Source organism: Coraliomargarita algicola (assembly GCF_033878955.1).
GTDB classification, from domain to species: Bacteria; Verrucomicrobiota; Verrucomicrobiia; order Opitutales; family Coraliomargaritaceae; genus Thalassobacterium; species Thalassobacterium algicola.
On record NZ_CP138858.1, the window covers coordinates 4,368,805 to 4,426,475 of the forward strand.

Consider the following 57,671-nt stretch of genomic DNA (forward strand, 5'->3'; position numbering starts at 1 on the left):
TCCAGGGCATCTTCATTTTTCCAGAAATTGTCGAAGCCCAATTCTTCAATCTGAGATACTGAGAAACGTAGTTCGCCCTCGTTGTAGATCTTGCAGTCGGAGCTGATGACTTCTGCTGGCTTACTGTTGATCACGACGGAGCCAGCGGTGAATATGAGATCGGCCAGTGCCTTGGGCTCGATACCAGCTATTGGAGATAGCCAGTCCAGTAGTTCCCCTTCCAATGGCGTGGTGGTGGGGCTATTCAGGAGTAAGGTGTCGGAGATGATGCCAGCCATCAATACGCCTGCAATGTTGGGAGCGGGCGTGAGTGATTGCGCGCGAAACATGTCGGCTACAATGGAGCAGGTGGAGCCGACCGGGCGATTGATAAACAATATTGGTTGTTCTGTTGGGATGTTTCCGAGGCGGTGGTGGTCTAAAATTTCGGTGATTTGCACTTCGCCGGCTCCATTGACGGCCTGGCCCAATTCGTTGTGGTCGACCAGGGCGATCTTGGTGTGGCTGGGGCGCAAAATGTCGCTCTTGGAGAACACACCGATGAGTTGCTTAGTGTCGTTGACGACCAGATAGAGCGGGTCGTTATTGTTGGCGATACGACGCTTTACGGAGGAAATGCGATCTTCCGCGCTGAAGCAGCATACCTCGGGATCGATGAGTCCATCGATGTGGGTGGCGGTGCGAATGATCCATGAAGTGGTTGCCGAGTCGTAGGGGCTGACGATGAGAGAGACGTTGCGCTCTTTGGCGCGGGCGACGACATCTTCGTCCACTTCCAGCGCGCCGGTAATGACGAGTAGGCGCACGCCGAGTTGTAGGCAGCGTTCCTGAATGTCCCAGCGATCACCTACAATGATGATGCTGCGGTCGGAGGGGAGGCCGTGTTCTTTATGGTGGCTGCCGAAGGAGCGGATGTCCATGGCGCCGATGCGGACGAAAAGCTCCTCCAGTTCATCCTGATGGCTGGCGTGCAGCACCTTGGCATTTAGCGAATCTATGATGGACTGTACGCTGGTATGCACACGGCGCATCGCGCGTGGTTCGCGTGGTTTGGGGATGAAAAATTCGCCTAATTGGAAAATGGAGACGAAGCCTTCGATCTGGCCATTGTCGTCGACGACGGGGAGTGCGCGCACATCGTACTTGTCGATCAGTTCCAGTGCTTCAGCGCAGGTGCTCTGCCGGGTCACTGTGCGGGCCTTCGTTTGCATGATATTGCCGACGCGGGGCGTGACATCACCGATGAAGCGCGGAAGGGGCGTCTGAAAGCGCTCCAAGATCGCATCGATGCGGGCATTGGAGTTGCCGCAACGGGCCGCTACATATTCGGTCTGGCCGATCGCATGCTTGTAAGCTTCGTAAGCGAGAGCCGAGCAGATGGCGTCAGCGTCTGGGTTTTTGTGTCCAAAGATATAGATAGGATCGGTCATAGTCGGCGATGATTAAACTGCTCTCTTCGATTTCAACAACGTCAAAGTCACTGATCCATGTAAAGAAAAACCCCCAACCTCTGAGGAGGTTGGGGGGTTGTTCGAACAAATGTCTAAATTAAGATCAATTACTTAGGCTCAACTACGTATTGAGCTCCGCCGAGTGCGGCTTCAACTGTCTTCGCTGCTGAGCCTGGGCTACTTGCTTTGGGGCCTTGGATTAGGAGGCCAGTTGTGCCATCTGCTGGGTCGAGTAATGAATCGTAAAATGTAACGTGGCCATCGGCGAAGGCGATGTGGCCGCCGTCACCTGCCCAAGGGGAGGTCGTTGCCCATTCACCTGTTGTGCCTAGTCCTTTTGTCCAGATTAGGGGAGTTACAGATGATTGGGCGTTTGTGGAGATATCAACAGCCATTTCGTAGCTGATAAATGCTGAAGCAGAAGTCCAGTCCGCTACGGCTGCATCACTGCCATCAAGGATGACCGATGGGATAGTGATTGCTGCTACGTCGTCCGCTGAGCTGATGAAGTAGAGTGGTGCATCATTAAGATCTGCATATTTAGCTAGAACTTCGGCCCAGTCGCTACTGTCAGCTGCAGAGTAAGCGCTCGCAGTGTTTGCAGAGATCACGCGTGTGCGGCTGCTGCCGGATGCAAATGTGCTGTAGGCGAGTGCCACTTGACGTAAGTTGCTCGAAGAAGTCACCATCGAGGCCTTCTTTTTAACTGCGCCAACAGTCGGTATGAGGATCGCGGCAAGAATGCCGATAATCGCGATAACAGTAAGTAGCTCAATCAGGGTGAAACCTGAACGGGGGGTGGATTTAGTTTTCATCATTATAAACTGTTGTTTGGTGTATGTTGTAGTTCTTTGGTTGGGGTAGGCGCACGTTAAAGTGTGCGCCACTAATTTATAAAATTCTAAAGTAGGAAGCTTATTTTGCCAAGTCCAATCATTTTTAACAGATAATTTGTTCCTCGTTCCTGTTATAAATTCAAATTGTTGCTTGCATGGACTTGGGGGCAAACTAAGTTGCCTGAGCTTTGAGGGCGAGTCGGAATCGAGCTCCTAAGATCAACATGCAAAACACAAACGTAGCCTACGATAGCAAAGTGGAGGGTGAAGTCATTGTCACTCAAGCGGATGCTGTGATTAATTGGATTCGGAAGCATTCGGTGTGGCCGATGCCGATGGGACTCGCCTGTTGTGCGATCGAGTTGATGGCGGCTGGTGGTTCGCGTTTTGATATTTCTCGTTTCGGCATGGAAGTGATGCGTTTTTCACCTCGTCAGGCGGATTGCATGATTGTGGCGGGCACTGTGACGTATAAAATGGCGGAAGTCGTGCGTCGCATTTACGAACAAATGGCAGAGCCAAAATGGGTGGTCGCGATGGGGGCTTGTGCCAGCACGGGCGGCATGTATCGCTCTTATGCAACTTTACAGGGGGTGGATCGAATCGTCCCCGTCGATGTCTATATCAGTGGTTGTCCCCCGCGTCCGGAGGCACTTCTGGATGCGATGATTAAATTGCAGGACAAGATTGGCCGGGAGCGTTCGGTCAAAAACTTGACCGCCCGAAATGCCAAGCCCGCCGAAGCGGAATTGGCAGGAGCCGGAAAGGAAAGCTAAACCATGGCCAAGAGCGAATTTGCTCAATTGAAGGAGCGTTTTGAATATTTAACAGAGCGCGAATCTGCGGATCATTTGGCGGTGAATTGCCCGGCAGATCAGCTACTCGAGCTCTGCACCGCATTGCGGGACGAGTTGGGCTATGATCTGTTGCTGGATGTAACTGCGGTGGATTGGGATGCGCAAAGCCCCCGTTTCACCGGAATCTATCATCTGCTATCAACGACAAAGCATGCCTATCTGCGCATCGCGGTCGACTGCGCGGATGATATTCAGCCAAGTTTGCCATCGCTTTGCGGTTTATACGCAGCTGCAAATTGGCATGAACGTGAGACATATGATTTGATGGGGATCCACTACGAGGGACATCCCGATTTGCGACGTATTTTGATGTGGGATGAGTATCCCTATCACCCCTTGCGCAAAGATTTCCCATTGGCTGGTATTGAAACACCGTTTCCTGCCGAGGATGTGGCAGAGGCGACTCACGCAAGGGTGTTGCCTGCGCCGATGGCGGGCGGGCCTTTTGTTTCTTCGGGAGATGGGCCAATGAGCCAGACGGAGCCACGCGCTCGTGATGAGAGCTGGAGTGAGCAAAAGGAGAAACCCGTATAGTAATCTATAGACATGGCTACGACCACAAAAGAAATTTCGATCGGCGATCTCGGTGCCCGCAGCAGTGAGGCAGAACCTACGCTGCAAGGGGAGACCATGGCGTTGAATGTCGGTCCCTCGCACCCGACCACGCACGGCGTGCTACGCTTGAAGATGGAGCTCGACGGCGACATCGTTAAGAGTTGCGATCCGGTGCTCGGCTACTTGCACCGTGGTGACGAGAAGATCGCTGAGAACATGACTTATAATCAGTTTGTGCCTTATACAGACCGATTGGATTATCTCGCACCTTTGGCCAATAACGTGGCTTACGCGATGGCCGTTGAAAAACTGGCGGCACTGGAAGTGCCGGACCGTTGCCAAGCGATTCGCGTGCTTTGTTGCGAGCTCGCGCGTGTGTCTTCGCACTTGTTGGGCATTGGCGTATACGGGATGGATGCCGGTGCATGGACGGTGTTTATGTATACTTTTACCGAGCGTGAAAAATTATACACACTGTTCGAAGAATTGACCGGTGCACGTTTCACCACCAGTTACACTCGGATTGGTGGGGTCGCGCGTGATATTCCCGATGGTTGGTTAGGGCGTGTGCTGGAGTTTTGTAAGGGCGTCCTACCAGTATTGGATCAAGTGGATAAATTGCTCACGCGTAATCGTATCTTCATGGATCGTACGGTCGGTGTGGGGGTGATTTCTAAGGAAGATGCCATCTCCTATGGACTGACCGGGCCGAACTTACGGGCCTGTGGTGTCGACCTCGACTTGCGCAAAGATAAGCCTTACCTCGGTTACGATCAATTTGATTTTGAAGTGCCCGTTGGCACCACCGGGGATTGTTATGATCGCTACATGATGCGCGCTGAGGAGGTGCGCCAAAGTGTAAGCATTATACGGCAATGTATCGATCAGTTTCCTGAAGGCAGTTATTATGCAGAGGAGGCGAAGAAGATTTTTGCACCACAAAAAGCTAAGGTGCTCACCAGCATGGAAGAGCTGATCCAGAATTTCATGATTGTGACCGAGGGGCCACAGATCCCTGCTGGTGAGGTTTACTTTGAGGCGGAAAACCCTAAGGGTGCTTTGGGCTTCTTTATCGTTTCCAAGGGGGGCGGGGTGCCTTACCGTCTGAAGATCCGAGGTCCATCTTTTTGCAGCCTGAGTATTCTGGAGAAGTTGATCCCCGGCCACTACATGACCGATATCACTGTGATTCTCGGTTCGTTGGACTTCGTGATGGGGGAATGTGACAGATAGAATTAGGAATTAGGAATTAGGAGTTGGGAATTTAGAATTAAGAAAAATTGGCTCTGATCACTATTTAGGAAATGAATTTAAAACCAGAAACTATCGAAAAGATCGACAAGCTTGTGCCACGCTACCCGACGGTGCGTAGTGCGGCGCTGCCTCTATGCCATTTGGTGCAAGAGGATCAGGGCTACCTTTCGCAGGAGGCGATGGAGTGGATCGCCGAGCGTCTGGGATTGCAGCCGATTAATATTATCGAGATTGTTACCTTTTATCCGATGCTACGCACGGAGCCCACGGGCGAGTATCATGTGCGGTCTGCCGTACGCTGCCTTGTGCGCTTGCGGGCGCATATCAAACCTGTAAGAGCTTTGAAAAGGAGTTTGGCTGCAAGGTCGGCCATACCAGTGAAGACGGTAAAGTGACGCTCGAATTCGTAGAATGCCACGCTGATTGTGGTAAGGGGCCAGTGGTGATGGTCGGAGAAGATGAATACACGGATATCGATCCGGAAAAAGCCGCTGAAATGGCCACTAAAATGAAAAACGGCGAGTTCCCCACCGGTCTTTAGCCATTTCTTATTTCTAATTTCTTAATTTTTATTTCCCAAATGGCACCACAAGAAACCAGATTAATTTTCAAACATATCGACGAAGAAGGGTATACCAACGACATCGATTGTTATGTGAAAAACGGCGGCTACGAGCAGCTTAAGAAGGCTGTGACGATGAAGCCGGAAGACATCTGCGCGGAGGTGCTCACTTCTGGTGTCCGTGGTCGTGGCGGTGCCGGATTCCCCGCGGGTATGAAGTGGAAGTTTCTCGACCGCAAGTCGGGCAAGCCCATCTACCTCGTCTGTAATGCCGACGAATCGGAGCCGGGCACTTTTAAAGACCGTCAAATCATTCATCAGGACCCACACCAGCTGATCGAAGGCATGATGTGTGCCGCTTTTGCGATTCAGGCGAAGCTGGCATTCATCTATATTCGAGGTGAGTTTTTCCAAGGCTATAAGATCCTCGAACGCGCAATCGAAGAAGCGCGCGAGAAAAATTTCCTGGGCGATAACATTTTGGGCTCGGGGTATTCCTGCGATATCATTGTGCACCGTGGAGCTGGGGCTTACATTTGCGGCGAAGAAACTGGATTGATTGAGTCTTTAGAAGGCTTTCGTGCCAATCCGCGCATTAAACCACCATACTTTCCTGCGGCACTGGGTGCCTATCAGTGCCCGACCATTGTAAATAATGTGGAAACTCTTTGTGACGTGAAGCACATCATCGAGATGGGCGGCGAAGGCTTTGCGAAGATCGGCACACCTGGTAATACCGGCACCCGTATCTGGTGTGTTTCCGGTCATGTGCAAAAGCCGGGCTACTATGAATTTGCCTGCTCGGATGTGACGCTGGGGCAACTTATTTACGACGTGTGCGGTGGCCTCAAGCCCGGACGTAAGCTCAAGGCAGTGATCCCCGGAGGTTCGTCGGCTAAGATTCTGCGGGCAGATGAGCGCTTTACCGGTAAGCTCAAAGACGGCACCGAGTTTGATTGGGGCATTGAAGATATCCCGATGGATTTCGATAGCTTGGCTGCAGTCGGCTCGATGTCGGGTTCCGGTGGCGTCATCGTGATGGACGACACCACTGATATGGTGGAAGCGCTGGCCAATATTAATTATTTCTACGCCCACGAAAGCTGCGGCCAGTGCACGCCGTGTCGCGAAGGGGTGCCTTGGATGCGTAAAGTCACGCAGCGTATGGTCGACGGCGAAGCTCGCGAGGAGGATGCCGATCTACTCAAATCCATCGCCGATCAGATTGCCGGTCGCACGATTTGTGCCTTTGGTGAGGCGGCCTCGTGGCCGGTGCAAAGTTTTATCGCCAAGTTTAAGGACGAATTCGTCGAGAAAGCTAAAGAGCAAGCCGCCCGTCGTAAAGAGGGTAAGGAAGTCGCGAAGGAGACTACTTTAATTTAGACCATGAACATTCAGAGCATCGTCGAAAACATCACCATCAATATTGATGGTCAGGATGTCGAAGTACCTAAAGGTATTAACATCATTGAGGCCGTGAAGATGGTCGGCAAGGGTAAGGAAGTGCCGCACTATTGCTACCATCCGAAACTCTCCGTTGCAGGTAACTGCCGTATGTGCATGGTCGAAATGGGCATGCCGATGCGTGATCGCGCCACAGGCGAGGCGATTCTGGATGAGAATGGAGTGCAAAAGATCGGGTGGATGCCTAAGCCCACCATCGGCTGTGCGACCAATGCTTCGCCGGGCATGCATATCCGCACGAATTCTGAGATGGTGAAGGAGTCGCGCAATGGAGTGACGGAATTCTTATTGATTAATCACCCCTTGGATTGCCCGATTTGCGACCAAGCAGGTGAGTGCCGCTTACAGGAATTTTCCGCTGAGCATGGCCGTGGATATAGCCGCTTTATTGAAAAGAAGAATGTGAAGCCCAAGCGCACGACGCTGGGCCCGCGGGTCACGCTTGATGACGAACGTTGTATCCTTTGTTCACGTTGCATTCGCTTCAGTAAAGAAGTGGCCGGCGACGATGTGCTCGGCTTTGTCGATCGTGGCACTTACTCGACGCTGACATGCTTCCCCGGCAAAGAGCTTTCCCATAATTACTCGCTCAACACGGTGGATATTTGCCCTGTGGGTGCACTCACTAGCACGGACTTCCGCTTTAAGATGCGGGTTTGGTTCCTGAAACGCACGCACAGTATCTGCACCGAAAGCAGCGTGGGCGCTAACACGGAGATCTGGAGCCGGGAAGGTAAAATTTATCGTATCACTCCACGCCGCAATGACGCCGTGAACGATACATGGATGACTGATTCCGGCCGTACGCTGTATAAAGCCATCGAGTCGGATGATCGGTTGACGCAATATACTATAGAGGGCGTTCACAAAACGGTCGATGAAGTGGCCGCGGCAGCTGTCGACTTGCTGGGATCCGGCGATGTGGCGCTTGTGGCGTCCGCGCATAGCTCAGTCGAAGAGCAATTTTTCTACAAATTGATTGCCGAACGCAGCGCTGCTCAGGTTTCCATGGTCAGCCATTATGGTGAAGGGGATGGCTTGTTGTTGTCTGAAGATCGCACTCCCAATCTGCGCGGGGCATTAGTGACGGGTTTGATCGATCAACTGCCCGAGGCAGATGCCCAGCTGGAAGCACTCGCCCGCGATATCAACTCTGGTGCGGTGAAGACGATTTTGGCCGTGAACGAAGATCTGACTGAGTTGGGCATCGCTAAGGACGTCCTTGCCAAGGTAAAAGTCATCTATGTTGGTACTCATGCGAATCCTACCAGTGAGGTGGCTAACGTCGTAATACCATCGCTCATGGTTTTTGAGAAGGACGGCTCATTTATCAATCAGAGCTTCCGCATCCAGCGTTTTAGAACTGCCGTGCCCGGGCCGCGTGGTGTGCAGCCCGACTTTGCGGTGCTTGAAAAAATCGCCGCACCGCTTGCGAAAGAAAAAGCCGCAGCGATCACTCTCGACACCGTTTGGGAACGGATGGCTTCCCAGCTGGCACCACTCGACGATAGCTTACGTTGGCGCACGCTTCCCGACGACGGTGTCGCCCTGGATGCCAGCGCCTTCCTCGATCTCAGTTTCGTTGAAACTAAAAATCTCAAATACGATCCCGTCGCGTTTAAGGAAGCGCACGCTACAGCTGCCGCAGGACCCTCTGCTACGGCACAGGAGGAGGCCTAGATAATTGAACAAGTTTCTGATATGGAATTTTTAGACGCATCTCTGCCCTACATCATGCCGATTGTATATGCAATCCTCATGATCTCTGTCTTCATGGGACTTTGTAGCTACTCAGTGCTTGCTGAGCGCAAGGTGTCCAGCTGGATTCAAGGCCGTGTGGGGCCCAATCGCACACGTCTACCGTTGATTGGTCATCTCCCTATTGTGGGGAATCTGATGACAGGATTAGGGCTGTTCCAACCTGTTGCTGACGGACTCAAGTTTCTTTTTAAAGAGGAAATCGTCCCCGGACATGTAAACAAGGGCTACTATTACCTCGCGCCGGTCGTCGCATTGGCACCCGCGTTGACGACGATGGTGGTTTTGCCATTTGGCCGTTATGTCGATGCCGAGGGCATTATTCAGCCATTGGTCTTGGCCAATGTCGACCTCGGCATGTTGATCATTCTCGGGATTTCTTCACTCGGTGTCTATGGCGTCGTGTTGGCGGGTTGGTCTTCCAATAGTAAATATCCGTTTCTGGGGGGCGTGCGTGCTTCTGCGCAAATGATCTCTTACGAGCTCGCCATGGGCTTGGCGCTCTTGCCAGTCTTTATGTGGTCGGCTTCGCCAGGTTATTACAATGAAGCGGGCATCTTTGTTGAGGGGAGCCGCTATGGAATGAGCCTCTTTGGTGTGGTGCAATCACAGCAGGCTGCTTGGACGATTCTTTGGCAGCCACTCTCCGCGCTACTGTTCCTAGTCGCGCTCTTCGCTGAAACCAATCGTTTGCCTTTCGATATGGCCGAGTCCGAAACCGACTTAGTCGGGGGCTTCCATACGGAGTATGGTTGTTTTAAGTTCGGCCTCTTCTTTGTGGCAGAGTATGCTCACATTATTATGGGCTCAGGGATTTTTGTTCTGCTCTTCCTCGGAGGCTGGAATTTCCTTCCGTGGATGGCGGATCCGTGGGGCACTGGCATACTCGGTAGTGTGCTCTCTGTCGCTTGGTTCATGGCCAAAGTCTTTTTCATGATCTTCTTCTTTATTTGGATGCGTTGGACTTTGCCGCGCTTCCGTTACGACCAAGTGATGTCGCTTGGTTGGAAGGTCCTGCTTCCACTCGCCGTTGCTAATTTGGTCTTCAACACCATTATCATCGCCCTTTACGACACACTCACCCGCTAAATCTAATGGCTAAGACAAAAGTTCTAGAACGAAAGCCGCTGTCCTTTGCGGAGAAAACCTTCTTGCCGCAGATTGTGACGGGCTTGAAGACTACCTTCAGCAGTATGCTGCAAAAGGGCGTGACGCTGCAATATCCTGAGGAGCGGCCAACCATCCCAGATAATTATCGGGGCGTGCCCACTTTGGTCAAGGACCCCAATGGGCGCGAGAAATGCGTGTCCTGCCAATTGTGTGAGTTTGTGTGCCCCCCTAAGGCGATTCGAATTACACCCGGCGCGATCGATGCAGAAGCCGAGCCTGAGCGTGCGCACGTGGAGAAGGCTCCGCAGGAGTTTGATATCAACATGCTGCGGTGTATTTATTGCGGCCTGTGCCAGGAGGTTTGCCCCGAAGAGGCGATTTTTCTACAGGATATTTTCTCACTTTCCGGTTATTCTCGTGAGGAGATGATCAACAACAAGCAAAAGCTCTATGAACTCGGTGGTACCTTGCCTGATAAGCATTTTAAGTGGGACAAGAAGAAAGCCGCCGAAGCCACTGGTAACGCACATTAAATATCCATTTTTAAAATAAGATTTAAGATTTAAGAAATGGTTCAGCTAACACATGCGACGGCATCTTTAATTTATATCATTTCTTATTTCTGCTCTCTAAATTCTTAATTCTCTAATGATAGACCTACTTTTTTACATTTTTGCAGCAATCACGCTGATTTCGGCATTGCTGATGGTCGTGAGTCCGAATGCGGTGAATAGTGCCATGTGTATGATCGTCTCCTTTGTCGCTACGGCGGGGATGTTTGTGCTGTTGGAAGCTTACTTCCTGGCTGTGATTCAGATTCTGGTCTACGCAGGCGCGGTTATGGTGCTGTTCCTCTTTATCATCATGCTGCTGGATGTTGATAAAGAGACGAATCAGATCCTGAAAGATAAGCTCACTCTAGGAGCATCTATCATCGGCTTTGCACTTTTGGTGGTTATGATTTGTTCTGCATTTTGTGGCAACCAACATCTGCCGGAAACAACCTTGCTACCTGTTTTAGAGAATCCGACAGGTGAGGGCATCGGTATACCTTTCACCACCTCCGCCAAGTCCTTTGGTTACAGCTTGTTCACTAAATACATGCTGCCCTTCCAGGTCACCGGCTTCTTACTGTTGTCCGCCATGATCGGCGTCATCGTTGTCTCGAAGAAACACAAGGAGAATTAGGAGTTATTTCTTCTTTTATAAATTTTATTCTAAAATGACTGTTGGTATAAACGCTTTTATATTGGTTGCCGGATTGCTTTTCGCAATCGGTTTACTCGGAGTGATTCTTCGCAAGAATACGCTGATTATCTACATGTCGCTGGAGCTAATGCTCAATGCAGTGAACCTCGCTCTAGTCGCGTTTTCCCGCTACAACGGCACGATGGATGGTAACCTTTTCGTCTTTTTTATTATCACGGTGGCGGCTGCTGAAGTCGCTATTGGCCTTGCCATTATCGTTGCGCTCTTCCGTCTGCGCCAAACGGTGATGGTCGATCAACTCACCTCCTTGAGTCGCTAGAAATATGACCGCCGCTCAATCTCTTCTCGCTGTTCTTCTCACGCCGCTGCTATCCGCAGTATTGATTGCATTCTTTTGTCGTCGTATGGGCAAGCTCGCTTCGGCGATCTCCGTCGTGGCCGCTGCAGGGATCTTTGTCTTTTCACTGTTCGCCATTCGTGCTGCCGCCGGTGAGGATGTCATGATCTCCTGGGACTGGCTCAACTTGGGCGACTATAGCGTGTCGATGGGCTTTCTCTTCGACGGCGTCTCGGCCACCATGCTGATGATGGTGGGGGCAGTAGGCTTCTTGATCCACGTCTTTAGCTTAGGCTACATGGCTGACGATAAGGGACGCGCCCGTTTCTTTGGTGGTCTGTCAATTTTCATGTTCTCTATGCTGGGAATCGTGTTGGCGGATAATTTGATCATGATCTTTGTCTTTTGGGAGTTGGTTGGTTTCAGCTCTTATATGTTGATCGGACACTATTTGGATACCGACGAAGCGGCTGCTGCATCGAAGAAAGCTTTTATTGTGAATCGGGTCGGGGACTTTGGCTTTTTAATCGGCATTGTTTACGCCTACTGGCATTTCGGCACCACTAACCTTAGCGAGATGCACGGCATCATCGCTGCCAATAGTGATCTGATTAGCGGTTGCATTGCGGCGCTGCTAATGTGTGGCTTCATTGGTAAGTCGGCTCAATTCCCGCTGCATGTTTGGTTGCCTGATGCGATGGCGGGGCCGACTCCGGTCTCCGCTTTGATTCACGCGGCGACCATGGTGGCGGCAGGTGTTTACTTCCTGATTCGGATTCAGTTTCTGTTCACCCCCGAAGTGCTGACATTTATTGCCTGGCTGGGCACCTCAGTCGCTGTCTATGCTGGATTCTGTGCATACGGCCAGAATGACATTAAGAAGATCCTTGCTTACTCGACTCTTTCGCAGCTCGGCTATATGTCGGCGGCCTTCGGTTTGGGCTACCCCGGCGTGGCGCTCTTCCATCTGATCACCCACGCGTTCTTCAAGGCGCTGCTATTCCTATCGGCAGGTTCCGTGATTCACGGCTGCCATCACGAGCAGGACATCTTCAAAATGGGCGGCCTGCTCAAGAAAATGCCGATCACCGCGATCACTTTCTTGCTCGGCACTTTGGCACTCTGTGGTGTGGTCGGTTTGGCTGGTTTTTATTCGAAAGACGCGATCTTGGTGGCCGCTGGATTGCAAAGTGTGCCGATTTTTATCTTGTTAACGCTGGGAGCCTTCTTGACGGCCGGCTACATGGGGCGTCTTTTCTGGATTGCTTTCCTTGGGCAGCCTAAGTCCGAAGCCGCATCGCATGCCAAGGAGAGTCCGCTGACCATGCTAGTGCCATTGATCGTGTTGGCGGTGCTTTCGGTCGCTGGTGGTTGGATCGGTTTTTGGCCGGAACAACTGGGTGGTCTGATTAAAGATAACCTGGAGCACCTACACCATCTGCCAGGACACGACGCGATGCACACCAAGGTGCTCCTGCTCGGTTCGGCTGCATGGTTAGTTGGTCTGGCGCTCTCACTGTTCTTTTACCGAGTGGGTGCTAAAGAGGATCGTCTCGAAAAGACGGCGGCGCCGGTTTATGGCTTTCTAAAATCACGCCTTTGGTTTGATGAGATTTACGGCTACTATGTGGCTAAGATTCAGCAGCGCTTCGCGCTTTTCCTCAGTTTTATAGATGTCTTTGTGATCAAGGGCATATTTGTGCGTGGGAGTGCAGGCCTGGTTGGGCTGGTCGGCATGTGCTCGCGATCCTTACACGATGGTAACATTCACAGTTACGTTTATTGGTTCCTCGCCGGTCTGGTTCTTCTCTGGGCGGTCGCTTCCGGACTTCTGTAAATTCAATTTTTCTTAGGTAGATATGGGACACCTCGATACGAATTCACTCTTTTTGCTCGTCGCAATACTCGCACCGCTCGTTGCGGGTGTGACCTTGCTCTTTGGTGCTCGCTTTAGTCCGAGCACCGTGCGAGCGATTGCCGCCTTTGGCTTTGGCTGGCCACTGATCATTGGGCTATTGCTCTACAGTCTGTTTGAGCCCTCGCTGGTTGGGGAATACAATTTTGAGCTGCGGCTCCCTACCGGTTTGGAAAGTATCGGTATCTACCTGCACCTCGGCTTGAACGGCATCTCTATGCCGCTCTTTTTACTGGCTGGTGCGGTTGGGTTTGCGGCGGGGCTCTACGCAATGTATTCCAACGCCGAGCGCCCCCATCTATACCTCGCCTTATTGCTCTTTATGCTGGGCGGCTTAATGGGCACCTTCGCTTCGGTCGATGTGTTCTTCTTCTATTTCTTCCACGAGTTCGCGCTGATTCCGACCTTCTTAATGATTGGCATGTGGGGCGGTGCCGGTCGCCGTGGTGCTGCCATCGAGATGACGATTTACCTGACTCTCGGGGCATTGCTTTCATTGCTCGGCCTGATCGCACTCTATGTGCAGAGTGGTGCGGATTCCTTCTCGCTGTTGGAGCTGCGCAATTATTTGACCGCACAACCGCTCTCCGAAACGGTTCAGAATAACATTTTTGCGCTGCTATTGTTTGGATTTGGTATCTTGGTCTCGTTGTTTCCATTTCACAGTTGGGCGCCCAAGGGCTATGCGGTTGCTCCGACCGGGGCGGCGATGCTACACGCAGGTGTTTTGAAGAAATTTGGCCTGTATGGCTTGCTACAAATTGCCGGTCCTTTGTTGCCGGCAGGTGGCGAGCATTGGTTCCCCTGGATAGTGTGGCTCGCGCTGGGTAATATCCTCTTCATCGGTTTGGTGACCATGGCGCAGAAGGATCTTAAGATGATGCTCGGCTATAGCTCTGTCATGCACATGGGGTATGCTTTTCTCGGTCTGGCTTGCTTCTCCGTAGTCGGAGCGGGTGGGGCGCTGCTGCTGATGGTGGCACACGGCCTGTCAGTCGCCTTACTCTTCATGCTCTCGACCTGTATCTATCACCGCAGCCAAACATTTGATCTGTCTGCGATGGGAGGGCTCGCTTCCAAGGCCCCAGTGCTGGCAGCGTTTTTCGTGGCTGGTTCCATGGCTAGTATTGGCCTGCCTGGCTTTGGTAATTTCTGGGGAGAGTTCACGATCTTTGCGGCACTTGCGGAGACTGAATCCACACGCTGGATCGTGGTGCCTGCCGCTCTCGGTATTATTATTTCTGCGATCTACGGCCTGCGCGCGGTTGCAAATATTTTCTTTGGCCCAGCTAAAGGGGACTTTGCAGCACGCTTGGAGAGTGGGCAAATTCGCGATCTGCAAGGTTTTGAAAAACTGCCCGCTGGCATTTTGATCGCAGGTCTGGTGTTGATCGGTATTTTTCCACGAGTCTTTTCGGACGACGCCAACCGTGAGTTGGCCGAGATGTATCCACAGGAACAAAGCAATTTGCCGGTCATCCACTCGGCCGTGCTCCCCACTGATGTGGACGCACACAAGGAGGTTACACACTAATGAACGAACTTCTTATTGAATTTTTGAGCGGTTTCACCGCTACCAACGAATGGGCGGCCATTCTGCCTGAGATTCTTTTGGGCGTGCTCGCATTGAGCCTGCTTGGCGCCGAGATGGCCCTGCCCAAAGGCAAACACCTGGGCTGGATTCCACGTCTGGCCATCTGGGGGCAAGTTGTGATTTTACTGATCGCATTCAGCTGTGCTGGTGGCTGCAGCTTCGATGAACGCGAATATTTCAGCGGACTCATTACGCAAAACGAGGTCACGCAGATCATGCGGGGCTTCTTTCTCGTGAGCTCGCTCGCAGTCTGTTACCTCGGTAAGCTCTACTTGTCCAAGCAGTCCTTGCCTCGCACAGAGTTCTACGCGCTGGTGCTGATTATCTCGGCTGGGATGATGCTGCTGGTGCAGAGTTCTCACTTCGTCATGCTCTTTGTCGCCTTGGAAACGGTGACTGTCGCTTTCTACGTCTTGGTGGCCTACAACCGCACCAGTAAGTTCTCGTTGGAAGCGGGCTTGAAATACCTGATTCTTGGAGCGCTCAGTTCCGGTATCTTGCTCTTTGGTATCGTGCTGCTTTATGGCATCGCCGGTAGTCCCGAGTTGCTGGGGAACAGTCAAGACTCTCTGAACTATAGCGAGTTGATGCATTTTGTGATTCCTAACATGGACAATATGATCGTTAAGATCGGTGCTTTGTTGGTGATCGCAGGCGTCTGTTTTAAAATCGGTGCCGTCCCTTTCCAAATTTGGGTGCCCGATGTGTATCAAGGTGCGCCCACTCCAGTCACAGCTTATCTCGCTGTGGCCTCGAAGGCTGCTGGATTCATCGTATTGATTCAACTCGTCCGCGGACCTTTCTTCGGCTTACATGAATTTTTGATTCCGATCCTCTCCGTCATTGCTGCGGCCACCATACTTTTTGGTAATATCGCGGCTGTCGCTCAAAGAAATGTAAAGCGCTTGATGGGACTTTCCGGTATCGCACACGCGGGTTACCTCTTGTTAGGCGTGGTCGCTATGATGCGTGGTATTGATTGGGCCGTCTATGCCGTGATCTTTTATCTCATTACTTACTTGCTCGCATCCTTCGCCGTCTTCGGTGTGATGTCGCTGGCAGCAGGTGAGGACGATGCGAATCAAGAGCTCGAGCATTATCAAAACTTTGCCCGCAAGCGTCCCTTCCTTGGTGGCGTCTTGGCATGTGGCTTGGGCTCCTTGGCGGGCATCCCGCCACTGGGTGGATTTATTGGTAAGCTCTTTCTCTTTGTCGCAGCCTTTCAAGCCGCGCTTTACGGTTTGCTGGCAATCTCCATACTTGGTGTCGTCATTTCGATTTACTATTACTTTGGGTGGATCCGTGAGTGCTACTTCTCTGCGCCCTCGTCTGAAGTGGTCAATGAAGCGGCTTGTCCTTCCACGGCAGGCGATCGCTTCTTGTTAGGAGCACTCACAGTTGCCTCCGTAGTGGTGGGCCTCTTGCCTGCGGTGCTTCCAATTATTCGCTAGTGAAATACCTGTTCATTGATGCCTACAACGTAATCTGTGCGACAGATTCGCTGCGGCAAACAATGCAGGTGAACTTGGACGCCGCACGTGATCAACTCGCCGACTTAGTGCGCAGTATTCATGATGCGGAAGGCGTGCGTGTGGCCTTGGTGCTCGATAGTCGCAACGATAAGCTGGAGATCGAGCATCCCTATAAGAAAAAGACTTTCGAGTATGTGTATGCACCCGCAGCGGTATCGGCCGACGGGGTCATCGAGAGAATGGTGGCTCGGGTTAAGCATGCAGCGGACGCTACAGTTGTGAGTAATGACCGCATGGTGCGAGAGTCTGTGCGAGCCCATGGAGCCATTGCCCTGCGCCCCGAAGAGCTCTTTGAGTGGAGTCGAGCGTGCGAGTCGCGACTGGTGCAGGACGCTCGTCGTCGCAACACAGCCAACGCGAAAGATTTTCGTAATGGTATCAATCTGGACCTGTAGCATTTAATTTATATTGAATCGTCTGAGTTTCTATTGTGAGGCTGCTTCGCTTTCTGGTTGATTCTGCCCCCTTGCGGGGCAAATAATGCGCGTTTCACCTCATTTGAATCTTATTACATTATGGCAACAGGTATTCTTTTTTCTGGGCAGGGCGCACAAACTGTGGGCATGGGCCGCTCGCTTTACGACAACTCGGAGATCGCGAAAGCGCTCTACGATGAAGCCAATGAGGTGCTGGGATGGGACTTGAAAACTATTTGTTTTGAAGGGCCGGAAGAGACTTTGACTGAGACTCGGGTCTGCCAACCTGCGCTTTATGTGCAAGGTTATGTGCTCTTTAGTATTCTGAAGGAGCGCGGATTGCTTTCCGACTTGAAGGCGGCCTGTGGCTTAAGCCTAGGGGAACTCACTGCGCTGGCAGCTGCGGGTGTGTATGATTTTGCGACTGGACTACGTCTGGTGGCGGAGCGTGGACGCTTAATGCAGTTGGCATGCGACGCGACTAAGGGTGGCATGGCGGCCGTGATCGGTGGTGCTCCTGAAGATGTGCAAACCTTTTGCGATGAGTTCGATATCGAAATCGCTAATTTAAATTGCCCGGGGCAGATCGTCATCTCGGGCGACAACGCTAAGGTGCTCGAAGCCGTCGCAGCTTCGAAGGGCCGTTTCAAACTGTGCAAGCCGCTCAACGTCGCGGGCGCGTATCACAGTCGCCTGATGGAATCGGCCCGTGATTCCTTTGCGGAGTTTATCAAAGACTTTGATTTCAAAGCGCCTGAACTGGTCTGCTATACCAATGTGACCGGTCAACAAATCAGCGATCCGCAAGCGATTAAAGATGCGTTGGTGAGCCAAGTGGTGTCCTCGGTGCGTTTCGAAGACAACTTGCGCAACATGGCGGCTGACAATGGCATCAGTGAATTCTTCGAGTGCGGTCCGGGTAAAGTGCTCACTGGCTTTGCCAAGCGTATTGACAAATCGCTGGTCGTCACGCCGATGTCTGAGTTTGACGAGATTCCTGCGTAGTATCGGATGCGTATTTACTTCATGGGTATTTGCGGCACTGCCATGGGCAATGCCGCGCTTCTCGTTAAAGAGCAAGGTCATGAAGTGCTTGGCTGCGACGCCGGCGTCTACCCGCCGATGTCCGATGTGCTGGCGAATGCCGGCATTGAGCTTTTGGAAGGTTTCGATGCGGCTCGACTGGCCGCATTGAAGCCAGACACCGTGGTGGTGGGCAATGCCATGAGCCGCGGCAATCCTGAGGTCGAGTGGCTGCTGAATCAGTCGGAAGTAGCTTACATCTCCTTACCCGAGCTCTTTCACAACACTGTTTTGCCCCAGCGCAGGCCCGTCGTCATTACCGGCACGCACGGTAAGACCACCACTTCTACGTTGACGGCCTATCTCTTAGAGCGGGCGGGCGCGCGGCCAGGCTGGTTGATCGGTGGCGTGCCCAATGATTTGCCGGGCGGTGCCAAGCTGGGGCAGGGGAAGCCTTTCGTGATTGAGGGCGACGAATATGACTCCGCGTTTTTTGATAAGCGCAGTAAGTTTATCCATTACCGTCCCCAAGTTGCGGTGCTGAATAACCTGGAGTTCGACCACGCTGATATTTTTCGTGATTTGGAAGATGTGCAGCGCACCTTCCGACATTTTTTGCGCATCATACCGAGTTCTGGTTTCGCGCTGGTCAATGGCGACGATGCCAATCTTGCGGACCTGTTGCCAGTTACTTGGACGCAAGTGATTCGCGTCGGCACCGCTGAGGACAACGAACTGCAGATTCGTAATTTTCAAGATGCTCCCGCCGGGGCACAGTTTGAGCTCGTGTGGAAGGGGGCCCTGTGGGCACAAGTGCAATGGTCCATGCACGGTCTCTTCAATGCGCGCAACGCGGCAATGGCTGCATTGGCGGCTGCTTTGGCCAGCGGCTGTGAAGACCCGTTCGCGTTTGACCTTTCGGCGCTGGCACAGTTTGGCGGTGTCCGTCGTCGACAAGACTTGCTCTATACAGATGCGAATTGGACCGTGCTGGAAGACTTCGCGCATCATCCTACCGCAGTGGCGGGAGCAATCGAGGCCTTGCGCGCAGCCTATCCCGAGCGTGCGATGACGGTTTGCTTTGAGCCGCGCAGCAACACCGCGGCAACTTCACGCTTTCAAGCCGAGTTTGAAGTGGCGCTTTCGCAGGCTGACCGAGTCTATTTCGGGGCGGTACACCGCGCCGAGCGCATGCGTCCCGAAGAGCGCCTAGACACGGCCGCGATGGCCGAGTCCTTGTCGGCAAAAGGATTACAAGCAGCCGCTTTCACGAGCAACGAGGCACTCTTCGAGCACTTGCAAGAGCAGCTACAAAGTCAGCCAGGCGGCGTGATCGTCTTTTTGACCAACGGTTCGTTTGATGCTTTGCCGCGTCGGATCGCTGAGTTGTTCGGTGCCTGAAGCAGCTTTCCGATTTTGGATCGCCGGCGCTCTATCCTTCACGACAGCAGCCGTGCAAAATTCCCGCTCATTAGCTTGTTCTGTTCTTCTTGGGTGAGGCCGGATTCTGTGCGAATGCTTTCGATGTAGCGCGCCATTTCGGGTGTTTTCTGGCTGCGTGGGTAAATTCTTAATGGATAGTCGGAGCCAAACAGCAACTTATCGATGCCGACCAGATCGACCATCTGCTTGAAAACCCGCATTTCATATAGTAGTGGGCTGGCGGCACAATCGTAGTAAACATTGCGCAGTGTTTTGCGTAGTTTCGGGTTTTGCTCGAAAAAGGGCAAGCCACCGCCCCAGTGTGCGAGGATTAATTTTAACTCGGGAGCTGCTTCTGCCATGCGGACAAATTCCTGCAGCGGCGTGGGGATCGCGCCGGGGTGCTCGTGTCCAGCGGTTTCGGTCGCGTGACAGTTGATCGGCCAGGCCTGGGCCGAGCACCATTCGGCCATCGCTTGCCAATGTGGACTGGCCGCGCTGAAGTCTTGCACCCCCATGTGCAGTTCCCCCACGCCGCGAAATCCTAGAGCTTGGGCGTTTTCGAGCTGGTCGATTACATTGGCATTGGGGTAGATGGCTGCAAAGCCGATGAGACGCTCGGGCGCGGCTGCGAGCCATTGCGCGACGGCGGCATTTTGCTGGCGGCATGTCGATTCGTTTTCCCAATACCACCCGAGTAGCACCGCTTGGTCGACTGCGGCGGCATCCATGGCCGCTAGCATTGTATCCAGGTCGCTCCAGCCTTGTATGCCGGGGCGATCTTTCGGGGCCACTAGGTCGGCCCAGTGCATTTCGCAATGTGCCAAGGCCCATTTGCGGGGGGCTGCCACCAGTTCGGCAGGGTAGGCATGTGTGTGGCAATCGATGATCATGATGTCTTCAATATCGTGCTTTTGGGGGAAGTCTGGCTATGTTATATGACTGCGGATGTGTTCGTTGAATCGGCTGTATTGCGGCAATGATCGATTTGTGGAGTGTGAATAACTCTAAAAAAGAGATTGACGATAGGGCTGTTGGCGACATTTTCACGCCTTTTCCAATAACCAAACCATTAATTTTATGTCACTTGAAGTAAAAGTCCGCAAAGGCGAGCCCATGGAACGTGCGCTCCGCCGCCTTAAGAAACGCCTCGACCGCGAGGGTGTGATTCGTGATGTGCGCGCTAAGCGTTATTTCGTAAAGCCTGCACAAGCTAAGCGTCGCAAGAAGAAGGAATTGGACTTCAACAATATGCTTCGCGTTCGTTATTCGAACATGTAGTTTTCAAGGTTGCGAGTGCAGAGCACTTGCGTCTTATTAAGTCCCGGCTCGTATAGAACGCGCCGGGATTTTTTTTATATTTTGTTATGTCTAGCATTCTTGATCGCCTCTCCCTTTCTACCTGCTGGTGTTCCGCACGGCATTCGGATGGATACGAGATGGTGCAAGAGATGGTTGGTCTGGGATTTAAGCGAATTGAATTGAGCCACGGAATTCGTATCTCGTTGGTGCCGGGCATACTTCAGGCTGTTGAAGAGGGGCTGGTCGAAATTTCGTCTGTGCATAATTTTTGCCCTTTGCCGGGCAGTGTGCAGCATGCCGCGCCTAATTTGTATCAGCCTTCTGCGGTGGATTGTCGGGAGCTGAGTCTGTGGCATCGCTATACGATCAGGACCTTGGATTTCGCGCTCAAAGTCGGGGCTGATCGGGTTGTGATGCATTCCGGTCGTGTGTGCTTTTTCTTTTATTCTGCAGAGAAACGCCTAGAGAAATGGATCGATGAGTCGGAGATCCCCACGCATGAATTGACAGAGAGTCCGGTCTTCATCAAACGTCGCGACAAGGCCATGAAGTCGATTCGCCGCGTCGCAAAGAAGACGATTCCCCGTATTCGGGAAAATTACGAAAAGCTGCTACCTGAAGTGAAGGAGCGTGGCTTGAGGTTGTGCCTTGAGAATCGCGAGGGCATGGAAGAGATGCCGATCGATGGGGACTACGACGATTTTCTGGCCAGTCTGAATGAGCCGGAGCATGCCAGTTATTGGCACGATACCGGGCATGCACAAATTAAGCATCAACTGGGTTTGCTGGACCATCGAGCGCATTTGGAGAAAATGTCGCCCCGTCTCGCGGGTTTTCACTTGCACGACGTATCCGAATCGGGCCGTGATCATCAGGTGCCTGGCAGCGGAACTGTAGATTTTCAAATGATTGCTGAGTTTGTCCGTCCTGAGCATACCCTGGTGCTGGAACTGAGCCCCAGTTTGTCGGTAGAAGAGGTCGTTGCTTCGCGTGATTATATCGCAGCTACCTTGGGCTGAAGGCTTGAGTTAGAAGTTTGAAGTAAGGAGTTTGGAGCTCGAATGGGTGAGCCTGTGACATTGTGACGCTTGGTTCCGTTGTTGTGTTTATTTGTCTTTAGGTGTGACATAGTGGCGCTTTTGTGGGTTTTGGCGTGTTTTGTAAGTTGTTGATTATTAGTGATTATCGATGGTTTGTTCGCTTGGCATACGCTCTGCAATAGAGTGTTTGTCAATCAACTCATTAAGAAAGGAATACTAAACCATGAAACTAATACGATATGCCTACCCACAATCACAGGCCTCCAGTGCCTTTAATCGTTTGTTCGATTTCGGTGCGCCCGCCATTGGGCGAATCGGTTCGTTGATGGACGATTTTCTCGCGACGGAAGCCGGATTCAATCAACCCGCTGTGGATCTGTATGAAGACGAGCATCATTTCTACGCTCGCTTTGAACTTCCCGGCGTGAACAAAGACAAGGTCGACCTGGAACTGGAAAATGCTGTGCTGACTTTGCGCAGTCAGGAAGCCAGCGAAGGGGATGAAAAGCTGAGCCGCACCCAGTTCGAGCGTTCGATCTCGGTGCCGGATGGAGTGGACTTGGAAAAGGTCTCTGCTGCGATGGATGCCGGTATTTTGACGGTCACCATGCCTAAGCTGGAAGCCCGTAAACCACGCCAAATCAGCGTCAAATAACACTTAAATTGAAAGGAAATAGATAATTATGAGCACACAACTCGATACGATTCAGACGTCAGAAAAAAAGGCGAGCGAGCGCACCTGGCAACGTCCTCACTATGATGTGAGTGAAAGTGAGGAAGCCTTTAACGTTCGCGTCCATCTGCCAGGAGTCCGACGCGACGGCGTTGATATCTCGCTGGAAGAGGACACACTCACAGTGGTGGGCACTCGTGCCAATGACTTGCCAGAAAACTGGCGTCCCTTGCGCCGCGAGATTCGCTCGGGGGATTACCGCTTAAGTTTACGGCTCAATGTGCCTGTGAATGAAGCCAAGATTAAAGCGAGCGTTGAAAATGGCGTTCTCGATTTAAGCTTGCCCAAGGCGGATGAAGTGAAGCCACGCAAGATTAAGATCAGTTAAGGTATTGTTAGCTAAGTAGGTCTAGCCGGGTGGTCACGATTGTGAGCGCCCGGCTTTTTTATGGATTACGGAGGCGGAACGGTATGTAAATGCGTGATTCTCATATTGGGGCTTTTGCTTTAAGCTGTGTGCCTTGATGTGCTCCCATAATATGAAACTTAGGCGGCTTGTTTTGTCTGCGTGCTTCTTGCTCTGCCTGTCGGCGCAGGCGGCCAATTATTGTGTGGCGACAGACGGGGATGATCGCAATGCCGGTACTTCGCCGGAGCAGCCTTTTGCTACGATCCAACATGCCGTGGATGTGATGCAGCCCGGGGATACCTGCTATATCCGAGCGGGAGTCTATCGAGAGACGATCAATCTGTCAGGAAAGGCCGGCTATGCCGGACAGCCTATCACTTTAACGAATTATAAGAACGAGCCGGTGACGCTGGACGGCACGCTGCGAATCGGCAGTGCCTGGACTCTGGACGAGGGAAAGGTTTACAAGACGACACTGGCTCAAGACGTGACACAGTTGTTTGTCGACGGAGCGCTCATGACGCTGGCTCGTTTCCCCAATGCGCTGGCGTTCTCCGATACCGTGTGGCACCGGACGGCGGCGCGATGCTTTCGCACGCGAGAGTCGAGTAACGGGCATGTGATCGATGGCAGTGTGGATGAGCGCTCGATCGCGGGCGCGGGCTTCTCATTTAACGATTGTGTGGCTCTACTCAATTTTGGAGCGCATGCCACAGCTTCCCGACTGGTGGAAAATCATGTCGCGGGCTCGGCCGAGTTCGACTATAGCCCTGAGCTGAAAAAATATAAAACCACGCTGAATTACTTCTTTGAGGGTGGGGTGGGCAATGCTGAGCGTGTCATGTTGGATCACGCGCAGGAGTGGGCATATGATGAAACGAGCAAGACCCTTTATTTATGGGCGGATGACGGCCAGAATCCGTCCGATCGTGAGATTTATGGGAAAGTGCAAAGCTACGCGATCGTCGGTGATGCCACGACCCAACATATCGTGATCGACGGCTTGGATTTCTTTGCCACCACATTCTCGTTCACAAAATCCGATCACATTACCATTCAGAATTGCGACTTCAGTTACTATGCGGCATCCAAGCGTGCCTTGGGCATTTTGGGGCCGTCGGAAACCGCTCATTTTACAGGTACAGAGGATGACTTTTGCACGGATATCTTAGTCTATAACTGTAGCTTTCAGTATGCCGATGCCAGTGCGTTACTGGGTGAATTTGTCGAAGATATGCGGATCGTGAACAACCTGTTTCATCAGATCGACTATGCCTGTGTGAATAATGATTGGGGGCCGCAAGCGCCCTTCAGCCCGAGCAGTTCTATCCGAATCAATAAGGCCCGGGGGCTTTTTTATCGGCGAAATACGCTGTCGATGACTGGCAATGCGCAGGGATTTTCCGCGAATCGTTACATCGCAGGGCCGTCGCGTAAATTTAGGCCGGAGGGCTATGACCCTGCATCGATTGAGAACATTGTCTGCGAATACAATTTTCATACTGCTTGCGGTCTGCTGCATACGGATGGTTCCTCGCTGTATATGCCCGATGATCATGTCATGGAATCCGTAATACGCTATAATTGGTTTATTGGCAATGGGCAGCGGGACTTTCGCTGGGATGGTAACAACCGCCCCTTGCTAGGGGTGCATGGCAATCTCTATCGTAATGTCGCAATGGATACGGGAGTGAAGCGTATGTCTCCTTCCGGGGGCAATGGCTTTCGTGTAAAGGGCAGTTACCATGAAGTGTATCACAACCTCGGGGTGGGGCGTGGTGCCGAGCTCAATATCGCCACTGAGAAGGGCGGCAATGACGCGACGGTGACCCGTAACAACGCGGCTTCTCATTTGACGGATCAGCCGATCCCCGGGATCCGCTCACACAATTATGCGGCTCGTAAAGAAGAGCGACGCATCCAGGAGATGCTGCGCGATTTGCCCAATTGGGATTTTCGTCCGAAGGCCGACGCGGTGGGATTGATCGACCAAGGCACTCCGGTTCGCTGTTCGATTCGCGGTGAAAGTGTGGATGTCAGCGGTCGTTATAACGGAGCTGCACCGGATATCGGTGCATACGAGTATGGGGACGAATTTTATTGGATTCCCGGTCGGCAGGAAGTGATCGCATCGATGCCAGTTCCGAAGGATGCTGCGGAGCAAGTGCCTCTGGATGCTGACTTGATGTATCTCATCGGTTTACACGGAACACGGGCAAATATCTATTGGGGGAGCCGCCCCGATGCTTTGAAACTGATCTCAAGTCTGGATGCTTACCGGAACATTGTCAGTTTTACCGGAGAAGACCGCTTGCAGGCCGGTCGAGAGTATTACTGGCGTGTCGATACGGTCACATCAGACGGTTCCGTGGTGCCGGGGACGGTCTGGATGTTTAGCACTATTAATAGCGAGTGAGCTGGCATGCTACGATTTACATACACGACTCTTGCCAACCAATGGTCATGAAGGTGGTTGGCGCTATAATTCCAAACTAATTGAATCAATAATATATCCCGTTTTATGAATTCTAGAAATAACACATTCGCTTTTGTTTTAGTTCTCTATGGCTTGTTCGCCTATTCTATAATTCTTCTGATGAGCTCTACGGCCTCTGCTCAGGCAAAGCCCAATCTAATCATCATTTTCACTGATGACCAAGGCTATGCCGATTTGAGTAGCTTTGGCGGTAAACATGTCTACACGCCGAATATCGATCAGATGGCGAAAGAGGGCGCGCGGTTGACGAGTTTCTACGTGGCGGCGCCTCTATGCACGCCCTCACGGGCAGCGCTGATGACCGGGTGTTATCCGGCACGGATCGATATGGACGTGCCTTCGTCGATTATAGTCGAGGGAGTCAGTGAGAAGCCATTCCCCGTGTGCCTGGCGGGAGATGGGCGGGGACTGAATCCCAGTGAGTTGACGATCGCCGAGGTCGCGCAGTCGGCGGGGTATAAGACGGGTATGTTTGGCAAGTGGCACCTCGGCGACCAGCCGGAGTTTTTGCCCACACGTCAGGGCTTCGAGGAGTTTTTCGGCCTTCCTTATAGTCATGACATCCACCCGAAGCACCCGCGGCAAAAATTATTTAAGTTTCCAGCACTGCCTCTACTTGAAGGAGAGACCGTCGTCGAGATGGAACCGAGTGCGAATTACCTGACTCGGCGCTTCACTGAGCGAGCTGTTGACTTTATTAAACGTCATAAGGACGAGCCGTTTTTTCTTTATCTGGCGCACCCTCTTCCACACGGACCGCTCGCCGCATCGCCTGAAATGAAAAAGCAATACGCCGAGCAATTGAAAGTGAACAAGGCGGGTAAGCCGGGCCTGTTTCCGGTGACGATTTATGAAATTGATTGGTCGGTCGGTGAGATCCTCAAGACGCTGAAAGATCAGGGCATTGATGAGAACACTCTGGTGCTTTTCACTTCGGACAACGGGCCGGCTAAAGGATTGGCTAAACCTTTGAGCGGCAAAAAAGGAAGTACTTTGGAGGGCGGGCAACGTGTGCCAGCTGTGATTCGTTGGCCGAAGGGGATTCCGGCGGGGATTGAGAACGATCAAATTCTTACGGCTATGGACGTGTTGCCAACCTTTGCCAAGTTGGCTGGGGCGAAGTTGCCATCGGACCTTGTCATCGATGGAAAGGACATCATGCCAGCAATCGTGGGCGAGGCGGATAGCCCACATGAGTATTTCTTCTACGCTCACTGGGGCGTTCTGGAGGGGGTGCGTTGGAAGTCATGGAAGTTGCGTATCGTTGATGGCAAAGAGGCGCTTTATAATTTAGATGCCGACATTTCCGAAAAGAAGAACGTCGTCGCCAATCATCCTGAGATTGTCCAGCAACTAAAAGCCGCCATGCTAGGCTTTGAAAAAGAAATGCAAGCGAGCGTGCGTTCGGCAGGGACGGTAGAAAATCCGATGCCGCTTACGATGAAGTAGAGAAATGAATCACGACGGAGCAATTATGGTGGCGCAGGCGCGCGTGCTACGGCGTAGCCTTATGGCGAAGACGGGTCCCGCGCCGCAAGTGGTGGCAGGAGCCTTCGACTTATTTAACGCAAGTGCGCACCACCTTCGACAAACTCAGGGCAGGCGGGACGGTGCTGCGCTACCGAGAAAATCCTCATTTATGAAACGCATACTAAACATACTAAACTATCTTGCCATCATTATGGCACCCATCTGCGTTTCGGCTGCTAAGCCCAATTTTATCATCATCTTTACCGATGACCAAGGCTATCAAGATCTTGGCTGCTATGGCTCACCGGACATTAAGACGCCACGGCTTGACCGAATGGCGGAGGAGGGCATGCGGTTTACCAATTTCTATGCGCAGACCGTCTGTGGGCCTTCGCGCGGGGCTTTAATGACGGGTTGCTATCCGATACGCTTTGCGCGGCAAGATGATCCGAATTCGATTCACCCTGAGTTGCACACGGAAGAGGTCACGATTGCCGAGGTCTTAAAAGCGCAGGGCTACGCGACGGGTGCCTTTGGTAAGTGGGACCTTGCGGGGCATAATCCAGAGGCATACAAACAGGAACTACTTCCGACTTATCAGGGATTTGATACTTTCTTCGGCACTCCGGGGAGTAATGACAAGTATGTGAAGCTACTGCGAGGCACTGAAGAAATCGAGCAAAGGGCCGACATGGCGACTCTGACCCAGCGCTACACCGACGAGGCCTTGGACTTTATCGAGGCGCACAAAGACGGACCGTTTTTCGTCTATATACCGCATACGATGCCACATACGAAGTTGGCCGCATCAGCTGAGTTCAAGGGCAAGTCCGCAGGTGGGCTGTATGGTGATGTCATCGAGGAACTCGATTTTCATATCGGTCGCGTGCTGGACCAGGTCGAGGCGCTCGGTCTTGCGGAGAGTACCTACGTGATTTTTACCAGCGACAATGGCCCATGGTTGATCCGTAAGCAGCACGGTGGCCATGCTGATCCGCTGCGAAGTGGTAAGACTTCCTGGTGGGAGGGCGGTTTGCGGGTGCCGTGCGTCATGTGGGCACCGGGACGTATACCCGCGGGCGTAGAAACGGATGCCGTGGCAGCCACCATCGATCTCATGCCAACCCTGGCGAATTTGGCGGGCACCACCGCGCCTCAGGATCGCGTGATCGATGGGGTCGATCTCTCGGACCTCATTCACGAAACAGCAGAGACCTTGGATCGTGTTTACTTTTACTACCAGCACGACTGCTTACGGGCGGTTCGCTTCGGTAAATGGAAACTGATGTTGCCACATACGGAACCGGTGGAGACCAGCATCGCAACGAAGTGGAGGAACCATATCAAGAAGGCCGATGCCATACGCATCCCGACGGCGCAGCTGTATGATCTAGATGCAGATATCGGCGAGACGAGCGATGTGGCAGACCGCTATCCGGAAATCGTGACGGAGCTGGTGAAACTCGCGGAGGGAGCACGTCAGGATATTGGTGACCACGATCTCTTCGGTGAAAATGCCCGCACATTTGGCGCTGCTCGGCGCACACTCTCTAACGAATCGGCTTATGCTGAGATTTTTAAAATCCCCTCAAAGAAGAAATGAAGCTCTCAGTATTCACTTTCTTGGTCGCGTTGCTTGCGAGCGCTGTCTATGCCGCTGAGCCGAAACAGAATGATTATCAAACACGTTTCAGCCCAAGCGTGAAACAGACTCCGGATTCGGAGGCGCGTTTGAATCAATGGTATCGCGATGCGAAATACGGAGCCTTCATCCACTTTGGTGTGTATTCGATGCTTGCAGGTCAATATGAGGGCAAAGTGACGAAGGGAAGCTATTCGGAATGGATTCGTAAGAATATGAGAATCGTTCCGCAGGACTATCACGCGGTTGCGGCAGAGTTTAATCCGTCGGAGTTTGATGCCGATGAGTGGGTGCACATCTTCAAGGAAAGCGGCATGAAGTATGTCGTGATCACTGCGAAGCACCATGATGGTTTTGCGCTGTATGATTCCGAAGTGAGCGACTTCAACATCGTCGATCATACGCCCTTCAAGCGCGATGTAATTAAAGAGCTGAGTGAGGCCTGTCAGCGAGTGGGGCTAAAGTTTGGAGTCTATTACTCGCATGCGAAAGACTGGGATGAGCCGTATGCCACAGGGCCTTTGATTACGAAGGATCTTCGCAATTTACACCCGGACCTGCCCAAAGACTTCAAGGCCGATCAGGATACATATTTTGACCGAAAGAGTCTGCCTCAGGTTGAAGAGCTTCTGACGAACTATAAAGTCGATCTGATTTGGTTTGATACGCCGCATGCGATGACAGCGGCGCGAGCGAAGCGCTTTAGTGATCTGGTCTGGAGATTGAACCCAGATTGCTTGATCAATTCTCGAATCTTATTGAAAGCGAACGATATCGTCACAGTGGAGAGCGTAAACTATTTCGATTTCGGTTCTCTGCGCGATAAGGAAGTGCCGCCAACACCACCTGCACCGGGCGCAATATATGTGGAATCTCCAGACAGCGTCAGCAGCTCTTACGGCTACAAGGCATTTGGTAAGCACCATTACCACTCGGGAAATGAGCTCGTCGAGCGTCTGGTGCACACCGTTTGCAATGGTGGTAACTACCTGCTGAACAACGGCCCGATGGGGAACGGCAAGATCGATCCCGAAGCCGTGCGTCTCTATGGGATCGACGGCGATTGGTTAAAGGTAAACGGCGAGTCGATTTACAACACACGCCCGAATCCCTTCGGCAATCGCCCCGGATGGGGTGACATCTCTGTCAGTCAGGATGGCAAGGCCGTCTACTTACACATCATGACATGGCCTACCTCGGGGAGTATCCGCCTAGAGGGATTGAGCTTAACTGCGGCGGCAGTTAGTTTTCTGGCCAATGGTGAGAAGGCTGAATTCAGCCAGCAAGACGGCACGCTGACAGTGACTCTGCCTGCTGAACCACTGAACCAATACGATACAGTGCTGAAAATGTCTTTGGACGATTGCCGATAAATTCGATAAATCATAAAGCTCACCCGTAGAATCACTTGTATAAGTGATAGTCCTGCATGCAATTTTACGTTATAGTGCTCCTGTCTAAACAGATTTTATGAAAATAAATATACTCCACCTCGCATCGGCGCTCTTGGCGTCGGCAAGTCTCTTTGCCCAACAGCCCAATGTCGTGCTGATCTTTGCCGACGATCTCGGTTATGGCGACTTGGGCTGCTATGGGGCGACCAAGGTGCAGACGCCGAATATCGATCGGCTGGCGGCGGAGGGGAAAAAGTTTACCGATGCACACTCGGCCTCGGCAGTGTGCACACCATCGCGCTACGGTTTGTTGACCGGGCAGTATCCTCTGCGTGCCAATGGAGGCAAAGGCCTCTGGGGCCCTGCGCCAGTTGAGTCGGGACTGCTGATTGATGTTGATACGCTGACCATCGCCGATGTCTTCAAGGATCAGGGTTATGATACCGCAGTATTCGGTAAATGGCACCTTGGTTTTGGTGAAGGCAAGAACGACTGGCAGGAGCCGCTGCGCCCCGGCCCCCAGAATCTAGGTTTTGATTATTATTTTGGCATGCCAGTGGTGAATAGCGCGCCGCCCTATGTTTATGTGGAGAACGACCGCATTGTGGGCAGTGATCCGAATGATCCGCTCGTTTATCTCGGTAGAAATGCGAAAGGGGCGACACCGCTCACGCCCATTCCTAAAGAAGCCGCGCAGCGCTCGGCTAATATATTCGGCGGGGCGGTCGAGGCTCACAAGTTGTTTAACGATTACGAAGTGGGCACCACCATCGCTCACAAAGCGACCGACTGGATTGCGTCGCGGGAGGGGAAGCCTTTCTTCCTTTATCTGGCCACGACCAATGTGCATCACCCTTTTACGCCGGCAAAGCAGTTTCAAGGTAGCAGCCAGGCCGGGCCTTACGGCGACTTCGTCCATGAGCTTGACTGGATCGTGGGCGAGGTGCGCAAGAGCCTCGAAGCTTCAGGAGTCGCTGATAACACCGTCATTATTTTCACCAGCGACAATGGCGGCATGTTTAATCTCGGCGGACGTGAAGCCGCCAAGTTGGGGCACAAGATTAACGGCGACCTGCTGGGTTCCAAGTTCGGTGTGTGGGAGGGCGGTCACCGTGTGCCCTTCATCGCCTGGTGGCCGGGCAAAATCGAGGCCGGCACGGTCTCCGATCAATTGATGAATAGCGTCGATTTATTGGCGACCTTCGCGACGCTGGTCGGCCGCGAACTCTCTGAGGCGGAGCAGAAGGACAGTATCAACATGCTCCCCGCGCTCACTGGCAATCCGGAGCAGCCATTGCGCACGGAAATGATCATGACGCCCAACAAGCCGAGCCATGCATCGATTCGCAAGGGCAAGTGGATGTATATTCCGGCGCAAAACGATGGCGGCTTTAAAGGCTCCAAGCCCCATCAACACGCCTGGGGCGGTCCAGCGGTCACCACCTTGGTCGGCACGCCCAACAGTGACATTGTGAATGGTAAGATCAAGAAGGGCGCACCGCGTGGGCAGCTCTACGATCTGGAAGCGGATCGCAATCAAACCCAGAATCTTTATAATCAATACCCGGAAGTCGTTGAGCAGATGAACGCATTGCTCGCGGAATATAATCAGGGTAAAAAATAAACCACCTAAACCCTTGGAAAGAATGACCATGAAGACCTCCCAATATCTATCACTCGCGCTGCTTCCTGCGTGTTTACTCATGAACGCGTGCCAAAGCAGCGATGCGCAAAGCGGAGTGGCGGCAGCTGATAGCCCAGTTACTGCATCCAACTCCGCGACGGTCGATGGCCTGATCCCTGCCGTTCGCGCGGAGGCCGCGGCGACTGTGGCCAATGTGAGCAAGGTAACCGTTACAGTCAAACGGACGAATTTAAACGGCATCGGCGAAGAGGAGGGTGTCATGCGCCGCGATCCCAGCGATGTGATCAAAGTGGGTGATCTCTATTACGTATGGTATTCCAAAGGTCCGATCGCGACTGGGTACGATGCCACGGTTTGGTATGCGACTTCACCTGACGGCTTTGACTGGACGGAGCAGGGCATGGCGTTGGACAAAGGCACTGAAGGCACTTGGGAGGGCGCAAGTGTCTTCACGCCCAACATCCTTGTGGCTGAAGGCAAATACTGGCTTTTCTATACGGGCATTTCCTCTTCATACTATGAGAAGCCATTCAACCCCGATTCCAAAATCGGAATCGCAGTTTCCGACTCACCAAACGGCCCATGGAAGAAGCTGAGCACCAACCCTGCGCTGACGAACAGCGAGGTCAGTTCGGACTTTGATAGTCATTTGGTCGACGACGCCTGCCTGATGGTGCGCGATGGCAAATACTGGTTCTACTACAAAGGCCGTCAGCTCGGTAAGAGCCCGGCACATACCAAAATGGGAGTCGCCATCGCCGATAAGCCGCAAGGCCCCTACGTGAAATACGAGAACAATCCGGTCATCCCCGGAAACCACGAAGTCGTTGCCTGGCCGCAAGGTTCGGGCGTGGCTGCCATGATCGGCCCGCGGGCGCCGACTGCAATTCGCCACTCCATCATGTATTCCGAAGACGGACTAAATTTCACCAAGACACACGATATCAAAGGCCACCCCTGGGCTGCCGGTTCGTATCGTCCCGAGGCCTTTACCGATCGCGACGGGGGGCAGCCCATCCAATGGGGCATCGAAATGGCGGTGACCAAGGGGAAGGGGAATCTTCCTTTCCTTCGTCGCTACGATGTCATCTGGTCGAAGTAAGCAAAGCTCCATCTTAGGAATCAGTTTCCATGCAAATACATAAGCGAACACTTCTGGCCCTGCTAACCGCGTGCCTATTCCATTCTGCGCCGCTGGAGGCCGCGGGTGCTGGTAAAGCCGTCGCCAAGGTCACTCGCACAGAACTCGCTGGGATCGGGCAAGAGGCGGGTGTGATGCGTCGCGACCCGAGCGATATTATCAAGATCGGTGATCAGTTTTATGTATGGTATTCGAAGGGGCCGATCTCCACTGGCTACAATGCCACGGTTTGGTATGCCACTTCGCAAGACGGCATTCATTGGACTGAACAGGGCGAGAGTATCGCAAAAGGCGAGCCGGGCAACTGGGACGCCGGCGGAGTTTTTACGCCCAACATCCTCGTGGCCGAGGGTAAGTATTGGCTTTTTTACACCGGAGTTTCCCGCGATTATGAACGTCCGTTTAATCCCGACTCCAAGATCGGTATCGTGGTGTCGGATTCTCCCGATGGCCCTTGGGAGCGTCTGCCGAACAATCCTGTCTTAAAGAACAGCGACAACCCTGGGGATTTTGATAGCCACTTGGTGGATGACGCCTGCCTCTTGGTGCGCAATGGGCAATACTACTTCTACTACAAAGGTCGCCAGTTGGGCAAGAGTCCGGCGGATACGCAAATGGGCTTGGCCATCGCTGATGCCCCGGGTGGACCTTACGTGCGAGTCGAGAGTAATCCGGTCATCCCGGGGAATCACGAAGTGCTGGTCTGGCCGCAAGGCGAGGGCGTCGCCGCCATGATTGGTAAAGTCGGCCCGAAGGCAATACAGCACACGGTTCTGTATGCCGAAGATGGTCTCAACTTTTCCAAGACACACGACATCGTCGGCGGCAGTCCTTGGGCGGGCGGCACGTATCGTCCCGAAGCCTTCACCGATAGTCAGCAAGGCGCAGCCCCCACTTGGGGCGTCGAGATCGGTAAGGTGAAAGATAAGAAAGTCTTACCCTTTATTCGCCGCGTCGACATCGAGTGGTCGGAGTAGGTGATTCGGGATAGGCGATCGGGACAGGAGTGTCCCGTCTCCTTTGGGCCTCACGGAGCATGGACACTCCTGTCCATGATTTTGGTCTTAGGGAATCGTTGCTGGATCTACCGTGCTACGTTTGGCTTCTTTGGGTGAAAGTGCGTTGATCTTGGCGATCTGCGCGTCATCCAGTTCAAAGTCAAATAGCTGGAGGTTTTGTGCCATGCGTTGCGGGTTGGAGCTTTTGGGCAGGACCACGCGGCCGCATTGCAGTTGCCAACGCAGGATCACCTGTCCGGTGGAGCGTCCGGTTTGTTGAGCGATCTCAGAGATCACCGGATCTTTCAAAATGCCATAGGCACCTGAGGCGAAGGGGGCGTAGGCCTCGACCAAGATGTCGTGGGATTGGCAATAGGCTTCCAATTCCGGGTCCTGACAATAGGGGTGGAGCTCAAACTGATTGACCGCAGGCACGGTACGTCCGGCGGAGATCAAGTCTTCGATGTGGTCGGCGGTAAAGTTGCAGACGCCAATCGCATGTGCGTCGCCGCGCTTGACCAACGATTCGAAGACCTCCCAAATCGCCAGACGCGCTTCGCGGGCGAAGCCTTTGTCCTTATTCACAAAGTCGCCCGGCCAGTGCATCAGTAGCAAGTCGACGTAGCCCATGCCGAGCTTTTCTTTGGAGGCTTCAAAGTCGTCCATCACCCGTTGCTGAATGTCGGGCACGGAGCCCCAATTCCAAGTTAAGCGGTGGGAGATCGCGACATGGGGCGGTGCGGCCGGGTGGGCCAACTTGGTGGTGATAAACAGGTCTTCGCGCTGAACTTGGCCTTCACTTAAAGCGCGCCCAACGATGTCGCCCACGTGGCGCTCGGTGCCGTAGCAATGCGCCGTGTCCAAGTGCTGATAGCCAGCCTTGAGGGCTTCGGTCACTCCATGCCAGGCGAGTTCAGGGCGAAAACCCTGCATTTCCGTGTCGTCGGTCCAGTTGCCAAAAGCGCAGCCAAAGCCTACCGCAGGGATGGTTTTACCCGTGTTTAATGTGAAATTCGGATCAGTCATCAAGCAAGCATAGAAGGATTTGGAGCAAATGCAACTGGTGGCCGAAAAGAGATCTAAGATTATGGGTGAACCTCGATTAAGCTGTGGTCCGTCAGAATGAGCGGAGTGTTGGAAATTGGCAGATTCAGTAATTCATTCATTCCATATTGATTCTGTACGACCTTTAATTGGTAGACGTTTTGAGTCTGTGGATCGATCAATACTGGAGATTCGAGATGTAATCCTGCGTCTAGCCAATATTCAAAGTGCATGCTACGCCAGATTGTTTCATTTTCAACTGGTTCGCGTAGCCACCAGCTAATGACGGGGATATTGTCACGGATGAAGCTGGCCTGGTAGGCTGAAGATGCTTGTGCGCGTGTGATGGCTTCCCCTGAATCGCCCCCTTCGAGTCGAAAAGAGGTGCGTCCTGCAGCTATTTCTAATGGATCATGCAGTAGTGTCGCTAAACTTTGCAAGGCGTCGTAAGCTGGCTTGGTTGTGCCATCTTCCATGCGAATTAATCCATAATGGCATGTATAGTTAAGTTCTCCCTGCATCATATAGTGTGAGAAATCACCCATGTTGAAATAATTGACGTGTTGCGCGTCGTAGCTGAGCTCGGCTAGCACGCGCCTCAAAAGCCAGCGTGCTTGTATGTCTTCACTCACTTGCATCGCAGCCATTGCTTGTGTGTTACCTGGTGGCACTTTCGAAGGGCAGCCAGTTTCGCCCTGCCAGTATGCGAGTGTAGGTTTATATTGTCTTAATAAACGCAAATATGCAGGGAACTCTTCGCTGCAATATTGTTCAGGCATATACTTATAGCCATGGTAGCTGACGGCATCGATCCAGTCTGCCATGCCACATTCCAGACAGTCGCGAGTGAATGTTAGGCCAGCGGGTGTCATTGCCCGGGCAAAGGCTCCGCCGATGATGTACGCGTCTGGCAATACCTTGCGAATCGCGGTCGCGGTGAGTGCCACGAGTTCCACGTATGTCTTGGGATGCGGCTTGGGCAGAAAGAAGCCACCGCCGTCGGGTTCGTTCCAAATTTCGAAATGGGTGATGCGTCCTTGATAGTGCCTTACGGTCGCAGCCACGTAGTTTTTCCATCCCTGACGTTCCTTCTCTGTATAAATAGGAGGGTTGCCCACCCCAGCCGAGCCAGCTCCATCAGTGTAGAGCACATTGCCATAGCTTAAGCTCAACCACGGTTGAATGCCACGTTGGATCAAAGGATCTATGATCGCATCCAGCCATTCGAAATTATACTGTCCCGCAACTGTTTCTGTTCTGGCCCAACCGCTCTGTACACGTGCCCATTTGACTCCGAGAGCTCCAACGACTTTCCATGCGGGGGCGACATCCCACATGTTTCGATCCAGTGTTTCGAATCCCACGCCCAAGCGTGAGGATTGGATGTCTTGGCTCGCCTTTGTTTGTAGACGTCCAAGTAGAGGGAATTGTTGAAAGGTTGTTGTGTGTGTGTTCATACCTTATCGTTTGGTCCTCTACTATGAAAGTTGATTTTATCTTTGTTTATTAGTCGTGAGGCCATCAGATTTTGTCTAATGATTAGAATCAATCCCTTAGGATGTGTAGTCTGTTTTTTATTTGTTTTTTCTGTCTGCTTTATACAGGCGGAGGGAACCGCGCCCAATGTTGTTCTGATCGTGGTCGAGGATCTCGGCTACGGGGATCTGGGCTGCTACGGCGCAACGAAAGTGGCCACGCCGAACATTGATCAACTGGCGGAGCGGGGACGGCGCTTTACCGATGCCCATTCCGCGTCGGCGGCGAGCTCGCCTTCGCGCTATGCCGTGTTGACGGGGGCGTATCCGTTTCGCCGTAACCTGTGGGCGCCGGCCCGCAACGATGCCGCGCTCCTGATCGATCCAGAGCAGTCGACACTGGCCAATCTGTTTCAGGCAAAGGGCTATGCCACGGCCTTTATCGGTAACTGGCAACTGGGCTTTGGCGAAGGAGGACACGACTGGCCCGAGCTCCTTAAAGCTGGTCCCTTGTCGCTGGGCTTTGATTATTTCTACGGATTGCCCGTAGGCAATAGCGTGAGTCCGTTTGTTTATGTTGAGAACGAGCAAATTGTCGGTGGAGACCCCGAGGATCCGCTTGTCTATCTGGGCCGAAAGCGAGGCAAAGAGGCCACGCCGCTGACGCCGATCTTACCCGAGGAAGGGCAGCGCTCGGACAACGAGTTTGGCGGCGCGCAAAGGGCGCATGCGATCTATGACGACTATGCAGTCGGCAGCCAACTGACGCAGAAAGCGAACGACTGGATCGCATCACAGGCCCGTTCGACAGGCTCAGGGCAGGCAGGCCAGCCCTTCTTCCTGTATTATTCCACCGTGCAGATCCATCACCCCTACACGCCGGCCGCGCCGTTTCGCGGCAGCAGTGAGGCGGGGCTCTATGGGGATGTCATTCATGAGCTCGACTGGCTAGTGGGACAGCTCGTCGACCAACTCGAAAGCCAGGGAGTCTTGGAGAACACTTTGATCATTCTGACCAGTGACAATGGTCCCATGTTCAGCGCAGTCGGGCAGGCTGCCTTTAAGCAGGGACACGACAGTCGTGGCGAATTGTTGGGCTACAAATTCAGCGCCTGGGAGGGCGGGCATCGTGTGCCCTTCATTGCCAGTTGGCCGGGGAAGATTGATCCAGGCACGCAGTCGGATCAATTGCTGAGTACGATGGATCTCTTTGCCACTTTTGCCGCCTTGACCCAGCAGGCGAATGTCGCGCCGGACAGTATCAATATGCTACCCGCCTTGTTGGAAGCGCCGGAGCAAGCACTCCGCGATCATCTGATCATCGCCGCGCGTCAAGAGGGGCATCTTGCGCTGCGAGCAGGGAAGTGGGCCTACCTCCCTTTTCAGGGCGGTGCTGGTTTTAAGGGGAAGAAGCCAGGCCAAAACAATTTTGGCGGTCCGCCTGCAGTTGCATTCTCAGGTCGTGAAAATAGCGACATTGAGAATGGGCGGATACGCAAAGACGCCCCGCCTGCACAGCTTTACGATCTAGAAGCCGACCCCAGTCAAAGCAAGAACCTGTATCACGAGCATCCCGATGTTGTAAAACAGTTGGCCTCCTTATTATCGGAGTACAAAAGCGCAAAGTAGTTGTTTTCGGACCCCTTATGTAGGCGTGTTCCGACTCCTGGATGGACTCATCACTCACGCCAGGCTCTTCGACCAGGATTGGGCACTTGTTCTTTTCAATATCGAAAAAATAGAAGCTTTAATAACGGGAAATAAGCTTGTATGCAGAAGCGATGAATCTTCGCTGGATACATTCTATTTTACTTTGGATTCTGCCTTCTCTGGCCCTTGCTGGGATTGAGTTTAATGAAGGAGACTATGAAAAGAGCTTTGTCCTGGGACTGGAGCAGCCCGGAAATCTGACACTGGACCTCAAAAAGGAGTATAAGGGACAGCAGAGTGCCGAGCTTATGTTTGTCTACGATGAGGTCCGTATGCGCTGGGAGCAAAAAGGAGATCATATCCATCTTTACCGCTTACCCGCTTATCGTGATCGTAGTGAAGAGGAATTGGCCTTTGTTCTCAGCTATGAGCCTGAAGCGCAGGTTTTGATCTTTGAGCCGGAGGGGTTATTGAAAAATCAGGCTTACTTTGATTTTTTTGCTGAGAAAAAATGGCAAGCGGCGAACAAGCGGGCGGACTCTGGCTATAGAATGTATCAGGCCAGTCGCAATCAGCCGAGGAGTTTCTATCAACTAAAGAGTAAAGGCAGCTTTCCGGACGACACGCCTGCGGTGCTCATGAATCTAGCGGCACGCCTCTTTCGTGACCGTGTGCATGAGCTAAGGGCACCGCTTTTATATCCTGACTTGGATGCGTCGACCTTGCGAGTCGTGGCGGAGGCTATGTTCGACGAAGAATATGATCAGCATACGCTGCATCGTCCACTGGTGGCGGCTCATCCGCATACGCCAGCAGACTTGCGCGATCGATTCTTTGAAAGTGAAGGACATAATCGGGTTCAGGTCTGGCGTGCGGTGGCAATGCGGGAAGATGAATCGGAGGCGCGCTATCAAGCGTATTTGCGTCGAATCAAAGAGGGGGAGCAGTTGGACCGACACATGGTCGCCCGGGATCGTGAAGCACCACGAGAAGCCTGGGAACTGGCACTCGCGCCAGGGGAGCGCGATGTATTGCGGGAGTTTAGTCGGAATCCGAATGCGCCGGCAGATATGATCACAGATCTATTTCAGAGTGGAGCCTTGAAGCATGATGCGGGGGGCATGGCCTCCAACCCACAAACTCCGCCTGCGGTGCTGGATGCCCTGTCAAATACCGAAGAGAAACAGATCCTTTGGGCCTTGCAGCGTAACCCGTCCACCCCGGAGGCGACGATTCTGAAGATCCTTAATTATTTTGCAAACAGTCCGAGTGCTAACTTAAGAGGGCATGCGGCCCGGGACGAACGCACCCCTGTAGACCTGCTCGAGAAGTTGGCTCAGGATGTGAACACTAATGTTCGCATCGGTGTTGCGGTGAATTCCGGGGCGCCCCGTCACCTGCTGGAACAACTCGCCGAAGACAGGCATCAAGTGCCCGCCGAGCGTGCGCGGGATACCCTCAGAAGGTATCATAAGGCGGTCTATGAGGCGAAGAAGGCAAGCTGGACACCGAGTGATCAGCTCAACCCCCACAATGATCTCTCTCAAGAGTTTATTGCAGCGATAAAAGCGGGTGATCAGGACGCGGCGCGTAAATTGATCGCCTACACAGATGATCCCGAAACCCGTCTGAAGGATATGGACATCCTGTGGGCGATTCAGAATCATAACTTTGAGGACTTCAAAGTTTTGTTTAAGGAGACGCTGATGAAGCTGGAGCCCCGCTCGCGTCTGAACATGTTGAATCGTGATCAGGTCACTGCCGAGCAATTGAGTTGGGCGATTGATGAGGGAGTGGTGACAGCGGACCAGGCGCCGCAGGTCGTGGGTAATTACACGCGCAAGGGGCGCAACGATTTGATCGAGATTTTGGAGGAAGCCGGTCTGCTGGATTCGATTGATGAACAATCGGCAACGGAATGCCTATTTGTTGCCGTCCTCACGCGCAACGAAGCGCTCAGCGCATTCTGGCTGGGTAAAGGCGCTGACCCCAACCGCAAAGGTCGCGAAAACTTAACTGCAATCGAGGTCGCCAAGCGCTTCCGTTCCTTGTCGATCCTTGAGCTGCTCGATCAGGAAGGTCGCCACGCAGACTTTGTTGAAGAGATTCGACGGGAGTTTCCAGTTCCGAATAATCCGGACTATGTCGGCGTCTGGACGAATCGAATGGATGGCTTTGGAGAAAGCTCGATGCGTCTCTTTGAAGACGGCAGCGGCCGCATCGGAGCGACTATGGTGCTATTGCCGTTTCTTTGGAAAGAAGTGGGGGAGAAGCAGATTGAGCTCGCGATGGTGAATCCTGATTCCGGCGAGTTAATTGAGGAGCGCATGCAATTCGTGCTAACTGATAGGCTGAAGGAACATCCGAATGAAAAGCGCTCTGTGCCGATGCTGCAAGCAGTGGGGAAGGACCTCGTATACTTTAAGGTATCAACGGATACGAAATGAGCCTCGAATGAGGTGGGATACGTTTTCTAGCTAATATTATTTTAATTATTTTTTTGGGAATAAAGCTTTGGTTGTTTCCTCGCAGCTCCAACGCAACTACTGCTAACAATTTAATAAACCGCATGACTTTCGGGAAAAAATGCCAGTCCCTACTTACCATATTATCTTTATTCTCCTGTGCCGGCTGTGCTGTGCATCGGGTGAACGAATCGCCAGAGGCGCCTATGCAGGCGTCTCACTACCAAACGGTTGTGCAGACCGGGGACGGAGCCTCGGCTAGCGTTTGGTGGCAGGCCTTTGAGCGCCCGGAGCTGGACGCTTTGATCCAGCAAGCGCTAGCCGCGAATCCGGGCCTAGGGCAGGCGATGGAGCGTGTGCGCCAAGCACGTTTCCTTGCAGCCCAATCGGCTGCCGGTGGCAAGCCGAAGCTCTCACTTGACGGCGCCGCGGGTCGTGACTGGGAGGGGCGTCAGCCGGATGATTGGACTTGGAGCGCGGGCCTCGGCGCAGCTTGGGAGCTGGATCTGTTCCGGCGTATTGAAAGCCAGCGTTTGAGTGACAGATACAGTGCGCAAGCGCGTCAGGCGGATGCGGAACTGGTCGCGCTCTCGCTCTCGATTGAGGTGGCGAATGCCTACTTTGGTTCGGTAGCGGCGGCGAATAAATTACAGCTGCTCCAGCAGCAGGTGGAGCTGGATCAGGATCTGCTGGAATTGATTCAACTGCGCCGTGATCAGGGAGTGGGCACGGTGGTGGATGTGCTGCAGCAGGAAAGTCAATTGGCCGATAGCCAGACCTTGATTCCTTTGGCAGAGTCGGAGCTGCGTAGCTATGAAAACCTGCTGGATATTCTGGTCGGTGAGCTACCGGATGGGAATAACCGTATCCCAGCGGAGGATCAACTGAGCTTTGATGCGGCCATGCCGCCGCTGGGCGTGCCGGCGGATCTGCTGGTGCAACGTCCCGATCTGCGGGCCGCGCTGGCCGACTTGGTTGCCGCAGATGCCTCGATCGCGGTGGCGGTGGCGGAGCGCCTGCCGCAACTGACCTTGAGTGGCTCGGCCGCGGTGGGAGCCACCAGTAGCTACGAGGGCGCGCTCAGCTCGCTGGCCGCCAATTTCACGGGGCCGCTGCTGGACTGGGGACGACGGAAGGCGGAGGTCGAGCGCCGGAAATCCATTTATCAAGAGCAGTTGCTCAGCTTTACCGAGATCTATCTGCGCGCGGTCGAGGAGGTCGAAACCACGCTCTATCAAGAGCAGAAACAGCGCGAATTCCTCAAGCGTTTGCGTCACCGACGCGATATTTTGCAGCGGGCACTGGAAGAGACGGAGGCCCGCTTTAAACAGGGCATCGACGATTACCTGCCAGTTTTAACTGCCCTGCAAAGCCTGCGGGAGATCGAGCGCGACTTGATCGACGAGCAATTTGAACTCCTACAGCTACGCATCCGACTGCACCTGGTCACGGGTGGACGTATGCCAACACTTTAACCGACGATACACGATGAACCTTCTCAAATTTATGCGACCCCAACTCTACCTGCTGGCCGCTGCGCTGCTGGCGACTGCCCAATCTTCGACTGCGCAGACCGCGGTCAAAGTCTTTGCCACCCGGGCAGCGGAAAAAGCAATCTTCGATGAAGTCGAGGCGCTCGGCACGCTGCGCGCGAACGAAAGCATCAATCTCACCTCCACCGTCACGGAGTATGTCACGGCGATCAACTTCGACGACAACCAGCGCGTGAAAAAGGGGCGTGTGCTCCTGGAAATGGATGCGGCGGAAGAAGAGGCTGAACTGGCGGAAGTCATGTCCTTGTTGGAAGAATCGCAGCGTCAGGTGGAGCGTCTGAAGCCCTTGGTCGAGCGAGGGGCTGCCAGCGAATCCGCGATCGATGAAAAGCGTCGCGAAGTCGAAGCGGCCAGGGCCCGCGCACAGGCCATACAGTCGCGTATCAACCAGCGCCGAATTGTTGCGCCCTTTGATGGCGTGGTGGGCCTGCGTAATCTCTCGGTCGGTGCCCTCATGCAACCCGGCACCCTGATCACGACCTTGGATGACGACTCCGTGATGAAGCTCGATTTCTCCGTGCCTTCGGTCTTCTTATCGACTCTGAAACCGGGACTACAAATTCAGGCCCGGGCGCGCGCTTATCCGGAGCGACTTTTTGAAGGAACGGTGGCTAGCGTGGACAGTCGGATCGATCCAGTGACGCGGGCTGTGTTGGCACGTGCTTTGATTGAGAACAGCAACCAGACGCTTAAGCCCGGCATGCTCATGCGGGTGACCTTGCGCAAAGATCCGCGTGTTGCGATCGTCTTGCCTGAAGGTGCCTTGGTGTCGCAAGCTGAGAAGGTCTATGTGTATCGCGTGATCGAGTCAGACGGCGCGCAGAAGGTCGAGCGTCGTGCGGTTGAAATCGGTGCCCGCCGCAAAGGAGAAGCTGAAATTTTGTCCGGTATCGAGATCGGCGATTGGATCGTGACCGATGGCACCATGAAATTACGCCCGGGGGCGATGGTCGAAGTCATTGCCGAAGAAAGCGGGAGTGAAACACTGAGCGAGAAGCTTGGGCAAGCCAAACCGAAGCTCTAAACGATTATGTTAATTTCCGATATTTCTGTTAAACGTCCGGTCTTTGCTTCGGTCATTTCGCTGATTCTGATCGCCTTCGGGCTGGTCTCTTTTCAGCGACTTTCCTTACGCGAGTATCCCGATATCGATCCGCCGGTGGTCACGGTCGAGGTTTCGTATCCGGGCGCGCCGGCCAATATTGTGGAGACACGGATCACCAAGCTGCTGGAGGAGCGCATCGCCGGTATCGAGGGCATCGAGTATGTCGAGTCGAGCTCGCAGGACGGTGAAGCCAGCGTGACGATTGAATTTGCCATCGACCGCGACATCGACGGCGCGGCCAACGATGTGCGCGACCGCATCTCGGGCATTCAGGATAATTTGCCGGAAGAGGCCGAGCCGCCGGAAGTGCAAAAGGTGGATAGTAACGACGACGTGATCATTTGGCGCAATCTCGCCAGCGACCGTCACAGCATCGAGGAGTTGACCGACTACGCCGAGCGCTATCTGGTCGACCGTTACTCAACGCTCGATGGCGTGGCCCGCATCCGTATCGGCGGCGGCCTGCGCTACGCCATGCGGGTGTGGCTCGACCGTCAGGAGCTGGCGGCGCGTGGGCTCAGTGTGTCCGATGTTGAAGATGCGCTGCGCGCTGAAAATGTGGAGTTGCCCGCAGGCTCGCTGGAGTCCGATGTGCGCTTGTTCAAAGCGCGGGTGGATCGTAAATTCAAGGAGCCCGAAGACTTTGGCAAACTCGTGCTGGCTGAAGGCGATGACGGCTATTTGATTCGCCTCGCGGATGTCGCCCGTGTCGAACTCGGCGTGGAGGAAAACCGTATCATGTTTCGCGGCAATGAAGTGCCCATGGTCGGTATCGGCACGATTAAGCAGTCCACAGCCAATACCATTGATGTGGCCCGTCAGGTCAAGGCGCTCACGGCGGAAATCAACAAGAGCCTGCCCGAGGGCATGAGCATCGAGGAAAGTTACGATGCCTCGGTCTTTATCGAAGAGGCGATTCATGAAGTGTATACCACGCTCTTCATTGCGATCGGCTGTGTGATCGTGGTGATCTATCTTTTCCTTGGTAGTGTGCGGGCCACACTGGTGCCCGCGGTGACGGTTCCGGTCTCGGTCATCGCGACCTTTATCGTAGTCTATAGCCTCGGGTTTTCGATTAACTTGCTGACCTTGTTGGCGCTGGTTCTGGCTATCGGACTGGTGGTGGACGATGCGATTGTGATGTTGGAAAACATCGTGCGTCGCATCCAAGAGCTCGGCGAGCCGCCCTTGCTGGCGGCTTATCGCGGGGCCCGTCAGGTCGGCTTCGCGGTGATTGCGACCACCTTGGTCTTGGTGGCGGTCTTTGTGCCGATTACCTTTCTGGAGGGCGACATCGGACGTTTGTTTACCGAGTTTGCGCTCACGATTGCTGCGGCGGTGTGTTTTTCCTCTCTGGTGGCGCTGACGCTTTCGCCCATGCTGGCCTCCAAGGTATTGAGCCGTCAGACGGAGCCGAATTTCCTCGTGCGTGGGATTGATGCCACGATCCGTTTTTTCCGCACCGGCTATCTGGGGGCTCTGCGATTTTGCCTGCGCGTGCCATTGTTAGTGGTGGCCGTCTTTGTTGGGCTGCTCGCCTTGATTGCATTGGTCTATAGCAAGGTGCCACAGGAATTTGCGCCGACAGAAGACCGCGGTGTGATCTTCCTCTTGGTCAATGGCCCCGAAGGCGCGACCTTTAACTATATGGAAGAGTATATGACAGAGATCGAGCAACGCATGTTGCCCTTTGTCGAAAGCGGGGAGATCCGCCGCATGTTGGTGCGTTCGCCTCGCTCTTTTGGTAATCTGGAAAACTTCAATTCCGGCATCGTTATTTTCATTCTTGAAGATTGGGCGAAGCGACGCAGCGCCTTTGACATGATCAATGACATCCGTGCCAAACTTGCCGATTTACCAGGCGTGCGAGCCTTTCCTGTCATCCGTCAAGGACTCGGCGGCGGCACTTCCAAGCCGGTGCAATTTGTGCTCGGCGGATCCACCTACGAAGAACTAGCTGCCTGGCGCGATATCATCATGGAGCAAGTCGAGGCCAACAACCCCGGTCTGGTGGGGCTGGACAGCGACTACAAAGAGACCCGTCCGCAGATCGACCTATCGGTTAACTACGACCGAGCCGCGACACTCGGGGTGACCATCGAGCAGATCGGCCGCACCCTCGAAACCATGATGGGTGGGCGCAACGTGACGACCTTCCTGCAGCGCGGCGAGGAATACGATGTGATCGTCGAAGGAGAGCGGGAGAGCCAGCGTTCTTTCGCCGATATCGAAAACATCTACGTGCGCAGTGAACGCACCGGCGAATTGATCCCTTTGTCGAATCTCGTATCCATTAATGAATACGGAGCCGCGGAGACACTCTCACGCTACAATCGCGTGCGCTCCATCACACTGGAGGCGAATCTGGAAGACGGCTACACACTCGGCGAGGCGCTGGGCTATCTGGAAGGCCTAGTTCGCGAGCACTTGCCCGAAGAGGCGATTGTCGACTACAAGGGGCAGAGTCGCGAATTCGTACAATCCGGCAGTTCGATTCTGTTTATCTTCGTCCTCGGGATCATCGTGGTTTTCCTCGTCATGGCTGCGCAATTTGAGAGCTACATTCACCCATTTGTCATTATGCTGACCGTGCCACTCGCGATTGGTGGCGGTCTCTTGGGCTTGTTCCTGACCGGGGGCACTTTAAATATCTATTCGCAGATCGGGCTCATTATGTTGATCGGTCTGGCCGCGAAGAACGGTATCCTAATTGTTGAATTTGCCAATCAGTTACGCGACGAAGGCCGCTCCTTCCGCGAGGCGCTGATTGAGGCTTGTGAAACACGCTTCCGTCCCATTGCCATGACCGGATTGACGACGATCGCCGGATCGGTCCCGCTGGTTTTGAGCAGCGGAGCCGGAGCCGAAACACGCTCCGTCATCGGTATCGTCACACTCTTCGGCGTGGTGGCCGCGACCTTGTTCACGCTCTTCATTGTGCCCGTCGCTTATGACTTGATCGCCCGCCGCACCAGCTCACCACAAGCCGTGGAGAAAGAACTCAATCAGCTCGCTGTCGATGAGAACGCGATGAATATTTAACCTTAATTCAGAAGTCAGAGGCCAGAAAATAGAAACCAGTCACTATGAATCGGTCAGTTTTGAAAATCACGACATGCGCCATTTTGGCGAGACAGGAAGTGCCAGAACTGATAGATATTCATCTCTGGCTTCTGACATTTGGCCTCCGACATCTGTCTTCTGACTACTTTTTCTATAAGGTTTAAGGTTCGTAAATTTGAGGTGACACGCGGGACAAGAGTCCCGACTCCTTGGGGGGATTACGGAGCTAATCGTCCGCGTTTAATGTTAGAATTCGATATAAACTTTTATTCGCCTGAGGATTATATATTAAGAAAATTAAACGGCTGTCGGGCTGTATCATCTTGCGTGTCGAATAGCGCAGTGTCCATTGCCCTGCCTGCTCGCTTTCGACGGCGATTTGAATGGGTAATTTAGAATCTCTCAGGTGATTGATGGCAACTGTTTCGCTAGCCATCGCCCGCATCTGCATCTGCGTCTCGCCGACTTGGATTGCGATGTCACTCGGAGTCAGATTGTAGATGATTGTGTTACCTGCTGATAATTTTTGCTGTGATGTATCGACTGCTAGAATCTGATATTTGACAGTGCTTTGTGATTCTGGAAATAAGATAAACAGTCCATCCGTCATCGAGGCCGGTGGATTGACCTCGGCAATAATCGAGGGTAATTGGTCACCGGTCGGGGCTGAGTCATACTCGATGAAGCGTATTGGAGGCGGTCCTGAGTATGTGATTGGTTTGGACAGCCTCGCTTTATCTGCAGGGATCAATATTGTCTGGTCACCTTGGAGTAGGCCGATTCGTTGGCCCACATATTTGGGGAGCAATTCGCCTTCTTTACTGACTGCCAAGCTCGCATTCTGGTCGAGCGTTGCGCCTCCGTGTGGCCAGATATAAATTTGGAAGTCGAGCTTGAGCTGAGGTGTGTCATCCGCTTTTTGAGCGTGAAGGTGGATTGATAACGATAGTAGTAGACCGAGGAGTAGAGAAAGTGTTTTGGACATGTTCAGGCTGGCTAGATTTCGTCGGCTGTTAGCCACCGGAACTCGATGATTCGATAATGGCGGCCGAAAGTTTGATTGATGGCAGATAGGGGCGGAAGACTTGCGAGGGCGGCTTGAGTATCATCCAGAGGTGTCCATGCTACATTTTCTTGAGCATTCACAAAGTCGGGAATGCGTTGCACGATAGCCTCGCACCATGCTTGGCCTTTTGCGAGGCCGGTGACTTGGTCGAGGGATTCACCATAAGCACGAATACGAAATGTATCTGATCGTGCGCTGAGTGTGGCACCTGTGCGAGCTAGGATGTCAGCTTGAGTCAAAGAACCAGGTGTGCCTTCTGTGGCCCAGCCCGCCTCGGCGGATGCTTGCATGCCAGTGACACCACTGCTTGTGGTCGGGAAGTCTTCTAGTTCTGAATTCAGTCCTGAGGCATTAATCGCCGCCTGCAGCGCGCCACTTAGTTTCTGTGCATCTGTTGCGCCATCGATTGATCGGTTTACAAAATTGGCCAGAGTGGTGAAGGGGCCGCGTTCTTTGACTTGTTGAACCATTGCATCGGCTAAGTCAGTAATTTGCTGCGGGGTGAGTATTCGGAAGCCGTCGAAGACTGCTGAGTTCGTGGAGCCTCCAGAGCCCGTATAGGCATTCCCGACTGGATTATTTAAGCGTAGCATTGGTGATGCGGGATTGCTTAGATCGGCGGTGTAAGTCGCCCCGTCGGTGGGGGTGACATCGACTCCATAAAAGGATGCAAATAAAGCCTTCCATGCTTCGACTGAAGTGGAGTTTACATTAAAGGCTCCGTTCATCATTAAGCCTGCCGAAGCCTGGTCTATGTCTTGCAGCGAAGGAGTCGCGGAAGTGGAGGCTGTGAGTCCTAGGTCCGCGGCAGAAACTATGCGGCTGTTTGCCAGTGGAAAGGATATGTTGCCAGTCGCGGGAACCGTTGAGAAAAAATAGCCGTCCCATAGCGATTCGTTTAGTAAATAGGAGTAATCGTAGAGCAAGCCTTGGAAGGTGAAGTAGCTGCTGTTTGTCGGACTCAAGTCGCCCCAGTTTACATACAAAGCGTCTAGGGGGATTTGTGGATTTGCTAGCGAGCTTCCAATGGCGTAGGCCGGCGTCAAATTATCGAAACGCGTATAACGATTTAAATATGCAGTCAGTTCTTCGTCGTTAGCTGGGCTAAAACTACTGTCTAAATAGCGGAATAATGGAGCGTGCATGAGCTGTCCAATTGAATGAATCCAGCTTAGGTCCTCAGGCACCTCATAAAGTATGGCTCGATCAACTGCGCCGATCGACAAGGATTCGGAAAGGCCAACTAAGGCAGCGGTTCCGTCTAGTGTTTCCACTTCGGCGTATGTGCCATCGGTTTCTATGGCAGTGCGAAAGGATGGATTATTATTGGGGTTTCTCCGGTAGTGCGCACTCGGCATTGAAAATTCGTAAGGAATGGTTCCCTGCATCCTAGCGCGCGGGTTGTAGTTCGCTAGCCACTTTCGCGTGCGGTCCATGGGCGATGTCGTGGATACCGTATCGACATAAGTGCGAATGGCTTTGAAGCCGAAATACTCCGCGACTTCAAGATCTGTGAAGGGGGTCGTTTCGCTGAATGGGCCCATTGTCAACGAGGCCGGAGTCGAGGGGATCGTGGTATTTAAATATAAGGCTTCTGAAAGTACATCGGTTTCGGCAAATTGCCCCATGCCCTGAGAGAGGCGAACGCTCAATATATTTGAAGTGAGAATACGAGGCGCATAATCGCGATAATAATCTCCGTTGGTCGTAGCAGGATATAGGCTACGATTGTTTGCATTTAAGTAGTAGCTACCGTTCAGATTTAGTCCCGGTTCTAAGCGGTTTTCAGATGCAGTGGGTGTGGTTGTGTAATTAAAGGGATGATGATATTTCCCATCATTGACGGGGGGGAATAAACCATCGCTTCGCCAGGGGCTAGGCTGACATTCGGTATGTGAAAAATTAGATGAGTCTGGCCGTTCTTTCGGAAATTGTAATCTCCGGAATTCCCGACACTGGCATCTTCGAATGAATTATTTCCATTCTGTAGCTCAATTTGGAAGATTCCAGAGGCTTGAGTTAAATAGGTGAAATTCGAATTATATTGATAGCTCTTTGCTATGCGCAGAGTGTAATCTTCGGTTTCTAGCGGGACGTTGTAAGGGTTCCAGAGTACGACGGCAGGGATGATGTGAACGAAGTATTTTCCAGTCATCCCTGTGGTGTCTGTTTCGTATGTGAGCCGAGAAAAAAACTGCGCACCTGTAATGACAGGAGAGAGTCCGATCTGTGTGTCCGAAGTGGGGCGGACTAAGAGCTCTCCAGAGCTGTTGGATGGGTAGTTGACCCAAGATCGGAGTTGTTCCCACAGGGGGCCTCCCGGGTCCACTGCACTACTGAACGAAAGCCCGCTGCTCGTCGGGTGCTGGCTGATCGGGGGGAATATACTAGAGCTAGGCTCGGTGGCGCTGCTGGCCAGCCCTGCGCTGAGATCCTTTTTGAGGCCTCCTTGGGCGATGTCTGATAGGATCCCGTAGCCGTAGGTCGTCAGGTCATGGAAGCGTAAGCTTGAGATCTTGTCTGTAGCTGATGGAATCAGAATATCTAAATGACTACGATCTGCGATGCGGCTCACTTGTGCCGGTGTATCGAGAGGGAAATTCTCAAGCTCAGTCATTGCATTGACTCCATTACGCTGAGCCGACACGAGCTTCAGTTTTTCTGGGTCCAATAGATCATTACGTTCTTGAATACTCAGATTGATTTTAGATTTGAGGCCCTCATCGCCGACCCAGTAGGCGTAATTTCCGGTTCTCTGAAGATCGCCGGAGATGCTTTGCTTGGGTGCATAGACGAATTTTTCTGAGGCAATCCCCGTCGTGGAAGAGGCGGTTTTCTCGGAGACTATAATGGCAACATCTGAAGCAGCCGGATCTAAAGCCGTGTTGTCGGCCAGTTGCTCGAGAGGATCGGCTCCAGTGTTTCCGCTGACTAGCCAAGTGGATAAGGTGCCATCGTTCTTCCATACGCCGGTCCAGAATGGATTCGCGACGTCATCGACTAATTCTGTATCACTCGTGCTGTCTAATAATTCAGCACGAGCAGTGACTACGGTGTCAACGCCTGTGTGTTTCTGTAGTTCACCCAGTGCGATCTGTAAGCCAAGAAATGCGTTTTGCTGTGCTTGTTGCTTTGAGATCGAAATCGCTGCAGTGGATACTTCAGTGCGTATTAATAACTGCATCGATAGCAGCAGCATTAAGACAAAGGCCATCATCAGCAGCGAGATCACTAATGCAAAACCATTGCTAGCTGTTTTCGGTCGAGTGCTATGTTTGAGTGGGTTTTTCAAAACGTAAAACATGTTGATTTCACTTCGATGAACTGAGGCGAATCGAGCGTGTTCAGAACTAGCATTGAATGCGGGGTAATTGATGCTTGGGCAGTTTAAGTCAAGTTGTAGAATTGTGGAGATTGTCCTTGCTAAGTGGAAGACTCCGCAAACTTTAATCATAAATGAAGAAAAAGAAAATATCGTCGATGGCTGAATTGGCTAAGATCGCTAAATGTAGTGTCATGACTGTTTCTTATGCTTTGAGGGGGAGTCATGAAGTGTCTGAAGAGACCCGCTTGCGCATACAAAAGCTCGCCCATGAGTATGGCTACCGAAAAAATCCATTTGTATCTGCTTTGATTACGAATCGTCGATCTAAGCGGTCTGGTGGGTTGGATGTGATTGGGCTGATCACTAAGTTTGATGTGCCTATGAGTCAGTGGAAAGAGCGCCAGCACTTTTATTCAGATTTATATGAAGGAATGGTAGAGCGTGCTGCTGAGTTAGGTTTTCGTATTGATGAATTCCCTACATACGGCGGAGAGAATGCGTTAAATGGGCGTCAGTTGAATCGCGTGTTGGCTACTCGTGGGATTCGTGGCGTGATCCTAATGCCGGGAGGCGAATATAATCGTAACTTTCCCTTGGATGACTTCGATTATTCTGATTTTAGCGTGGTTGCGGCTGCCTTTCATGCGAGGCAGATGCATATTCATCGTACGGCAACGGATTACAGTGGTGGAATTGAGTTGTGTTTGCAGGAGGCCAGTAAGCGTGGATACAAGCGTATCGGTCTTGCCATGGATCAGAGTCTGGACCCTAGCTTGAGGTACGGGTTCTCTGGGCGTTTTCTCGCGTGGCAAGCGGGCCAACTGAAAAAGAACTGTGTGCCTCTTATCGCTGGTAGAGCAGGGGGGCTATACAGAGATAGTTTTCTCGCATGGTATCAAAAGCACAAGCCAGACTGCATTTTATCTCCTTCAGTGTCGCCCTTACGATGGCTTGAAGGGATTGATGTGGTTGTGCCGCGGGATGTGGGATGCATTTTCGTTCCGGTACGTGATCATCCCCATTTGAGCGGTTTTGACGCTCGCACACATGTCGTTGGGAGAACCACTGTGAACCTACTGGCACGTGAGCTATTTTTAAATAATACGGGCTTACCTGAATATCCGGAAGTCGTCATGGTCAGTGGTCAATGGCAAGAGGGAAATACCGTGGCGCTGCCTGTTGCTTGATTGCTAAGGCCGTTGAGCAGGTGGATTGCACAACAGTTGTAAAAGGCCTGTATGATTAAAGTGAAGATTGGCTGTCCAATGGGAAAGGGAAACCTATAAATGGTATTCTTCACCCTACTTGTATCACATAAACCACAACATAAATAATTATGACTATGAACTACTCCCGCTCTCTTGCCCCCGTTTTCTTCTCAGTTTTGGTTGCCTTGTCGGCTGCGCCTGTATTTTTGAATGCTGCAGAGATCTCTAATCCGACCTTGTACACTTCAATGGATCCGGATGGTGCACGCGATATCACTCTTTCTGACGCAAGCAATGCGACTTCTCAGGCTACTTTAGAGGCTTTGGATGATTTCTTGGTGGTCCGCGACTTTACTGGTGCTGTAGATGGCACAAATGTTGTATCGTTTACGGATGCATCCGTGCCGGACATTCAAATTTCCTTTGGTGGGACGGCTAACGGTGCGAGCTCAGGCAGTATTGTAACTAACAGCGGGTTTATTACATCAGCTGGCAGTGGTATCCGCGCTGTGAGTGGTTCGAATGATGCGGGCACTATCATCGGGACGATTGATTTTGGTTCTTGGAGTGGTAGCACGTTTGCTTCGAATGTGAATGCAGTCTCTGCAGCTGCATTTACTTTGTCACAGCCTGGTCGTTGGGTGCGTATTGATTCTGTGGTGGTTACATTTCTGGGAATCGATGATTCAACAGTGCTTAATACGCAAACAATCTTAGGCTCGTCGATTACGGATAAGGATTCCAATCAAGGTCTCTATTTTGGCTATAAAGCTGGCAGCGGCGAGGCTATTGGATCGGCCGTATTGACCGTGAATTTGAACGATGTCGTGACAGGAGATAATCCGCTCATGGGCTTGGATGACATCAGCTTTGCAGCGATTCCTGAGCCTGCAACGAGTGTGAGTCTTTTGGGTGGAATGGTTCTACTTATGTCGGTGGCAATGCGCCGTCGATAAATTATTAGCAAGCGCTCAGTAAGATCCGCTTAGCTTGTATTTATTCATCATTGCTGCGGAATTCTGTTATCATGAATGACACTATGATTGGTGTCGTGAGGGGATTATTATGTCTGGAAAACAAGTGAAAGTGCTCGTCAAGTCATCTTGGCAGTCGGTCAATATCGGAGATGTGGGGCATACGCCTGGCTTGCTTCGTTTGATTGAGCAAGCCATGCCGAATGCGGACATTACCTTATGGGCTGGTAATTTAGATTATGGTGTCGATGAGATGCTCAAGCGGGATTTTCCGAATGTTCAGATTTATGTTCAGCGTGCGAATGAGGCGGGGATGCCGACGTCGTCGGATCTGCTTCAGGCCTGGAAGGATGCTGAGTATTACATTCATGGCTCGGGCCCATCGCTTGTAGCTGAACACGCAACGCGTGCTTGGGCGAATACGGGACGACCATTTGGAGTGTATGGGGTCACGCTTGAGAGTTTTGATGCGAATCTGTTGAGTCTGCTCAATCAGGCAGATTTCATTTTTTGTCGTGATACCGATTCGCTGAAAGCCGCTCGCGCAGCTAAGGTGCAGGTGCGTTATTTGGAATTCGCTCCAGATGCGGCATTTGCGACCAATGATCGTGATGATGCATTGGCAAATGCCTATTTGAATTCGGTGGATTTGGCTCCGCGGGAGTACATCTGTGTATTGTCGCGATTGCGCTACACCCCTTACTTCAAGATTCAGAACCGTGAACCCGATCTCAGAGAGAGGGAGCGTCAGGAAATTAGTGAAGCGCATAAGGAGTCCGATCATGAGCCCTTACGACGTTTGATGATCGATTGGGTGCGTGAAACCGGGAAGAAGGTTTTACTCTGCCCGGAGATGACTTATGAGATCGAACTGACGAAGGAAGAGTTGCATGACCGCATGCCTGAAGACGTTCGACCCAATGTAGTATGGCGTGATACTTACTGGCGTCCAGACGAGGCCAGTAGTGTGTATGCCAATGCGATCGCGGTGGTGAGTATGGAAATGCACTCGCCGATCCTTGCCTGTGCGGTCAATACGCCAGCATTTTATTTGAGAGTGCCGACGGATACTTGTAAGGGGCAGATGTGGCGTGACCTGGGGCTACCTGAATGGATTTTTGAAGTTGAGGACACGGACGGATCTGAGATGTCGGCTGCGCTTTTACAGTTGGTGAATGATCCTAGGCGGGCTCAGGAGAAATTGGCACATGCGCAAAGCCGAGTGAAGCATTTACAGCAACGTTCAATGGATATTGTGCGTGAGTGCGTATCGAATTCTAGTGTTAATGTAGCGACTGTTTTATGAGTACTGTGAATCAAATTTTGGTGACAGGTGTGCCGGGGCCTGTGTTGGATGCGGAGACCGCAAAGATGTTTCGCATGGTGCAACCGGGAGGCTACATCTTATTTGCGCGTAACATTGAGTCCGCTTCGCAATTGCGTAAACTGATCGATGATTTACGTGGTCTAAGTGAAGTAGATCCTGTGATCATGGTGGACGAAGAGGGTGGTCGTGTTTCCCGATTACGCCATATCGGCCATGAGTTGCCGAGTGCGCAAGAATATCTAGAGCGAGGCGATCAAGCGTTGATCAAACGTCATGGTGCATTAACGGGGGAGTTGATGCGCTTGTTTGGCATGAACTTAAACTTATGCCCAGTGGTTGAAGTTTCATTTGATGATGAGGCTGATAATTCGCTGCGAGGGCGTTGTTATGGTACCACGCCTCAGCAGGTTGTCGAATATGCGAGGGAGTTTAACCAAGCCTTGCGTAACGAAGGGATCCTTAGTTGTGGTAAGCATTTTCCTGGATACGCAGGCGTGGTTGTGGATCCGCATCATGAACTACCCGCATCGCATCGTACACGGGCGCAACTCAATGAGGCAGAGTTGATTCCATATTTTCAAATGGCTACAGAGCTAGACTCCGTCATGACTGGCCATACTTGGTATCCTTGCTTTGATGAAAAGGAGCTTCCGTCGAGTTTGTCTTCGAATATTATTAAGAATGTATTGCGGGAGGAAATTGGCTATCAGGGCTTAGTGATCAGCGATGATTTGGATATGGGAGCACTGCTTGAAAAATATAGCCAGGCGGAAAGCATTCGTATGGCAGTCGAAGCTGGCAATGATCAGCTCTTAATTTGCCATCGGGTGACTTCTTTAGCTGAAGCCGCGCAAGCATTGAAGAGCGTTGCAATGCAGGATGTAGATCGAGCGCTTGAAAATATTCATGTGGCCAAGCAGAAGCTTGAGTCGCCCACGGACTTTAGTGAAGCGCGCTATGCGGAGCTGAATGCCGCAGTCTGGGATCTACGAGTGGATACACTCGGGGAAGAACAGGCGAAGGTGCGAAAAGTATATAAGCATAAGGTTTCTCCTGTTGAGACCTATTAGCCTCTCAATCGTTTAGCGTATATTCATGCCACCATTGATGTCGATTGTGGCACCTGTGACGTATCGGCCTGATTCAGAGCAAAGATAGCCTGCTGCCGCACCGACGTCGTAAGGATTACCTAGGCCCAGAGGGACAGAATCGGCGAGTTCTTTAATTTTCTCGGCTGGGTAGGTGCGTTGCAGTAAGTCGGTGAGTATGATGCCCGGGCAGATTGAATTGACTGTGATATTGTAGGGGGCGGCTGTCCGTGCGAGTGTCTTTGAGAAACTCAATTGTGCACCTTTGCTGGCGGCGTAGTGAACATGTCCAAACAGGGCTCCTTGGTGTGCGGTGACTGAGCTGATTTGGATGATTCTTCCCCATTTCCTTGCTTTCATGCGTTTGAATGCTGCGCGAGCACACAGGAAATTGGCGGTGATGTTGACGTTTAACATTTCTTGCCATTCCTGTAAGGAAATCTCTTCAATGGTGTGCGGGTAGCAGATGCCCGCATTGTTGATCATAATGTCGATTGAGCCGAACTTTGATTCGTTTTTAGAAAACATGTTTTCGACTGAGGATTCATCCGTTACGTCGGCCTGGTGGTAAATCACTTCGGCTCCAATCTTGCGAATTTTGTTGAGCGCCGGCCTTGCTTCTTCGTCAGTGATGAGACCATTTAAGATAATGCGCGCACCCATTTGAGCGAGCACTTCTGCGATGCCTAAGCCAATCCCTTGGCAGGATCCTGTAATGAGTGCGGTGCGGCCTGTTAAATTAAAAAGTGGTGTAGAGGCTGTCATTCAATTGATTTAGCGAGCCAGATTCGCTGGTGCAATTGAATCAGAACTTTAATACTAAAGCTGCTTTGGGATCATACTGGCTTTACAATTAAAGTCTTGGGGGCTTTGCGATGTGCCTGTGACTCTGTTCTTTCTACAGCTCTAATAATCGCGATGTTTAAAAGCTGCTAAGTGTCATCCATTCATTCATGTCTATCCCCAAACCTATGTTTATGCCCCGTGTTACTTTACTGACTCTGCCTCTGCTATCTCTGGTGTTTTTCTCTGCTTGTTCAAAGGAGCACAGTGCCCAGCAAGAGCGTCCCTCGGGGGAGCTTGCACCGATCACGCAGGTCTCTGAGCAGGCCGACTTGATACCTGCGGTTAAAGCTGGTGAAACACTGATGTCAACTGATGAGGCTTTTGAGAAAGTGATGTCGGATGCCTCTTTAGTGGAGGCGCGTCAACGCCTGCTAGATCGTGCGAAGAAAGACGTGGATCGCGGCGTGATTCATCGGCCAGAGACATTGGATGAGTTATATAATTCACAATTGTCTATTCGCTATAAAAAGAGACCTGCACACATGAGCGAATTGAATGATGAAATGTGGCGAACCTTTGCATTGGCACTGGGTGATACAGGCGCGGGCACTCGACTGGCGGTTCGTTTGCCGCGCATGGCGGCAGCGGTACGAATTCAAAAGGATCCGGAGGTTTACGCCTATGTTGTCGATCAACTGCAGGAGCTGGCTTCTTGGGCTCCTTTACAGCGTCCAGGCTGGTCGCTGCGAAATTCGAATTTGCAACTCAAGCCAGGTGGGGACGGTGCCTGGTTGGGAACTGGTACTTTAGTTCGAGCGATTACGGAGAGCTTGGCAATCTTACCAGAGGGCTCTCTGCCTGATGGTCTGCGAGAGGCATTGCATCAGCGTTTGGCGAGTGAATTGGCGGCAGTGTATGACGATTTTGTAAGTAAGCGTCCCTGGTATGCGAAGGGGCAGGCAGTACAGAGTAATCAATGGATACTACCGAGCGAAGCGCTTGTGCGGGCCAGTATTACACTTGGAGTGGATGCCAATCGCGAAGCCTATGAGTTGGGGGTTCAGAATCTTATACGCTCGATGGATTTTCAAGGGAAACAGGGGGAGTTTGTCGAAGGTCACTCTTATGCGCGTATGTCGTTAGCGGGTATCCTCTCTGCGGCTCGTGCCATGGCACAAGAGGGGGATCGTCGCTTAATTGATCATCCGTTTCTTGCAAATTTCCCGACATGGTTTGTGCATCATTATCAGCCTGGTGATTCAATGCTCAATAGTTTCGATTCTGGACGTCATAAATCAACCAGTTGGGAGTATAAGGAGTTACTGGCCGATTTCTATACCGCAACTGCGAATCCAGTGGCTCTGTGGGCGATGGAAACTCGATCTGGTTTTCCAGCAGATACCTTTAACGGCTTGGTCGCTCAAGCGGATGCGGCTAGTGTCGATGAGTTTGAGATGCCTCCACTCTTTGCGAACTACGAATTGGCTACGCATCTTAACTGGCGCAGTAGTTGGGATGATAAGACAGCGACGGGCTTTTGGATGCGAGGGGGGAGCTCAAGAGATTTTCATGATCATATGGATCGTGGGCACGTAAACTTTATCGTGGGTGAGCGTAAGATTCTGATTGAAGCGGGCACCTTTAATTATGGCCTGAAGAATTATCTGACGCATTTCAGAGGTGTTGCTGGTCATAATGTGCTACAGGTTGGAGATTTTACTCCAGAGCAACTGACACCAGAAGTGATGAAGGCGGGGGCGGGTCAAATATTTGACGAGGAACATCGGGTCGCACCGATCACTGTGGAGTGGATGGATGCAACTGGAGGGAGTGCGTCAGTGGATGTATCGGGATGTTATGCATCGGTGAAACGTTGGGTTCGTTACGTGACTTGGGATGCCAAGCAATTAACTGTGCGTGATGAAGTTGAATTGCATGCGGCGGATACGGTTTTATTTCGTTGGCACCTCGGTGTGTCGGATGATGTGCGTCGTCTTGCAGTTCAATCTTCGCCGGATGCCCTCCAGAGCTTGAGC

At 52.4% G+C, this 57,671-nt stretch carries 45 protein-coding genes and 1 pseudogene (2 of these 46 only partly in view); 37 read left to right on the forward strand and 9 right to left on the reverse strand.

Annotation, left to right across the window (positions count from 1 at the left end):
- Positions 1-1,430, reverse strand: partial view of a putative manganese-dependent inorganic diphosphatase gene (locus tag SH580_RS18010; RefSeq protein WP_319832210.1) — the 5' portion only. The gene continues 238 nt to the left of window position 1, outside the view; only the first 1,430 of its 1,668 coding nucleotides appear in the window; the start codon lies at positions 1,428-1,430; its stop codon lies beyond the left edge, outside the window.
- A 128-nt stretch (positions 1,431-1,558) separates the two neighbouring features.
- Positions 1,559-2,269: a prepilin-type N-terminal cleavage/methylation domain-containing protein gene (locus SH580_RS18015; RefSeq protein ID WP_319832211.1), complete on the reverse strand. Its 711-nt coding sequence runs from the start codon at positions 2,267-2,269 to the stop codon at positions 1,559-1,561.
- A gap of 242 nt (positions 2,270-2,511) precedes the next feature.
- Here SH580_RS18015 and nuoB point away from each other — a divergent pair, with 242 nt between their 5' ends.
- From nuoB to SH580_RS18095, 16 genes and pseudogenes are all read left to right on the forward strand, one after another.
- Entirely contained in the window at positions 2,512-3,063 is a 552-nt protein-coding gene (nuoB, locus tag SH580_RS18020) for an NADH-quinone oxidoreductase subunit NuoB (protein ID WP_308949392.1), read from the forward strand.
- A 3-nt stretch (positions 3,064-3,066) separates the two neighbouring features.
- Complete coding sequence (locus SH580_RS18025) at positions 3,067-3,678, forward strand: NADH-quinone oxidoreductase subunit C (RefSeq protein ID WP_319832212.1); 612 nt, start codon at positions 3,067-3,069, stop codon at positions 3,676-3,678.
- A gap of 12 nt (positions 3,679-3,690) precedes the next feature.
- Positions 3,691-4,932: an NADH dehydrogenase (quinone) subunit D gene (nuoD, locus tag SH580_RS18030; protein WP_319832213.1), complete on the forward strand. Its 1,242-nt coding sequence runs from the start codon at positions 3,691-3,693 to the stop codon at positions 4,930-4,932.
- 71 nt (positions 4,933-5,003) lie between these two features.
- Positions 5,004-5,494 (forward strand): annotated as a pseudogene (locus SH580_RS18035) (NADH-quinone oxidoreductase subunit NuoE family protein).
- Between the two features lie 39 nt (positions 5,495-5,533).
- Entirely contained in the window at positions 5,534-6,898 is a 1,365-nt protein-coding gene (nuoF, locus tag SH580_RS18040; RefSeq protein WP_319832214.1) for an NADH-quinone oxidoreductase subunit NuoF, read from the forward strand.
- 3 nt (positions 6,899-6,901) lie between these two features.
- Positions 6,902-8,659 (forward strand): NADH-quinone oxidoreductase subunit G, encoded by a 1,758-nt coding sequence (locus tag SH580_RS18045; protein WP_319832215.1) that lies wholly within the window; start codon positions 6,902-6,904, stop codon positions 8,657-8,659.
- A 21-nt stretch (positions 8,660-8,680) separates the two neighbouring features.
- The gene (locus SH580_RS18050; RefSeq protein WP_319832216.1) at positions 8,681-9,826 is read left to right on the forward strand and encodes a complex I subunit 1/NuoH family protein; all 1,146 of its coding nucleotides are present in this window, start codon (positions 8,681-8,683) and stop codon (positions 9,824-9,826) included.
- A 5-nt stretch (positions 9,827-9,831) separates the two neighbouring features.
- Positions 9,832-10,380, forward strand: a complete 549-nt coding sequence (locus tag SH580_RS18055) for a NuoI/complex I 23 kDa subunit family protein (RefSeq protein ID WP_319832217.1) — start codon at positions 9,832-9,834, stop codon at positions 10,378-10,380.
- 115 nt (positions 10,381-10,495) lie between these two features.
- Positions 10,496-11,035, forward strand: coding sequence for an NADH-quinone oxidoreductase subunit J family protein (locus tag SH580_RS18060; protein ID WP_319832218.1), 540 nt, complete (start codon positions 10,496-10,498; stop codon positions 11,033-11,035).
- Between the two features lie 34 nt (positions 11,036-11,069).
- A complete protein-coding gene (nuoK, locus tag SH580_RS18065; protein WP_319832219.1) occupies positions 11,070-11,375 on the forward strand; it encodes an NADH-quinone oxidoreductase subunit NuoK in 306 nt (101 codons plus the stop codon).
- Positions 11,376-11,379: 4 nt separating this feature from the next.
- Positions 11,380-13,230: an NADH-quinone oxidoreductase subunit L gene (nuoL, locus tag SH580_RS18070; RefSeq protein WP_319832220.1), complete on the forward strand. Its 1,851-nt coding sequence runs from the start codon at positions 11,380-11,382 to the stop codon at positions 13,228-13,230.
- Between the two features lie 22 nt (positions 13,231-13,252).
- Positions 13,253-14,842 (forward strand): complex I subunit 4 family protein, encoded by a 1,590-nt coding sequence (locus SH580_RS18075; protein WP_319832221.1) that lies wholly within the window; start codon positions 13,253-13,255, stop codon positions 14,840-14,842.
- Positions 14,842-16,353, forward strand: a complete 1,512-nt coding sequence (locus SH580_RS18080) for an NADH-quinone oxidoreductase subunit N (RefSeq protein WP_319832222.1) — start codon at positions 14,842-14,844, stop codon at positions 16,351-16,353. The genes SH580_RS18075 and SH580_RS18080 overlap by 1 nt, the downstream gene beginning before the upstream one ends.
- Entirely contained in the window at positions 16,353-16,829 is a 477-nt protein-coding gene (locus SH580_RS18085; RefSeq protein ID WP_319832223.1) for an NYN domain-containing protein, read from the forward strand. Before SH580_RS18080 ends, SH580_RS18085 begins: the two co-directional genes overlap by 1 nt.
- A 120-nt stretch (positions 16,830-16,949) precedes the next feature.
- On the forward strand, positions 16,950-17,855 hold the full coding sequence (gene fabD, locus SH580_RS18090; RefSeq protein ID WP_319832224.1) for an ACP S-malonyltransferase: 906 nt from the start codon (positions 16,950-16,952) through the stop codon (positions 17,853-17,855).
- Positions 17,856-17,861: 6 nt separating this feature from the next.
- Positions 17,862-19,274, forward strand: coding sequence for a UDP-N-acetylmuramate--L-alanine ligase (locus tag SH580_RS18095; RefSeq protein ID WP_319832225.1), 1,413 nt, complete (start codon positions 17,862-17,864; stop codon positions 19,272-19,274).
- A gap of 38 nt (positions 19,275-19,312) precedes the next feature.
- Here the strand turns inward: SH580_RS18095 and SH580_RS18100 are convergent, their stop codons facing one another.
- Positions 19,313-20,188, reverse strand: coding sequence for an amidohydrolase family protein (locus SH580_RS18100; RefSeq protein WP_319832226.1), 876 nt, complete (start codon positions 20,186-20,188; stop codon positions 19,313-19,315).
- A gap of 187 nt (positions 20,189-20,375) precedes the next feature.
- Here SH580_RS18100 and rpsU point away from each other — a divergent pair, with 187 nt between their 5' ends.
- The 11 genes from rpsU to SH580_RS18155 all read left to right on the forward strand — a co-directional run bounded on the left by rpsU (position 20,376) and on the right by SH580_RS18155 (position 33,485).
- Positions 20,376-20,576 carry a 30S ribosomal protein S21 gene (rpsU, locus tag SH580_RS18105; RefSeq protein ID WP_155418485.1) on the forward strand — a complete coding sequence of 67 codons (201 nt, stop codon included), beginning with the start codon at positions 20,376-20,378 and terminating at the stop codon, positions 20,574-20,576.
- Between the two features lie 86 nt (positions 20,577-20,662).
- Positions 20,663-21,616, forward strand: a complete 954-nt coding sequence (locus tag SH580_RS18110) for a sugar phosphate isomerase/epimerase family protein (protein WP_319832227.1) — start codon at positions 20,663-20,665, stop codon at positions 21,614-21,616.
- 244 nt (positions 21,617-21,860) lie between these two features.
- Positions 21,861-22,292: an Hsp20/alpha crystallin family protein gene (locus SH580_RS18115; protein ID WP_319832228.1), complete on the forward strand. Its 432-nt coding sequence runs from the start codon at positions 21,861-21,863 to the stop codon at positions 22,290-22,292.
- Between the two features lie 28 nt (positions 22,293-22,320).
- Positions 22,321-22,698, forward strand: coding sequence for an Hsp20/alpha crystallin family protein (locus SH580_RS18120; protein WP_319832229.1), 378 nt, complete (start codon positions 22,321-22,323; stop codon positions 22,696-22,698).
- Positions 22,699-22,849: 151 nt separating this feature from the next.
- Positions 22,850-25,135: a hypothetical protein gene (locus SH580_RS18125; protein WP_319832230.1), complete on the forward strand. Its 2,286-nt coding sequence runs from the start codon at positions 22,850-22,852 to the stop codon at positions 25,133-25,135.
- 180 nt (positions 25,136-25,315) lie between these two features.
- Positions 25,316-26,665, forward strand: a complete 1,350-nt coding sequence (locus SH580_RS18130) for a sulfatase family protein (protein WP_319832231.1) — start codon at positions 25,316-25,318, stop codon at positions 26,663-26,665.
- A gap of 190 nt (positions 26,666-26,855) precedes the next feature.
- Entirely contained in the window at positions 26,856-28,289 is a 1,434-nt protein-coding gene (locus tag SH580_RS18135; RefSeq protein WP_319832232.1) for a sulfatase family protein, read from the forward strand.
- Positions 28,286-29,701, forward strand: a complete 1,416-nt coding sequence (locus SH580_RS18140; RefSeq protein WP_319832233.1) for an alpha-L-fucosidase — start codon at positions 28,286-28,288, stop codon at positions 29,699-29,701. The genes SH580_RS18135 and SH580_RS18140 overlap by 4 nt, the downstream gene beginning before the upstream one ends.
- 97 nt (positions 29,702-29,798) lie before the next feature.
- On the forward strand, positions 29,799-31,346 hold the full coding sequence (locus tag SH580_RS18145) for a sulfatase family protein (protein WP_319832234.1): 1,548 nt from the start codon (positions 29,799-29,801) through the stop codon (positions 31,344-31,346).
- 28 nt (positions 31,347-31,374) lie between these two features.
- Positions 31,375-32,469, forward strand: a complete 1,095-nt coding sequence (locus SH580_RS18150) for a family 43 glycosylhydrolase (RefSeq protein WP_319832235.1) — start codon at positions 31,375-31,377, stop codon at positions 32,467-32,469.
- A 29-nt stretch (positions 32,470-32,498) separates the two neighbouring features.
- On the forward strand, positions 32,499-33,485 hold the full coding sequence (locus SH580_RS18155) for a family 43 glycosylhydrolase (RefSeq protein ID WP_319832236.1): 987 nt from the start codon (positions 32,499-32,501) through the stop codon (positions 33,483-33,485).
- Positions 33,486-33,572: 87 nt separating this feature from the next.
- Here the strand turns inward: SH580_RS18155 and SH580_RS18160 are convergent, their stop codons facing one another.
- Together SH580_RS18160 and SH580_RS18165 are read right to left on the reverse strand one after the other, a co-directional pair.
- Positions 33,573-34,532: an aldo/keto reductase family protein gene (locus tag SH580_RS18160; protein WP_319832237.1), complete on the reverse strand. Its 960-nt coding sequence runs from the start codon at positions 34,530-34,532 to the stop codon at positions 33,573-33,575.
- Positions 34,533-34,591: 59 nt separating this feature from the next.
- Positions 34,592-36,007: a GH39 family glycosyl hydrolase gene (locus tag SH580_RS18165; protein ID WP_319832238.1), complete on the reverse strand. Its 1,416-nt coding sequence runs from the start codon at positions 36,005-36,007 to the stop codon at positions 34,592-34,594.
- 78 nt (positions 36,008-36,085) lie between these two features.
- Between SH580_RS18165 and SH580_RS18170 the strand changes: the two genes are divergently transcribed.
- From SH580_RS18170 to SH580_RS18190, 5 genes are all read left to right on the forward strand, one after another.
- Positions 36,086-37,654: a sulfatase family protein gene (locus SH580_RS18170; RefSeq protein ID WP_319832239.1), complete on the forward strand. Its 1,569-nt coding sequence runs from the start codon at positions 36,086-36,088 to the stop codon at positions 37,652-37,654.
- A gap of 152 nt (positions 37,655-37,806) precedes the next feature.
- On the forward strand, positions 37,807-40,122 hold the full coding sequence (locus SH580_RS18175) for an ankyrin repeat domain-containing protein (protein WP_319832240.1): 2,316 nt from the start codon (positions 37,807-37,809) through the stop codon (positions 40,120-40,122).
- Between the two features lie 122 nt (positions 40,123-40,244).
- Positions 40,245-41,615: an efflux transporter outer membrane subunit gene (locus SH580_RS18180; RefSeq protein WP_319832241.1), complete on the forward strand. Its 1,371-nt coding sequence runs from the start codon at positions 40,245-40,247 to the stop codon at positions 41,613-41,615.
- 13 nt (positions 41,616-41,628) lie between these two features.
- Complete coding sequence (locus SH580_RS18185; protein ID WP_319832242.1) at positions 41,629-42,717, forward strand: efflux RND transporter periplasmic adaptor subunit; 1,089 nt, start codon at positions 41,629-41,631, stop codon at positions 42,715-42,717.
- 6 nt (positions 42,718-42,723) lie between these two features.
- On the forward strand, positions 42,724-45,840 hold the full coding sequence (locus tag SH580_RS18190; protein ID WP_319832243.1) for an efflux RND transporter permease subunit: 3,117 nt from the start codon (positions 42,724-42,726) through the stop codon (positions 45,838-45,840).
- A gap of 247 nt (positions 45,841-46,087) precedes the next feature.
- Here the strand turns inward: SH580_RS18190 and SH580_RS18195 are convergent, their stop codons facing one another.
- The 3 genes from SH580_RS18195 to SH580_RS18205 form a co-directional block, all read right to left on the reverse strand.
- Positions 46,088-46,846 (reverse strand): hypothetical protein, encoded by a 759-nt coding sequence (locus SH580_RS18195; protein ID WP_319832244.1) that lies wholly within the window; start codon positions 46,844-46,846, stop codon positions 46,088-46,090.
- Positions 46,847-46,857: 11 nt separating this feature from the next.
- Positions 46,858-48,579, reverse strand: coding sequence for a hypothetical protein (locus SH580_RS18200; RefSeq protein ID WP_319832245.1), 1,722 nt, complete (start codon positions 48,577-48,579; stop codon positions 46,858-46,860).
- A gap of 122 nt (positions 48,580-48,701) precedes the next feature.
- Positions 48,702-50,219 carry a hypothetical protein gene (locus SH580_RS18205; RefSeq protein WP_319832246.1) on the reverse strand — a complete coding sequence of 506 codons (1,518 nt, stop codon included), beginning with the start codon at positions 50,217-50,219 and terminating at the stop codon, positions 48,702-48,704.
- A gap of 164 nt (positions 50,220-50,383) precedes the next feature.
- On the opposite strand from SH580_RS18205, the gene SH580_RS18210 reads away from it, so the two are divergent.
- From SH580_RS18210 to nagZ, 4 genes are all read left to right on the forward strand, one after another.
- A complete protein-coding gene (locus SH580_RS18210; protein WP_319832247.1) occupies positions 50,384-51,439 on the forward strand; it encodes a LacI family DNA-binding transcriptional regulator in 1,056 nt (351 codons plus the stop codon).
- Between the two features lie 149 nt (positions 51,440-51,588).
- On the forward strand, positions 51,589-52,416 hold the full coding sequence (locus SH580_RS18215; protein WP_319832248.1) for a hypothetical protein: 828 nt from the start codon (positions 51,589-51,591) through the stop codon (positions 52,414-52,416).
- A gap of 109 nt (positions 52,417-52,525) precedes the next feature.
- The gene (locus tag SH580_RS18220; protein ID WP_319832249.1) at positions 52,526-53,740 is read left to right on the forward strand and encodes a polysaccharide pyruvyl transferase family protein; all 1,215 of its coding nucleotides are present in this window, start codon (positions 52,526-52,528) and stop codon (positions 53,738-53,740) included.
- Complete coding sequence (gene nagZ, locus SH580_RS18225; RefSeq protein ID WP_319832250.1) at positions 53,737-54,831, forward strand: beta-N-acetylhexosaminidase; 1,095 nt, start codon at positions 53,737-53,739, stop codon at positions 54,829-54,831. The genes SH580_RS18220 and nagZ overlap by 4 nt, the downstream gene beginning before the upstream one ends.
- A gap of 12 nt (positions 54,832-54,843) precedes the next feature.
- On the opposite strand, the gene SH580_RS18230 is transcribed toward nagZ, so the two are convergent.
- Entirely contained in the window at positions 54,844-55,614 is a 771-nt protein-coding gene (locus tag SH580_RS18230; RefSeq protein WP_319832251.1) for an SDR family NAD(P)-dependent oxidoreductase, read from the reverse strand.
- Between the two features lie 188 nt (positions 55,615-55,802).
- Here SH580_RS18230 and SH580_RS18235 point away from each other — a divergent pair, with 188 nt between their 5' ends.
- A protein-coding gene (locus tag SH580_RS18235; RefSeq protein ID WP_319832252.1) for a heparinase II/III domain-containing protein crosses the window boundary here: on the forward strand, positions 55,803-57,671 show its 5' portion. The gene runs 189 nt beyond the window's last position; only the first 1,869 of its 2,058 coding nucleotides appear in the window; the start codon lies at positions 55,803-55,805; the stop codon falls past the right edge of the window.

What these genes read in the sequence shown, in the direction of transcription:
- SH580_RS18015 (WP_319832211.1), bottom strand. Translation starts at nt 2,269, where the DNA reads ATGATGAAAACTAAATCCACCCCCCGTTCAGGTTTCACCCTGATTGAG.
- nuoB (WP_308949392.1), top strand. Translation starts at nt 2,512, where the DNA reads ATGCAAAACACAAACGTAGCCTACGATAGCAAAGTGGAGGGTGAAGTC.
- SH580_RS18025 (WP_319832212.1), top strand. Translation starts at nt 3,067, where the DNA reads ATGGCCAAGAGCGAATTTGCTCAATTGAAGGAGCGTTTTGAATATTTA.
- nuoD (WP_319832213.1), top strand. Translation starts at nt 3,691, where the DNA reads ATGGCTACGACCACAAAAGAAATTTCGATCGGCGATCTCGGTGCCCGC.
- nuoF (WP_319832214.1), top strand. Translation starts at nt 5,534, where the DNA reads ATGGCACCACAAGAAACCAGATTAATTTTCAAACATATCGACGAAGAA.
- SH580_RS18045 (WP_319832215.1), top strand. Translation starts at nt 6,902, where the DNA reads ATGAACATTCAGAGCATCGTCGAAAACATCACCATCAATATTGATGGT.
- SH580_RS18050 (WP_319832216.1), top strand. Translation starts at nt 8,681, where the DNA reads ATGGAATTTTTAGACGCATCTCTGCCCTACATCATGCCGATTGTATAT.
- SH580_RS18055 (WP_319832217.1), top strand. Translation starts at nt 9,832, where the DNA reads ATGGCTAAGACAAAAGTTCTAGAACGAAAGCCGCTGTCCTTTGCGGAG.
- SH580_RS18060 (WP_319832218.1), top strand. Translation starts at nt 10,496, where the DNA reads ATGATAGACCTACTTTTTTACATTTTTGCAGCAATCACGCTGATTTCG.
- nuoK (WP_319832219.1), top strand. Translation starts at nt 11,070, where the DNA reads ATGACTGTTGGTATAAACGCTTTTATATTGGTTGCCGGATTGCTTTTC.
- nuoL (WP_319832220.1), top strand. Translation starts at nt 11,380, where the DNA reads ATGACCGCCGCTCAATCTCTTCTCGCTGTTCTTCTCACGCCGCTGCTA.
- SH580_RS18075 (WP_319832221.1), top strand. Translation starts at nt 13,253, where the DNA reads ATGGGACACCTCGATACGAATTCACTCTTTTTGCTCGTCGCAATACTC.
- SH580_RS18080 (WP_319832222.1), top strand. Translation starts at nt 14,842, where the DNA reads ATGAACGAACTTCTTATTGAATTTTTGAGCGGTTTCACCGCTACCAAC.
- fabD (WP_319832224.1), top strand. Translation starts at nt 16,950, where the DNA reads ATGGCAACAGGTATTCTTTTTTCTGGGCAGGGCGCACAAACTGTGGGC.
- SH580_RS18095 (WP_319832225.1), top strand. Translation starts at nt 17,862, where the DNA reads ATGCGTATTTACTTCATGGGTATTTGCGGCACTGCCATGGGCAATGCC.
- SH580_RS18100 (WP_319832226.1), bottom strand. Translation starts at nt 20,188, where the DNA reads ATGATCATCGATTGCCACACACATGCCTACCCTGCCGAACTGGTGGCA.
- rpsU (WP_155418485.1), top strand. Translation starts at nt 20,376, where the DNA reads ATGTCACTTGAAGTAAAAGTCCGCAAAGGCGAGCCCATGGAACGTGCG.
- SH580_RS18110 (WP_319832227.1), top strand. Translation starts at nt 20,663, where the DNA reads ATGTCTAGCATTCTTGATCGCCTCTCCCTTTCTACCTGCTGGTGTTCC.
- SH580_RS18115 (WP_319832228.1), top strand. Translation starts at nt 21,861, where the DNA reads ATGAAACTAATACGATATGCCTACCCACAATCACAGGCCTCCAGTGCC.
- SH580_RS18120 (WP_319832229.1), top strand. Translation starts at nt 22,321, where the DNA reads ATGAGCACACAACTCGATACGATTCAGACGTCAGAAAAAAAGGCGAGC.
- SH580_RS18125 (WP_319832230.1), top strand. Translation starts at nt 22,850, where the DNA reads ATGAAACTTAGGCGGCTTGTTTTGTCTGCGTGCTTCTTGCTCTGCCTG.
- SH580_RS18130 (WP_319832231.1), top strand. Translation starts at nt 25,316, where the DNA reads ATGAGCTCTACGGCCTCTGCTCAGGCAAAGCCCAATCTAATCATCATT.
- SH580_RS18135 (WP_319832232.1), top strand. Translation starts at nt 26,856, where the DNA reads ATGAAACGCATACTAAACATACTAAACTATCTTGCCATCATTATGGCA.
- SH580_RS18140 (WP_319832233.1), top strand. Translation starts at nt 28,286, where the DNA reads ATGAAGCTCTCAGTATTCACTTTCTTGGTCGCGTTGCTTGCGAGCGCT.
- SH580_RS18145 (WP_319832234.1), top strand. Translation starts at nt 29,799, where the DNA reads ATGAAAATAAATATACTCCACCTCGCATCGGCGCTCTTGGCGTCGGCA.
- SH580_RS18150 (WP_319832235.1), top strand. Translation starts at nt 31,375, where the DNA reads ATGAAGACCTCCCAATATCTATCACTCGCGCTGCTTCCTGCGTGTTTA.
- SH580_RS18155 (WP_319832236.1), top strand. Translation starts at nt 32,499, where the DNA reads ATGCAAATACATAAGCGAACACTTCTGGCCCTGCTAACCGCGTGCCTA.
- SH580_RS18160 (WP_319832237.1), bottom strand. Translation starts at nt 34,532, where the DNA reads ATGACTGATCCGAATTTCACATTAAACACGGGTAAAACCATCCCTGCG.
- SH580_RS18165 (WP_319832238.1), bottom strand. Translation starts at nt 36,007, where the DNA reads ATGAACACACACACAACAACCTTTCAACAATTCCCTCTACTTGGACGT.
- SH580_RS18170 (WP_319832239.1), top strand. Translation starts at nt 36,086, where the DNA reads ATGATTAGAATCAATCCCTTAGGATGTGTAGTCTGTTTTTTATTTGTT.
- SH580_RS18175 (WP_319832240.1), top strand. Translation starts at nt 37,807, where the DNA reads ATGAATCTTCGCTGGATACATTCTATTTTACTTTGGATTCTGCCTTCT.
- SH580_RS18180 (WP_319832241.1), top strand. Translation starts at nt 40,245, where the DNA reads ATGACTTTCGGGAAAAAATGCCAGTCCCTACTTACCATATTATCTTTA.
- SH580_RS18185 (WP_319832242.1), top strand. Translation starts at nt 41,629, where the DNA reads ATGAACCTTCTCAAATTTATGCGACCCCAACTCTACCTGCTGGCCGCT.
- SH580_RS18190 (WP_319832243.1), top strand. Translation starts at nt 42,724, where the DNA reads ATGTTAATTTCCGATATTTCTGTTAAACGTCCGGTCTTTGCTTCGGTC.
- SH580_RS18195 (WP_319832244.1), bottom strand. Translation starts at nt 46,846, where the DNA reads ATGTCCAAAACACTTTCTCTACTCCTCGGTCTACTACTATCGTTATCA.
- SH580_RS18210 (WP_319832247.1), top strand. Translation starts at nt 50,384, where the DNA reads ATGAAGAAAAAGAAAATATCGTCGATGGCTGAATTGGCTAAGATCGCT.
- SH580_RS18215 (WP_319832248.1), top strand. Translation starts at nt 51,589, where the DNA reads ATGACTATGAACTACTCCCGCTCTCTTGCCCCCGTTTTCTTCTCAGTT.
- SH580_RS18220 (WP_319832249.1), top strand. Translation starts at nt 52,526, where the DNA reads ATGTCTGGAAAACAAGTGAAAGTGCTCGTCAAGTCATCTTGGCAGTCG.
- nagZ (WP_319832250.1), top strand. Translation starts at nt 53,737, where the DNA reads ATGAGTACTGTGAATCAAATTTTGGTGACAGGTGTGCCGGGGCCTGTG.
- SH580_RS18230 (WP_319832251.1), bottom strand. Translation starts at nt 55,614, where the DNA reads ATGACAGCCTCTACACCACTTTTTAATTTAACAGGCCGCACCGCACTC.